Here is a 57,671-nt window from a genome sequence, read left to right on the forward strand (position 1 = left end):
GTCTTATACAACAGCTTCATTGTCGAAAATATGATTTAAAAACGATTAATTGACACTAATTAGTCCTATTTTTTAGCTTTGATAATAAAATTCTCATATTTAAGAGGATAAATTCTTTTATTTATTAAAAACTTAACATTAGTTCACCTTTACTGCATATATTCATCAAAAAAACACTAAAAATTGAAATATGCTTATTTCGTGGTCAGGAATAATAATAAAAGAGGTTGCTAACATGTTTAGGTATGTACTCAGTATTTGTCTTTCTTTTTCTCTTATTGGTTGCGGAGGCTCAAGCAGTGACGATGCAATAGAGGCTGTTATTGAAGAAGTGCAAGCAGTAGCAGAGATAGATCCAAACATTGCAGACCTTAATCGTACGCGTAGTGCTAACGTGCAATTTGTAAATACGTCATTAGACTCAATGGATTATTTTGTAAATAGTAGTACCAGTACATCGCTACTTTTTGACCCAAATAATAGAGCTCTTACTAACAACAATAATGAAATTACGAGTAAAAGCTTTGAATGGACAAAAACTGATTCTATAAGAGCCAGCCTCGGTATACAAGATACTAACAGTCAAACACAGCAAGCTGAATTAAAATCAATTCCTATAGAAGACACCGATAAATGGTGGGCAATTGCATGGCGAGATGGTGGTGAACGCCAAGATGATTTAATGCTAACAGCTTTAAAAAGACAGCCATCAGCTATGAACTCTGTGTATAGAGTACGTGTGTTTAGCCAATCAGATACTCAGGTAATAAATACTAATCTTAATGACTTACAAACCATTGTTGCAACGAAAGGTACTATAACAAGACATCTCACAATTCAATCTTGTAATAGTGACTTATTTTTTGGAGCTCAATCTGTAGATTTATGTAATCTAGATATCAGTAAATCTTATTTACTGATAACTGATGGAAGCAACCTGCTGCTTGCAGCAGAAGAAAAACAATAAAAAGTAAAACGATAATTTTGGGTAAAATAAAAGCGCTATGTTAGCTACACTTAATAACGCAGGGATAGCCTACAATTACATACGTAAAAAATTAATGTGGTTTTCTATATGTGTTTTGCAATGTTATTGCACACATATTGGGGAATAGAAAATTAATGATTACTGATATAAAAATATAAACAACAGTAATAATATTAATTATATTACGACAAATAAAGTAGGCAGCGGTGGTAGTATCGCCCCAGTATTATTCTTTGAATATGCTGGGGCTTTCTTTACCCATAAGTAAAGAGTTAGTATTTATTGATTAACGCTTAGTTTGATGACGCCCGCGATTTTTATGTATTTTAGATTTTGCTTTTATACGGCGTTTTTCAGACGTCGAGCTAGAACGACGGTTATCTTGCGCTTTGATTGTTGGATCTGGTTCGTACCCTTCCAGCCACTCTTGAGGTAAGCGTGTATCTAACAATTCTTCAATTGCACGCAGTGCCCACTCTTCATCAATACTCATTAACGAAATAGCACTGCCTGTTAAACCTGCACGACCAGTACGACCAATACGGTGAACATAATCTTCAGCTTGAAATGGTAAGTCAAAGTTAACAACATAGCCTAGCTGTTCAATATCTAAACCTCGTGCTGCAACGTCAGTAGCAACCATCGCGCGTACTTTACCTTCTTTAAAATCACTTAATGCACGTTGACGTGCACCTTGGCTTTTATCACCATTAATAGAAACTGCTTTAATACCATCAAGAATCAGCTCTTTTGCTAATTCATCTGAACCTTGCTTTGTTTTAGTAAAGATTAAAACCTGATTCCAATTTCGAGAACCAATAAGATAAGACAGTAATTCACGCTTACGGTGTTTATCAACTGGATACACCATTTGCGTGACACTTTCAGCGGCAATATTTTCTGGTGTAACTTCAATTAGCTTGGGATCAGCTAAAATATCGTAAGCTAATTTTTTGACTTGATTAGAAAATGTTGCAGAAAACAGTAACGTTTGGCGCTTTCTTGGCATGCGCTGCATGATGCGTTTAATATCAACGACAAAGCCCATATCTAGCATGCGATCAGCTTCATCTAATACTAAGCATTCAATCTTAGATAAATCGACAGTACCCGTAAAAGCGTGATCCAATAATCGACCTGGCGTAGCAATTAAAATATCAACACCCGACTTCAATGCTTTTACCTGAACCCCCATACTGGTGCCGCCATAGGCAACGGCCACCTTAATCGATGTATTTTTACTGTATGCCAAAATACTATCGTGTACTTGTTGGGCAAGCTCTCGGGTTGGTGTTAATACTAAAGCACGGATTGCCTCAGGCTTTTTTATATAACCTTCATCGTGTTCTGATTGCTGACTCGCCAGTAATCGTTGAATCATAGGTAAGCCGAATGCTGCTGTTTTACCGGTTCCTGTTTGTGCACCAGCCATAATATCATCACCAGCCAATACTTGGGGAATGGCTTGTTCTTGAATAGGTGTTGGTGTTTTAAAGCCCAGCTCTGTAACAGTATCAACTAGCTGAGTATTCAGGCCTAAAGCTTGAAATGACATGGTGTTTTCCTACAAACAAACGGTAAAGAGCGCGGATTCTAACAGACCTACTCTGTTATACCAAACCTCTGTTATATCAAAGCTCGAATATAACAAATCACCAATAAAACAAAGCACCGACATGCGGTGCTTAATAATATTGCTACGTGATTATTTTAATGGATATCTATTTTGCAATATTCAAGAATGCAGCACCACGTACGCCACCAGCATCACCGTGTTTTGCTTTCACAATTTTAGGCACTTGTGACACTGATAATAAATGTTTAGCAATTCGCGTTGGCAATTCTTGGTACAGTAATTCGAAGTTAGATAAGCCACCGCCAAGTACAACAACATGTGGGTCTAAACCTGTGAAGATATTTGCTAAACAGATCGCTAACATTTCCATGAAGCGATCAACATGCTCTACTGCTTTTGCTTCGCCAGTAGCATGCAATTTAATGATCTCGATTGCCTTCAGATTATCACCATAATAATGGGCATATAATTGCTCAAAACCACGACCTGATAGGTAATTATCAATACACCCTTTGTTATCACAGCCACATGTAAATAACGGTGCTTTTTCGCCAAGACTAAACCAAGCGTCAATAGGCATACGAGTATGACCAAGTTCCCCTGCTACGTGGTTCATGCCAGAGAATACGTGCCCATCAAACACTAAACCGCCACCAAAACCCGTACCTAAGATTAAACCTAGTACTGATTTTTCACCTTGTAGTGACTCATCCCATGCTTCAGATAAGGCGAAACAGTTTGCATCGTTATCAATAGTAACGGTACGGCCTAATTTAGCTTCTAGATCTTTACGTAAGAAACGCCCTTTTGCAGCAGGGATATTCGACGTTAATACAGAACCATCGCGGGCATCTTCCATGCCAGGCAAGCCAATACCAACTAATCCTTCACAACCTAAATCATTATCTGCTTTTTGAATAATGCTAACGATTGTGTCAACCAGCCTATCGTAATCATCCCCAGGTGTTGCTACACGCTCTGTGGCTACTCGCTCAAGTTTTTCATTAAACGCACCAAACTCAATTTTAGTACCGCCTACATCAAAGCCGTAGTACATCCTGTTCTCCCTAAAATAAATCAAAAGTGATTATCAAATTATTTAGTGCTACTAAATGTGCAACTATTTCGTTCAATAACATTCCCATATTATTGAACGAAATAGCTAGAGATTTATAACGCTGTTACTAGAAAGCGTTGCAGATAAAATTATCCATACTTCTACGCCTACAGACTGTGACGGAGCACTGATTTAGTATGCCACTTTTATAGCGATGATCGCGATTGCTGAAAGAAACAGCAGAAAAATGCATATTTATACCCACGTTACTTTGAGGTAAACACGTAGAGCTCGCTTTAGGTCCTGAAATTTAAAGGCACTTAGAGATATTGACAGGGAATAAAAAAGACGATGAAGAATGCCCTCTCTTCATCGCTACTACAGATTTAAATTGCCGCTATATGATTTTCTAAACGCTTAATCGCAGACTCATCAGGTAACAAACGGTTCATTTTCCCCGTCATGTAACTTTCACGGAAAACATCAAACCACAAATCAAGCACATCAGCATTGTTACCTTCACCAAATAAATCAACAATACGAGCTGCTACCTCAGCCGTGCCCAATTGATTTTCTTTTGATGCTTCACGCATTCTATAACGTGACGGTTTATCTGGGTTAATTGATAAAATGGGGAAACGATCCAGATAGGGACTACGACGGAACATTTTTTTCGCTTCAGACCAACTACCATCGAGCATAATAAACAGCGGACGTTTACCATCCTCAAGCTCAATCTGTTCTGCAACCCGCTCAGGCTCTGCATATTCAGCAGGAAAAATAACGTAAGGCTGCCATTGCGGATCATCTAACAAGGTGAGCATTTCTTGATTAGGCTCTGTACGAGACCAAATGTATGCAAATGTGTCTTCAAATAAATCAGCTATTAAACGCCCAGTATTACTTGGCTTTAATATTTCATCATCAAACATAACCAATAAAAATGCAGCGTTTGATTGAATTATAGGTTTAAGACTACAAATACACAGGTGCTTACGCAGCATACACTGGCGGCAACGTTCGACTTTAGAGCCTCGCGCTTTAAAAGGACGGGTTGAACGAGCAAGTCGTTCTTCATATAGCGTATGTACAGCATGAATGCGCATGGCGGCTTTTACCTGATTCGAGAAAACGCGTGCATTCTACAGAATTTGAACCGCCGGTGTTAATAAAACCCGCTCAATACGCCATTTTACTACTAAAGCTACCTGTTATGAGCCGTTACACATGAATATTCGCTATTATTACGCTTTTACTAATTGATAGCGCATAAGCAGAGCTTGCTGTTGGTGTGCGATATTAGCAACCCTACCCGCTTCATCAACTAGTGTATCTAACTGCTGATTATTTATTTGAGCACGGCTAGCAACCTGTTCAATACTACGACCGACTTCGACCGACGCATCTTCTTGCTGCTGAGTTGCCGCTGAGATTCTGATGACTTTATCGTTAATCGACCCAATCATCTCTTGGATTTGATGAATAGATGTTTGTACATCGCCGCTGAGTTCGATTGAGGATGTCATCTCTTGTCGACTAACCACCATTGCATCATTTGCATCTTTAGCAGCTTGATGTAAATCAGTGATCGTTTGTCGAATAGATTCAGTTTGTAAATTCGTTTCACTGGCAAGTTTTCGTACTTCATCAGCAACAACGGCAAATCCACGACCTTGCTCACCAGCACGTGCTGCTTCAATGGCTGCATTCAAAGCTAATAAATTCGTATTATTTGCAATTGAACTAATAAGCTCGACCACTTCGGTAATCTTATTAACATAATTATCCAGCTCGACCATACGTTGCTCATTAATAACAAACTGCCCTTCCAGTGCCATTAATCCTTTAGTGCTTCGGTCTATCACTTTTACACCATTCAAAGCCAACTGATAAGCTTGCTCTGCTTCCGATTCAGACTCTACGGTGCTTTGGGCGATGTCTTTAATTGACGCTTCTAACTCTGTAATAGCTGAAGCGACGGTAGCCAAGTCAGCACTTTGTTCGTGCAGGGCTTCTCTTGATTGCGATGAAGCAGATTGGCTCCGATCAGCAGCTCGATTTAAACTTTGGCTGTTTTCAGTCAACTTGATTAACGCATTACAGTTATTGCTGTTCGATTCATTCAGCATTCTCGCCAACTGCGAAAATTCTTGAGGGGCACCAGTATTGGCATCTACTGTTAAATTTCCTTCGCTCATCGCTTTAACAGTGCGATCAATTTGCTGAATTGAGCCACGAACAATACGGCTAATCCAAACACCAGAAATAAGTGCCACTAATAATCCTATGCCACTTAATGTAACAAAGAACATTCGCGCGTTATCACTCGCCATCAACACACCTTTTTGCCCTTCTTCAACAAGAGCATCAGCTCCTTTCGTTACATTTTCAAGTAACGCCATTGTCGAATCAATCTGCTGCTGAATGTTGCTTGTTTTAACCGCTTGCTCTTGCATTAATTGAAGGACATTGAGATGTTTTTGTACGATTCCATCTTGGTTATACAATTCTTTCACCATCTGGAATGGAACCGTTAAGCTAGAAAAATCACCAATGCTTTTGTCTACAGATTTCAGCTCATTCCATGCGTATTCCATGCCTGACATATTCGAACTTTTTAAGCTTCTAGCCATTTTTTTTGCTTTATCAACATTAGATTCCAACAATAAAGCAATGAGGTTACTCGCCATTTCCAAAGAATGATTAATAAAGTTAGTCGCATTGTTCATCGCATCAGCGTTATTACCATATAGACCAATACTCAGTCGACTCATCTCTGAACGTACAGAAGAGACGGCATAGTTCATCATTGCTTTATCTGCCTCGACCTGCGCTATTGTAGTCATAATCAGCTGTTGAGCAAGGTAGGTTTCATCAGCTAAGACTTCGATGGCATCAACTTCAGTTTTAAGCTGTTGAATATCATTTTGTAGCCAAGAAATTTGAGATGTTTTAGCTATATACTCTAAGGTATTAATAGATTGATGAATCTTCTCTTGCTGGGTTTGATATGAAAGGTAAGCAGTATCTAACGCTTCAATAGTTTGACTATTAATAATATCAGAGATACTTTTTGATGCTTCTAAAGAGTGTTGAACAATTGCTGAATTATTAATAGATACGGGCAACGCTTGTTGGCTAAGCACATCAAATTCATGAGAAATATTATTTAAGCCTCGATTGCCATAAAAGGTTAACAGACAACCAATTCCCACTAATAACAATAAAACAATCTGAATACTTTTTACTACTGAGAAACGTTCTTTTTGTTGTCGAACCCGTATCATCTTTACTTCCTTGATAAATTAATCACCAGCATTAGAATAACCACTATTTATCGAAACGAAAAAACGTGATCTCGAGCCCAATGCTGTTAAACCATTAATTTACACAAAAAATATGACGAAAATATTTCATCTTATATTTTCATTAATAATATCAAGGTTTTTAAAATCAATCAGGGGTTGGAAGTAACAGAAATTCACTTATAAAAAAAGCGACTATTGTCGCTTAGTATTCAACTTCTATACGGGTATAAGACGTAGGAAAACTATTTTTTCTGACTGATTGCACTATCAAATAAGTTTTTAACCAGACCAATATAATCTTCAAGAAACGAAATTTGCTCAACCGTAGGAGATCTAAGCCAAGCCCCCGCAAGTACCTCACTTAGGTCCTCAACGACGGCATCTGCTTCTTGCATTAACTTGAAGCGAAAGTCTGCATCTAAATCAGGATTTTGCGAAAAAACAGCCATTAGATTTGTCGCAATCATGTCTGTTACAACATCTTCAACAGTTTCTTTACATACATCTTCACTTGCCTTTTCAAACAGTGCAAGATGTTCAGTAAAATATTCAATCAGTGCGTGATAACCTTCAGATTCAACAACCATATAACTACTTTAATACTATTTATAATTGGCTTAATTGTAAGGGTAATCAGTAGAAAAACAATGCTCTACCTCAAAACTCTGCTAAGCGGAATCTTTTTCTTGCTCAACTAAAGCTTCAAATACTGTGCTTTGATTACGTCCAGATTGCTTAGAAATATATAATGCTTTATCTGCATGCTCTAACCATTGTTCATAATTACGCAGTTCTGGGTACCATTCACACACACCTAAGCTGATTGTCACGTTGATTGAACGTACATCAACATTCACCCTAGACTGCTCTATTCGCTGGCGTAGACGCTCTGTAAAATACTGCCCCATATCCGATGATGTATACGGAAGAATGATACCAAACTCTTCACCACCATACCGACCAGCAATATCACTCTGACGCTTGGTACGGCGTAATACGTTAGATACAATACGGATAACACCATCACCAGCAACATGCCCAAAGGTATCATTTACTTTCTTAAAGTGGTCAATATCAAACATGACCAAAGTCGATGGCGTCTGTGTTTGTCGGCAACGCTCAAACTCTTCAGCAAGGCAAGTCTCCCAATGACCACGGTTATACAGTTGTGTTAGCCTATCCGTCATACTTAAGTGAGTAAGTTGCTTATTTGATTCTCGTAAATGTGTTTTGTTTTTCGCAATATCAGATACATCAGTCACTGACAAACAAATATGCGAAAAATCACCATGGAGTGACTTCAATGGTGTAAGTATGAGGTTTTGATACATGACCTCCGAACCACCAGAGATCGGGCTAAAGTTTGAAAAATTAAAGATAGAAGGACGATCTTCCCATGACGTGAACGAACGCATACCTAACTTAAATGTCGATTCAATCTTATTCTTCAGCCACTCTTCTGGTAAGTCATCTAACACATCAAAAAGATTTCGCCCCATGATATCGTCAGAGCTTATACCACTATAAGCCTGCATGAACGTATTCCATGCCATTACGTTGTAGTGTTTATCAATAATAACGACACCCACATCGATATTATCCATCACCTGCATAGTCAGGTGGAAGTCTGCTAACGTGATTTCATTCAATGTAAAGTGCCCATTATTTTTTTGATGACCTGAGTTGATCCACTATCCATCAAAAACAGTACATCACACTCTAAATCTAACGATTCAGCTTGATAAGTATATTCGACAGTAAATAATTCTAATGTACTATTTTCGCCATCTCCCCAGCTCATATATTCTTCTAATACAATCGGCTGGCGAACAGAGAATGGTATATTCATTTGCTCAGACAATGCAACAAGGAAAGATGATACCATCAGGTTTGCAGTATCAATCACGATTTCATTTTTGTTTTCATCCATCTGGCTAAAACCCAATCTTTCACCAAAAACGCCGATATCATCGCCGCGTAAACACACTAACGCTTCACCGTTAATACCACCACCAACAAATCGTTGTGCAATTGCAATGGTATCGTCTGTATTTTTAATATCGGTAATAGCCATTGCCAACTCACCAGCATCCATATGAGCAACGTTAGGCAAAGGCATTTTGATGAACTCACCAAAGTGATCTGAAATAATGGCAGCTCCACGCCCAAGAGCAATATTCGCGACTTCTTTGAACGTATTTAAGTAATCAGACTCGCTATTAACTAACGTTTCATTTTGCAGGGGCGAATGACTTTCTACACTAAGGTCTAAACTGGTTAATAATGTTTTAAAATCTTTAGAGTCAAAAGGTTTACTTAAATAATGATGCGCCCCTAAAGAGAAGCAACGCTCGATTGCTTGTTTTTGAACATCTGCCGATACAACAACGACCTTTGTGTCAAAGTCTCGCACTGGTAATGATTTCAATACATCAAAACCGTCCATCACGGGCATCGTTAAGTCTAAGAATAAAACATCAATATCGTACTGGCTCAAACACTCTAAACCCGCCCTACCATTTTCTGCAAAATGAAGCGTCAAAAAATCACTGTCAGGCAGCAAGCGAGCGAGTGCTTTATGTACAATCGGTGAATCATCACAGATTAAAATACGCTTAGACTTAGCCACTTATATAATGTGTCCCAATTTAACTTTTTCACAATACATATATAATAATCATTTGACTGGGCATTCATAATGCCACTGTATGAAAATTATTGAATAAGTGATACTGATCCTCTTTTAAACCTTTATAAGTTGTTACTGATATTATTATCATGAGTAAAGATCACGTTTTTTAGTCTTTTTTGTTCGCTTTTCGTACAGATATGCATCTAGCTATCATTTCATCCTTTTTAAATAAAAGCGCACTAATCATGAAAATTCTCACACATTCATACAGGGAATAATTTCAATGAATAGTTTTAACATAAATAAAAAATCACACCTAAAAAGGCTTTTATTTCCTGCATTTTAAATTATGTTAAAACGTTGTAATATTGACACTGCTCATCATTATTAAATAGGAACAGCTGTAATGAAAATAGTCCGTTGGGTCTTAGGACGTATCATCCTTTTACTGAATTTCATTTTCTCTCCACGCGCGCAAAAACGTGATAATTCAGAACAAAATCTTGTTAACCAAGATGTTGATAAATTAAAGCTCTACCAATTTGATGCATGCCCATTTTGTGTGAAGGTGCGTCGCTCTGCTAAACGTTTAAATTTACCGCTAGAGACACGAAACGCAAAAGTTGCACCTTGGGAGCAAGAACTGATCAATGATGGAGGTGCACGAAAAGTACCTTGTTTACGCATTGAAAAAGAAAATGGCAGCATCGAATGGCTATATGAATCAAATGATATCATTAGCTATTTAGAGCAACGCTTTGCTTAGTGTTAATTTTGAGCATTATTTATAACATCTAATGAGATTAAGTGAACTAAATCAATTCGTTCACTTAATCTTTGTGCACACTTGAAATAATAGTGAGACACTGTCTAATTACTTGCACTAAAAGCGGTATCAACACTGGCTTTTTGCCAATACGGGACAAAGAATGAAAAAAAATAAAATTATAACAACTGACGATATTCTACTTAAGCTTTGCCAATCTATTTCAAGTGTTTTATCTACCGCGACAGATAGCCAAATCAACTACTCTGCGATGGTACAAAAGATTAATAAAACAAGCTTAAAGCCTGATATCGGATGTTTTGTACTATTTGATGGTGGTTTCACCGGTCTCGTTGTGAGTAACTTCACTCAACAAGCTGCACTTGAAATTTATCAAGCGTATATGTTAAAAATGGGAATTCCTCATGAAGATCTTGCGATTCATCATACTTCTGACGAAGTAGCTGATGTACTGGGAGAACTGATAAATCAAACCGTTGGTGACTTCACAAGCAAGATCCGTCGTGAACTACAAATTTCCATAACGCAGAATCAACCTAAAATGTTAGCGTTAAATAAACAAATTATTCTTTCTGTCGATACTAACCTTGACCGCCCACAAGCGCGTCGTGTTAGCTTTACAACAGAAAAAAATAACATCTTTTATTTAGAACTCGCAATGGATAAGACTGAATTTATTCAACTTGAAGAGTTTGAGCAACATCAAGATATCGATCCTGACGTGATTATCGAAAACGAAAAAAAGCAAAAGGAAAGTAATTTAACACTTGTAAATCAAGCGGATGAACAAGACCTACTTGATGAACTTGGTATTTAACATTCACGAATAGTCACGCATAAATTACAAAAGGCACTATAAGCTACGTTTTCTATCTAGTCATAAATAGAAAACCATGGTGCCTTTCTTTTCTCATTAATCCTATGAATTGTAACTGCTAATATTTTTCTGTTTGCTAGACTAAAAAGCATCTTCAGTTACATGTTATAGGTCGGCGCCATGGCTATTCAGACTAAAGCTTACGCATTGTACAAACAATACATCCCCTTCATTATTCTACTATCCACTTTCGTCGCTTTACCTGCCCTAGCCGAAAAAACTAACTATGCAGAGCTTAAACGTGGTGACGTCATTAACGTCAATTTAGACCAATTGCTACCAACCCAAGCAGTCATAAGCTTGGATGAGGAGTATTATAATCTTGGTCGCTATGCTGAAGACTTAAAGACAATGTACAATGACCTTTGTCGTGTTAACGGTGCTAAGGGTATCAAAAAGTGGGATAAAGATTCGAACCCTACCAATATAAGTACGTACAGCTGTCAGGCAAAGCAAGGAGAAAATATTGATGCTCTCCCCTCAGTAATTATCGGCCCTGAAGATGGTGAGCTATTTCTTATCGATCACCATAATATTCTATCTACCTTCTGGGATATGCCTAACGGCGGTACCAGTGTGCCAATAACATTAAAAGTTGAATACAATCTACTGGGTTCTGGTGATGATTTTTGGCCGGAGTTACTGAATGATCACGAAGTTTGGTTATATAACAATAAAGGAAAAAAGATCAAACCAAGTGCCTTACCTCAATATATTGGTTCTAAACAATTAAAGCACGATAAGTACTTTTCTCTCGCCTATTTTCTAAATGGTATCGCCTATGACATGCCCGATGAGAACAAAGTGCCTTACGTGAAATTAAATTGGTCTCGCGTATTACGAGAGAAAATGGACATCGGTGATTACAATCTTAACAATCTTGATGAATACGCTACGGCACTAACATCAGCTGCAACGATTATCACAGATCTAAAAAGTGACACTGTAATAGGAAGATCAAGCAAAACAGCCAAAGAAATGGGTCAGAAAAGTAGTGTTGATACGAAAGCGTTAGAAAACTTACTGACGAATGAGAAATCAACTTGGCATTATGCGATGGCTTATCGCCTTGCCAAAAAAGAGAAGGCGACACCAAAAAATATTGAAGATGAAAATAATAATAAAGAAGATGATGCCAGCAACAAAAAAGAGTCGAAGAAAAAAGAATCAAAGAAAAAAGACAAGCCCAATTCAATCAATGAAACAGATAAAGTAAAAGCTGAATAAAGCACAGAATGGAAGAATAGGCACTACCGCCACTATAAAAATAAATATTTTTGAACTGAGCCTTACCTTAAGAACAAGGCTCTTTTTTATCACTTAAAGCAGCTAAGTGAATAATCGCTTGCTCTAAAGCTTGTTGCAAAGAGTGCTCTTTAATTGTCGAATAAAAAAATGATTCGCGTAATTGAGCATTATGTAAGTAAACCATTTCAAGGTGCTCTGGAAGGTTATCAATATCGAAAATATCAGATAAACCGTCGGTGCCTTTCTGATCGAGTGCCATTACATTAACCATTATATCCTCGCTTAAATCTTGTGTCATAATCAAAAACCGTTACGTTTGCTACCATAAGAGTAATTCAAACGTAGCAGATTACACCGCCCATTAATGCAACATAAGATTTACAATTAGATCTAAGCGTTAACAGTCATGATGTGAGAATGACAGTGGCGACACAAGACATTGGGAATATATATTGCAGATTCATACACTGCTTATCAGTGTATGAATAATAAAGCGCAGGTAAAACTTTATTTTTTAAAGTTCTTAACCAAAAAGGTATCAAGCTTATTGGCAAAATTTTGTCGATCAGCCTGACTTAATGGCGGTGGCCCACCGGTTTGAACACCAGAGCTACGCATTGTTTCCATGAAGTCTCGCATCTGCAAGCGCTGCTTAATCGTGTCTTTAGTATATAATTCGCCACGCGGATTCAGGGCATGTACCCCATTGGTGATCAATTCATCAGCTAGTGGGATATCGGCAGTAATCACCAAGTCACCAGCTTCAGCCTGTTGAACAATATGATCATCGGCAACATCAAAGCCCGCTAACACTTGTGTTGAACGGATATGTGGTGACGGTGGTACTCGTATATGGTGATTGGCAACTAGTGTCACCATTATGCCTACCCTATTAGCAACACGAAATAAAATTTCTTTAATAACGTTCGGACACGCATCTGCATCAACCCAGATCTGCATATTATTCCTATATTTTAACTAACTCAATACTGAGTATGATAACGCTGAATACAGAAAAGCCACCATTAAAAATGGCGGCTTTTCTAATTGTTTACTTTATTTGTAACTCAAGCAAGCGGTTAAATTAACCAGTAAGACCTTGCTTAGTTAGGTACTCTTCGTAAGTACCGTGGAAATCTTCAATACCATTTTCTGTAATTTCAATGATGCGTGTTGCAACTGAAGATACAAACTGACGGTCGTGAGATACAAACATTAATGTACCTTTGAAGTTTTCAAGTGCAAGGTTCAATGCTTCAATAGATTCCATATCCATGTGGTTGGTTGGTTCATCCATTAGAAGAATGTTTGGCTTTTGCATAATTAGCTTACCAAACAGCATGCGACCTTGCTCACCACCAGAAATTACTTTTACAGATTTCTTGATGTCATTTTGAGAGAAAAGCATACGACCAAGAATACCACGAACAACTTGTTCGTCGTCACCTTCGTTTTTCCACTGACCCATCCAATCAATAAGGTTCATGTCTTCAGCGAAATCTGAGCTGTGGTCCTGAGCATAGAAGCCGATATTGTGGTTTTCAGACCACTTAACCATACCTTCCATAGGTTCCATTGCACCAGCAAGCGTGTTCAGTAATGTTGATTTACCAACACCATTCTGACCGATAATTGCGATACGCTCACCAACTTCGACCATTAGCTTAACGCCATTGATCAGAATGTTTTCACCGTAACCTTGCTTTAGACCTTCAACTTCTAATGCGTTACGGAAAAGAGGTTTTTCTTGATCAAAACGAATAAATGGCGATTGGCGGCTAGATGCCTTCACTTCACTCAATTGAATCTTATCAAGCTGCTTTTGACGTGACGTTGCTTGCTTCGCTTTAGATGCGTTAGCAGAAAAACGGCTTACGAACGTTTGTAGTTCAGCCATCTGTGCTTTCTTCTTCGCGTTATCAGCATGTAGCTGTTCACGTGACTGCTCTGCCGCTGACATGTACTCATCATAGTTACCAGGGAATAAGCGAAGTTCACCGTAATCTAGGTCAGCCATGTGGGTACAAATACTGTTTAAGAAGTGGCGATCGTGCGAGATAATGATCATTGTGCAGTTACGCGCCAACAGAATCTCTTCTAACCAACTAATAGTGTGGATGTCCAAGTTGTTCGTAGGTTCGTCAAGAAGCATAACTTCTGGATCAGCGAAAAGAACTTGAGCAAGAAGCACACGTACTTTAAGACCCGGAGCAACTTCACTCATTAAGCCAAAGTGTTGCGATTCAGGAATACCAAGACCCAATAGTAATTCACCAGCACGCGCTTCAGCAGAGTAACCGTCCATTTCAGCAAATTCTGTTTCTAGATCGCCAACACGCATACCGTCTTCATCTGACATTTCAGGTAAAGAATAAATGTGATCGCGTTCTTCTTTTACTTTCCAAAGTTCTTTGTGACCCATAATAACGGTATCAACAACAGAGTATTCTTCAAAAGCAAACTGATCCTGACCCAACTTAGCCATACGCTCGTTTGGATCTAATGAAACAGTACCACCTGACTGCTCTAATTCGCCGCCAAGGATTTTCATGAAGGTTGACTTACCACAGCCATTCGCGCCGATAAGACCGTAACGGTTACCACCGCCGAATTTAACTGAAATGTTTTCAAACAATGGCTTATCGCCAAATTGCATTGTAATGTTAGCTGTAGAAATCAAAGTACTGTTCCATAAATAGTTTATGTATCAAGCATTAAAAAAGCTGACATCGTCTGTCAGCCTTTTCAATTTTAATTGCGGCATAGTATATCAGGTTTCGTGAGCCACATCACCATTAATAACATTCATAATATGAACAAGTTACCGGTATAGGCATGCAGCCTAAACTTAACACCGATAAACCGCTTAATAGGTAGACGAATAGTCATCTGAATAATCACTATCTGAATAGTCAGTGTCATCTTCATCGCTGTAACCATCGTCGCTATAGTCATTTTCTACATAGTCATCGTTGGTATAGTAATTAGATGATTTAAGGTCAATCACAAACAGGCAATCAAAAGTAATGAGGTTACCATCTTCATCATTAAATTTGCTCATATCTACCATGCCTGATAACCGCACAGTACCTTTACTATTTTTAAAACGTCCAGTACCACGAAGAACTGAATTATTTTTACTTGAAGCGCCTGTAATATGCGTTATCTTAACGCCGTTAGGTGTCACTATGTCATGTAGCGCTTCTTGAACCGTCGTTTCGCCTCGAGTAACTAACTTACCATGTGGTGTCTTAAAAAAAGTGGTACCAACTAACCTAATTCCACCGCCCTCATCATCACTTTTAGCCTCAATGTTAGATAAGCAATCTATCGCTGTACCTATTTCTTTTTGATTCTTCAAGTTAACCAATTGAACTTTAAAACAAATTGCATCGTCTTTATTACCATCCCCATCAATATCAGGTACTTTTCTACTGAACATTTCACCTGTGCCTATTAGATTATAAACAAGGTGTCTATCTGTTTTTTTGTTCTTTCTGTACTTACCGTTATCGTCATACTCATGACCGTAATAGTCATGTTGGCTGTAGTCATCTTCGTTATAGCTATCTTCATCATCACTATATTCATAGTTATCAGAGCTATAGCTATATTTATATTTATATTTGTGCTCATAATAACTATCGTCATCATCGTCGTCATAATTTTTTTCATTATTACTATAATCATCGCTGTAATAATCATTTTCACTATATCGTTCATTGCTTTCATTGCTTTCATAGCTTTTTGCAAAAACATTGAATGAGATACCGAGGCAGATCGCGATAACAATAGACATTAACTTATTGATATTCATTGCCTTTTACTCCACGAACATTTTCGTATAGATCAATGAGTCAATTCGTTACTCATTGTCAACAAAACACAGTTGATCGCAGAGGCACAAGGCAATATTAAATATCGTAATACACCTAAAAAACAAAAAATTAAGCATAAGTGCTTAATAAATGTCGACTCTGCAATGTATTGTCTAATTATTGTAGGGTATGTTGGTGCTATCGGTTAGTTATGTAAGACTTGTCTATATCAGGCTTACATATCTGATAAGAGTCCTATTTTTAATAAATCATCACTATATTTTTAAATTATTACGGCCAAATTCTCAATTATGAGACATGAAATTAACGACTAAAATGAAAAAACAAATGTAATGATAATCTCTATTTAGAGACAAAATAGAGTGCGTAAAGAATGAATTATATCTTTAATCACCCTTAAACTTTGCGAAAGTCAGTAATATGTCGAAAAAACAAAGAAGTGAGTTTACTCTTTAGCTGTGGGTATAAATTAGGGAAGGTATTTAAATACACTAAAAGTATGAAAGTAAAAATACTAATTATACCACCAGAGATAAACACCATCCAAGTCGAAAACGTCGCTGAGATAACACTATGAAACAGATACGCCACGCAGCAAAGAGATAAGGTTTTTACCCAACAAGTATGTTTATAAGGTAATGGTTCTAATGACTGACTAACACAGTAAAGTAACGCTAAACGCATGCTATAAACCCCACCTAACACAGCAACCGCAGCCCATATACCATAAAGTGGAATTAAAAAGTAATAACCCATTACCGCTATTATTGCACACAAGCATTGTATCCACATTTGCTTCTGACTTGATTCACCGCTGAAACACCCTAAGTTCATTAATTCACTTATGTTTTTTATTGCGCTAACTAAAATAAGACCAACAACCACTTTAGCAACTAAATAATAATCACTAGGGAAAAACAGGTAAATAAAACTTGGCACAGTCAAAAGCATTGAAAGTGCAATAATAATGATTAAGTTACAACCAATAAGAGCCTTTTCTGCACATTGCTGTGAACCGTTTTCTTGTTGTAATATTTGAATCCTATTTGGAAACCACCACAAACAAAATGGTTGCATTAACAAACTTAATATTAGTGAAAACTTAGCGCTGACTGCGTATACAGCTAATGTTTCAACGTTTACTTTATCGGCAAGAATCCATTTATCAAGCCCTGTAACAGCAAACATACCGATACCACTAATAACAATGGGACCTCCAAATTTAAGCAATGGTAATGAATAACCTAAATAACCTAATCGTCCCATTTGCTGCCATTGGAATTTTAGTAAAAAAACAAGCATTAATATACTCGATACCGTACCTGCAATTAACACCCCATCGATTCCAAATCCGTACTCTAACAAAATGACGATAAGTAAAGCCTGAACGATAGCTTTAACAACATTAAAAATACAAAACCACTTAGCCAATGACTGCATGCGCATTAAAGTAAGAGGAATAGCAATTAACCCATCTAATAGTGTTGGTATCGCTATTAATACCACTTGGTATACTTCAACTTTTGCTGGTATATACAAAAGTAACCATGGCATAATTAACCAAACAATCACACCCCCCATTACTGCTGCAATGAGGCTAAGCGAGAAGCAATTAGCAATTAGCAATTGCCGTTTTTCTCCTTCACTAGAACCAACAAAGCGATACATTGCATCGATTAAACCGAAACCAACTAAAATGGTACCAATATCAGCCAGTAATATTAACGCTTCAAGTGAACCATACTCTTTCGTAGGTAAGTGTCCTGTGACATAAGGCATCATAAACAATGACACCCCTTTCATCATCACAATACCGACTCCGTAATACAAAGACTGTTTGACTACACTCATGAAACACCTTATTACTTAATTAGAAATATAAATAATTTTATATTTTCATTAATGATGCATTTTATACTCATAATTCAAACATCTTGATTTGTAGGCGATTTTCTTTTTCTTGGTTTCCATTTTTTTTTAACTTTCCCTAAAAAACTGATTACTCTACGATGTTGGGGTTCAAAAAATAATGATTTAACCCCTGACAACAAAGCTTTACTTGTATTACTCTTAGCTCTGTAATAATCAGCATATCCCTCATAAAGTCGAGCATTAGCTTGTGCGAATGATTTTGATGTTATTAACGACTCACGGCTTTTATAAAAAGAAATTATATTTTTAATTGATTCAAGGTTACTTAGCTTATTATCATCTAATTGTGTTATTGAATCTTCTCTTATTAAGTAGCTAGCATATACTTCAGGTATTACTGCGACATCAAAATACTCACACACTTTCAACCAAAGTTGCCAATCTTCTGCATATTCTAACTCAGCATCAAATAGCCCTACTTTTTTAAGTGCAGACCTCGTTATCATAACTGTCGATGTACCAACTAGATTATTTGAAAAAATGATATTTAAAGGATCATCCAAAATCTTAGCTTGATCATCACAATCTTGAAATTTATTCCAATAGCTAAAACAATCGACTAGCTTTTGATTGCTCTCGGTCAAGTGATCATAATTCGTAAAACTCATACCCAACCCTGGGTTTAATTCATGTACGCTAAGTTGAGTCTGCAGTTTTCCTTCATGCCAGCAATCATCTGAATCAAGAAAAGTAATGTATTCTCCACTGGCTTTTTTAATACCTAAATTTCTTGCACTAGACACACCAACGCCTTCAGTTGTTATTACTGTTACTCTAGTATCACGCATGGCTAGTCGTTCAAGATACTCAGCTGTACCATCATCACTATTATCGTTAATTACGATTAACTCTATATTTTCATGATTTTGTTTTAAAACACTTTCAATTGCTTTTGGCAAGTAATTAAAACAATTATACGTTGGCATCACAACAGTAATTCGGCACATTACTGACTCCTTTTTATTATGTTTCTAATAAAGCAGGATTCATGCCGTTATAATTCCCAATAAAACATGCACAAAGAAGTACATCTTTCTTATATTTTTGCATAATGCAATAATTTCACTTACGTTTTGCACGTTTACTCATAGGAACAAGAATTGCATTCAAGTTATTATACTGAATGTAATTAAAGAAGACCTATATGAAAAAAGTAGCTTTTATCACTCCAACCTTTCCGGTATTGAGTGAAACATTTATTCATACTGAAGTGGATGCAATAAGCGCATGTGGGCATGACGTATGTGTGATGACATTTGAAAAAAATAAAACTGATGATGCTTTTAACTATGCCATTTATAAAATCGGCGATTTTATAAATTTCAATCTTTTAAAAAAATTAAAAACTCGTAGAGTCATTGATTGCTTGAAATTTATCTACTCACAACAATCTATGCCTAAATTATCTTTATTTTGGCATAGCTTTAAAATGGCATCACAAATGGCAAAGCACAATGTTCAGCACATTCACGCACATTTTGCCCAACATACCTGCTCTCACGGTATTGCTTCAGCCAAATTGATGGGTATTTCATGCTCTTTTGTTGCTCATGGTCATGATGTTTATGAGTTCCCTTTTGATCTTGATTTAAAAATTAAACACAGCGATTTCGTCGTCGCTGTTTGTAATGACATGCGCAATGATTTTAACAAGACCGCTGACGGCAATATTAAATTACTTCACTGTGGTGTCAAAACCCAACTCTTTAAGCCCCATACAAAACAAGATCAAGAGACAATCAAGCTCATTTTTATTGGGCGGTTAGTTGAACAGAAAGGTGTTAAATATTTATTTGATGCGTTGAAACCCTTATGTGGGCACTATCCGATTACTTTAGATATTATTGGTAATGGTGAGTTATTAAAACCATTAAAGGAACAAGTAGCTCAACTTGGTTTAGCCCCTTATGTGCGATTCTTAGGCTCAAAACAACCAAACTGGATCCAACAGAATTTACCTTTCTATGATTGCTTGGTAGCACCGTTTTGTTTTTCACATTCAGGATGTGTAGATACAGGCCCAGTCGTCTTAAAAGAAGCCATGGCTGTTGGTATACCCGTTATCACATCAAACATTATGGGCTGTAAAGAAATTGTCGCCCCTGATACAGGCTATTTGGTTGAGCAAAAAAACGCACTCGAGTTAACTGATGCGATTAAGACATTTGTAACATTACCAATAGAGCGAAGAAAAGAAATGGGAATTGCAGCGCGGAAAAATGTAGAACTAAATTTTGATGCATTAAAACAGGCAAAGGTGCTATCAAATTGGATAGAAACGCACACCGTAAAACAATAAAAGCGAGCACTAAGCTCGCTTTTCATTTAAGTATGGCTGCTGATTATTCCCAATCGAGAATAACTTTACCTGACATGCCTGAACGCATCATGTCAAAGCCTTTTTGGAAGTCATCGATTTTATAATGATGTGTGATAATTGGTGTTAGATCTAAACCTGATTGAATCAAGCTTGCCATCTTGTACCAAGTTTCAAACATTTCACGACCGTAGATACCTTTTATAACCAAGCCTTTAAAGATAACTTGAGTCCAATCTACAGCCATATCTGATGGTGGAATACCCAACAACGCCACTTTACCGCCGTGGTTCATGTTAGCTAGCATGCCGTTGAATGCTGATGGTACGCCAGACATTTCTAGACCAACATCAAAACCTTCTGTCATGCCTAGTTCAGACATTACATCTTCAAGTTTTTCGTTTGCTACGTTAACAGCGCGAGTCACGCCCATTTTACGAGCAAGATCTAGGCGGTATTCGTTCACATCGGTAATCACAACGTGACGTGCACCAACGTGTTTTGCTACAGCTGCAGCCATGATTCCGATAGGACCAGCGCCTGTAATTAGCACGTCTTCACCAACAAGATCGAATGATAATGCAGTATGAACAGCATTGCCAAACGGGTCGAAAATTGATGCTAGATCGTCAGAAATACCTTCAGGGATCTTAAACGCATTGAATGCAGGAATAACCAAAAATTCAGCAAATGCGCCATCACGGTTAACACCAACACCTGTCGTGTTACGACAAAGGTGTGTACGGCCGCCACGGCAATTACGGCAATGACCACATGTAATATGGCCTTCACCTGATACACGGTCACCGATTTCAAAACCACGAACTTCTTGGCCGATACCAACAACTTCACCAACATATTCATGACCAACAACCATTGGAACAGGAATCGTCTTTTGTGACCATTCATCCCAGTTGTAGATATGTACATCTGTACCACAAATAGCGGTTTTCTTAATGCGAATCAGTAGATCATTATGGCCCATTTCAGGCTTGTCTACTTCATTCATCCAGATGCCTTCTTCAGGCTTTAGTTTTGACAGCGCTTTAATTTTCATTCTTTATTCGCTTACATCTGAATGCTGTTTAAGGAAAGACACTTAGCCTTAATACCCTACTTCAGCATTATACGAGGATACTGTTACCTCTGAACTAACCAGAAGTACGTTTTTGGAAATCTGAATTATCAATGAATATGTTCACGAGGTTCAAGAACCTCGTGACGCTTATTCATTATTAGACTATTAAATAATGCCCATATCTTTACCAACTTCGATGAATACATCGATAGCACGGTCAAGTTGCTCAGGTGAATGTGCCGCAGACATTTGCGTACGAATACGTGCTTGGCCTTGTGGTACAACAGGGAAAGAGAAACCTACAACGTAGATACCTTTTTCTAGTGCGCGTTCTGCAAATTCCGCAGCTACTTTCGCATCACCTAACATGATTGGAATGATCGCGTGATCAGCACCAGACATTGTGAAACCAGCTTCTGTCATACGCGTACGGAAATGTGCAGAATTTTCCCATAGACGTGTACGTAAATTGCCACTTTCAGCCAATAAATCAAGAACACGGATTGAAGCAGAAACAATTGCAGGAGCAACTGAGTTAGAAAATAAGTACGGACGCGAACGTTGACGTAACCAGTCAATCACTTCTTTCTTACCAGCAGTGTAACCGCCTGAAGCACCACCCATTGCTTTACCCAATGTACCCGTGATGATATCAACACGATCAATTACATTGTGGTGCTCATGTGTACCGCGACCGTTATCGCCCATGAAGCCAACTGCGTGTGAATCATCAATCATCACAAGCGCGCCGTACTTATCAGCAAGGTCACAAATAGCTGGAAGGTTAGCGACTACGCCATCCATAGAGAACACACCATCAGTCACGATTAATGTGTGACGAATACCCGCTTCTTTCGCGGCAATTAATTGCTGCTCAAGCTCTTCCATGTTGTTATTTGCATAACGGAAACGCTTAGCTTTACATAGACGTACGCCATCAATGATAGATGCGTGGTTTAGCGCATCAGAAATGATCGCATCTTCTGGACCTAGTAATGTTTCAAACAAACCCGCGTTCGCATCAAAGCAAGAGGTATAAAGAATCGTATCTTCAGTACCAAGGAACGTCGATAATTTTTGTTCAAGCTCTTTGTGAGAATCTTGTGTACCACAAATGAAACGTACCGATGCCATGCCAAAACCATGCGCATCCATACCTGCTTTCGCAGCTTCAATTAATTCTGGGTGGTTAGCTAAGCCAAGGTAGTTGTTAGCACAGAAGTTCAGCACTTCTTCGCCTGTATCAACACCTTCTTTGTTAAGAATAGAAACAGCCGCTTTTTGAGCTGACGTAATAATACGTTCAGACTTGTACAAGCCACCAGCTTTAACATCTTCAATTTGCTGGTTAATTTGTTCGTAGAATGCAGCAGACATAGTGTTCCTCACATTTTATTAGATTTTGGGAAAATGGCTATCCAGTGAAAGATTGCTTAACGAATGCCTTACAAGCTCGCTAAGGGCACTTAACACTCATCACAATGATGATTAGCTAAAAATCGTGCAATTAACTCTTCGATTAACTTTAATCATTCTAATTCAAGTGCATTACAACTATTATCCCCTTATATGGAAAATGATTGTTGAACCTGAGGCACAAATCTGTGGATACGAACAAATTAATCGCCGTAATGCCCGACCTTGCTGTCTTTATTATTGTTGTTGATGAAGGCAGTTATACCGCGGCAGCAAAGAAGCTCGGTGTTACACCATCGGCTCTCAGTAAACAAATTTCTCGTCTCGAAAAAGCCCTTTCAGTTAAGCTCTTAGAGCGTACAACACGTAAATTAATGATCAGTGAATCTGGTACTAAAATTTATGAACAATGCAAAGTTATGACGAATGCCGCAAAACAGGCCGTTGAAATTGCAAGTTCAGAACATACGATCCCATCAGGCACATTAACTGTTGCTGCGCCAAAAGCCTTCCTAAGTATAGTCTTGCAGCCTTTAGTTACTCCCTTTCTTACTCAGTACCCTGACATTCAACTAAAACTTAAAGCCTCAGACGGTGAGATCGACATTTTATCTGAAGGCATTGATATCGTTTTTCGCTTAACAGAACATCCATCAGAAGCCTTGGTAAATAAGAAAATTGGTAAAGTGAACCTAGCATTATGCGCAAGTCCTGAATACTTGGCGCTACGCGGAGAGCCCCAGCTCCCCTCAGACTTACGTCAACATGATTGTATTTATCTAGGTGAAACTACCACCGATCACATTTGGGACTTCATTAAAGATGACGAATTTCAAAGCGTGAGCGTGACAGGTCGTTACGCCGTTAATCATTCTCAAATGCGTTTAAAAGGCGTGATCGATGGGTTAGGTATAGGCATCTTCCCTGATTTTGTGATTAAGCAAGCATTAGAGAATGGTTCAGTGAAAGAGGTATTGAAAGACTGGACAATGAAAGGAAATTATCAGGGAGATATTGCTTTACAGTTTGCTCAGACCAAGTTCATGCCTGCAAGATTACGGGCATTCATTAACTACGTAACTGAACACCTTGCACCATAATTTTGTCTAGTACGAATTGTTACAGCCGCAGTTCCAGTCACATGGAGCTGCTAATCCCCTTGTTATCCAATTTCACCTATAATCAAAGGGAAATTACACTCTAATTACGTTACTAGTTCGTACTAGGTTATAAAACTTAGGTGCACGCTGATGAAACTATTCCTACCTCTGTTACCTCTCGTTCTGTTTGTGGGAATAAATAATTGCGCCGCCTACCCAGTGGATTCTATGCATTGGAACCATCGAAGCATCTTGTACTTTGCACCAGAGAAAGATCTACACGTACAAGAGTTTATGAAACAAGTACTAATGAATGAGTGTGTACTACAAGAACGAGATATAAAAACCGTGATTATTACCAACGACGGTTTTAACCAACCTTATGATTTTTTTAGCCCTGAAGAAATTAACCATCTTCAAGAAAAATATAACATTCCCAAAGAGCATCATACTGGCATTCTTGTCGGTAAAGATGGCTTGGAAAAATACCGTTGGAATAAAAAAACAAATTGGTTACAACTCACAGAAATTGTTGATCGTATGCCATTAAGAAAAGAAGAGATGCGCCATCAAGCAAGCCGCTGCCAAATCTAATCGTCAGATTCCGCTGATCCAAATGAATTGTTACACGTGTTTTCTACGCCTAACGTCTACTCCTTCCATTTTTTAACCAAGGTGGATTTTTTTCTCATCAAAAAACGGTAGATTGGAACTATACCAAAAGCACGCACAGACATTTCCAATTCAGTTTCAGGCAGAGATAATTACAATGAAAACGCCATTTCTTTACCATGGACAGGATAGCGCCTGGCTTACTCCTACAGAAAGTACTCTTAACGTAACGATGGTCAGTGACATTGATACACTGATATCAGCCATCTTCATTCGATGTGAACCCGATAATGAAGAACTATTAATTGATATGGAACGCGGTAAAACCCAAGGACGCCTACAATACTGGCATGGGGAATTACCGATAAATTCAGATAAAGACATTACCTTTTACACTTTTAAAGTGATGCAAAACAGTCGTCAGTGGTGGCTACACGGTTGTGGCGTTTCACCACGCGTACCGGGTAAAGAAAAGCACTTCAAATTCAATAACCAGCATCAACCACCTACTTGGGTTAAAGAACAGGTTTTCTATCAAGTTTTCCCCGATCGTTTTTCAAATGCAAACCCATCAATCAGTGTTCAATCTAATGAATACTATTTACGTGGCACAGAAAAACCGACAATAGCGAAAGCATGGGGTGAATCAGCATCAAACCATGATTCGAGTGGACCAAGCGAATTCTTCGGGGGCGACTTACAAGGTATTCACAATAAGATTGATTACTTACAAGAATTAGGTGTAACCGCACTCTATTTAAATCCGATATTTACCGCGCCCAGTAATCATAAATACGATACAACAGATTACCTTAATATCGATCCTCATTTAGGTACGAATGAGCAATTTGCCGACATGGTGGCAGATCTGCATCAACGTAATATGAAGATTATGCTAGATGCCGTGTATAACCATACCTCTGTCGATCACCCTTGGTTCGATATGTATCAACGTAATACCGCAGACCAAACCGTGGGCGCTTACGATCACCCTAATTCTACTTACCGTCAGTATTATCAATTTACCGATAACAGTAACGAGTACATTGGCTGGAATGGTATATCAACGCTCCCTAAACTGAATTTTTCTAATCCTGAAGTACAGGATTATATCTATGCGGGTGACGACGCTGTAATCAAACACTGGCTAAAACCGCCTTATAATATAGATGCATGGCGTTTTGATGTTATCCATATGCTAGGTGAAGGCAAAGGCGCACGCAATAATGCTCATTTTGTTAAATCCTTCCGCAATGCTGCCAAGTCGGTCAACCCTGATTGCTACGTGTTAGGCGAACATTTTTTTGAAGCGTCTAACTGGCTTCAAGGTGATCAAGAAGATGGAGCTATGAACTATTACGGTTTTGCTCACCCTCTTCGTGCTTTTTTTGCCCAAAAAGACATCGCCTATCACGCATGCCAAATCGATGCTGAAGAATTAGTAGAATGGCTAGACGAAGCGCGTACAAAATTACCGTGGTTGAATCAGCTCTCTCAGCTTAACCAGCTAGATAGCCACGATACAATGCGTTTCTTAACCATGGTTGATAACAACACAGAAACGATGCACCTAGCATTAATGGTGCTTTTTGCTTATGTCGGCACACCGTGTGTTTACTACGGTACAGAAGTTGAATTACAAGGCGGTCAAGATCCAGATAACCGTCGTTGTTTCCCATGGGAAAGAACAGAGCAAGAACAAAAACCACAAACCTTCAGTTATTTGCAGCAACTCATTGCTGTCAGAAAATCATCAACCGCTCTTCAATCAGGCAGTGTTCAATGGTTATTGGCTGAGAACCAACATTTTGCCTTTGCTAGAACGACAGAAACAGAGCATGTTCTTTGCCTTATTAATAACAGTGAATCAGCTAAAATATTGCATTTACCTGTTTGGCAATTAGGTATTGAGTCGGGTTCTTTACACGATCTGTTAACTGATGATGAATGGCATATTAGCGAAGGAAGCGTTTCAATAACATTGGCAAGCAAAGAAGGACTATTACTGACAGTCAGCGAATAAAGCACAAAATAAAGGTTAAGTGTGATTTTCTATCCACTTAACCTTTTCCTATACTGTAATGGTAAAGGAAAACTGTCCCCTTTTTTGCGCTAGCAATTCGCATCAATAATTTACGCTAACAATCATTCCCTCGATTACTTTTTCCGTTTACCTTGTGACTGTAATACCATCTAACTATCACAAGGTTATGAGGACTGCACACTCATAGCCGCAGCGCATACGCTGATTCAGCACACATTAAGAGGTTCTTATGGCAATTGAGCGTTATATCGGCATTATGTCTGGTACAAGTATGGATGGTGTTGATACCGTTTTGGTTGAAATTGAAGAAAACAGTATCCGCTTGATGGGTGAAAACTCTTTTCCTATGGGTGAGGATCTGAAACAAGCATTGCTTGATATTTGCCTTGGTCAATCCACCAATTTGCAAGCAGTTGGAGAGCTCGATCACCGGCTCGGGCATTTATTCGCTGATGCAGTACTCGCATTATTAGAGAATACTGGTATACCCGCAGATTCGATTACTGCTATTGGAAGCCACGGACAAACCGTATTTCACTCTCCAGATACACAATATGCTTTCACCATGCAACTCGGTGATGCCAATATTATTGCAGCTAAAACACACATCACAACCATCGCAGATTTTCGTCGCAAAGACATGGCTCTTGGCGGGCAAGGTGCACCACTCGTTCCAGCTTTTCATCAACAACTTTTTAGTTCTCTTGATACAACACGTGTGATTCTCAATATTGGTGGCATTGCTAACATCACAGTACTCACGCCCAATCAACCTGTTACGGGCTATGATACAGGCCCTGGTAATATGTTAATGGATACGTGGATCCATCAATATAATGGCAGTCAATATGATGCTAATGCCAAATGGGCTAAAACAGGCACTGTAAACAAAATACTGTTAGAAAGACTGCTCGACGAACCTTACTTCAAGCAGCCAGCCCCTAAAAGTACAGGTCGAGAATTGTTTAATTTACCGTGGTTACAACAAAAATTATCAGGTTTAGAGATACCCGCAGAAGATGTACAAGCAACCCTAGCTGAATTTACTGCAGTCACCATTACAAATGATGTTATTACATACCAACACAATGAAAAGCCTGAATTATCAACCAAACAGGAATTGTTAGTCTGTGGCGGTGGTGCTCATAATCCATTACTAATGGCGCGTTTAGCTGCACAATTACCCAACTGGCAAGTAATGACTACAACAGAGCGAGGAGTAGATAGCGATAATATGGAAGCCATGGCTTTCGCATGGCTAGCTTACCGAACATATCATAATCAGCCGGGGAATTTACCAGAAGTAACAGGTGCTTCTGGCTTAACAAGCCTAGGAGCAATTTACCCTGCATCGTAATATTCAAAATGAAAAGCTCAAGTAATACACTAATCACTTGAGCTTCTTTATTGTTTATACCCATTTTCAAACGCATTTTTTAAACTTGAAAATAACTTAGCCCTTTCTATCGGCTTAGGAATGTAATCATTCATCCCCGCGGTTAAACAGCGCGTTTTTTCATCATCAAGCACATTTGCAGTTAAAGCAATTATCCTCGGTTGATGACTTAAATTAAGGACTCTAATTGCTTTGGTAGCCTCAAGCCCTCCCATATTAGGCATTTGGCAATCCATTAATACCAAATCAACTTTTTGTTGTTTAATAAAATCGATAGCTTGAATACCATCACTTACCATTGAAATAGTGGTTAGCCCTAATGTTTTCAATAGTGCTTTAACTAATTGTTGGTTCACCATACTGTCTTCAGCAACCAAAATATGCTTGTCGGCATAATTTGATAAATTGAAATTTGGAGAGCATTTTTTTTCAACTACCGGTGCGGCAACTTCATCCAACTGAATGTCAAAGTAAAACTCAGTTTCAACTGATGGCTGGCTCTTTACCTCAAGCTTCGAGCCCATTAATTTACATAGACTATTCGATATAGATAGCCCTAAACCCGTACCACCATATTTACGCGATATCGAACCATCAGCTTGGGTATAAGAATCAAAAATAATTATTTGTTTATCTAAATCAATCCCAATTCCTGTGTCTTTTACTTTAAAGCGTATACATGTGCCATTTTTTGTTTTATTAATTAACGTAACAGAGAGGGTTACCTTACCATGCTCTGTAAATTTAACGGAATTACCCAGCAAGTTAGTCAATATTTGCTTAATACGACATTCATCACCAAGATAATAAGAAGCTAACTTCTGATCAATATTATTTTCAAGGACAATACTTTTCCTCTCAGCCTCATATATTATGGACATCAAGCTAAACTTTATTAACTCTGTTATTGCTATGGGAGTATAGTTCAACGTCACATTACCGCTTTCAAGCTTTGAATAATCCAAAATCTCATTGATTATGCTTAATAAGGATTGTGCAGATTCTTTAATATAACCAACTTGGCGTTTTGCTTCTTCACCTAGCGGTTGAGACTCTAAACACTGGATAAAACCCAAAACCCCATTCATAGGTGTGCGTATTTCATGGCTCATGTTAGCCATAAAATCCCCTTTTATGGTAAGCGCTTTATTCAATGCTAATGTACGAGCTTCAAGTTTCTTATTGAGGGCTTCCATTTTTAGGCCATGTAAATGAATACATTTATCTGCATGGTCAATTTCTTTTGCCAATACAGTAACCTCCCCTTCTGATTGTTTAACAGGGTTAATCGAAACCTGACCAGTACCCACTTTTGGTAACTCGCCAATTAAATGGTTTAATGGCCGCGTTACCTCTCGATACATGTAATATAATGTATATGCTAATAGCACTACAAATGGAAAAATAAAAAGTACCAACTGGGTGAGTATCGCTTGTATAACATCAGATGAGAAGTAAAAAACAACATACTTAAGTATGGGTAAATTATTAAAATCTAACGAATAGCTTAGTTTATAATTCCCTTTGTAAATTGATATGCCTTCTTGATAATCAAGATGATAATCAGTTATATCAGACATACTATTATTGGCGTAAGAATGCACCAAATTACCATCTAGATCATATATAGCAACAGAACCTATTTCATTGTAATTACTAAACAGACGGTTTAACTCGATACTTTTTTCTGTATTATCAAAAATCGTCGCATCGATAATAAGTTGACTTGATGAGTTCATCACAGCTTGTATATCTTTTGATATTCGCTGAGTATTCGAGGTATAAGTAATATACAGCGTTGCCATAAATGACATCAACATTACGACGCCCATAATTACGGCGATTTTTTTGAAAATAACACTGTTAGTAAACTTTTCCAATTCCATGATTGGTCTAACCCTCTTCGTCATACCCCAATATGCATTATTTAATATAAACATTATTTTTCTACAGGTAATTCATTCGCAGACCAGTCCAACCACGAGCCATCGTAATGCGCCACATCAAAACCAGAACGCTTCATAAGATAATATGATAATGTTGACGCTAAACCTTTATTACAATATGTAACGCTTTTTTTTGTTTTATCTAATGAAGAAAAAATAAGATCCATTTCCTCTTGGCTTTTTAATACACTGTCACCTTTTTCATTTTTTAAAAAAAAAGAAGAGATTAAAAGATTTTTTGCCGTCGGGATATGACCATATTTTTCTGTCTTCGATTTTTCACCAATATACTCTTCTTGTGTACGTGAATCATAGAGTTGATAATCAGGGCTGAATGTTGCAACTTTTGCTAACGTCGTATTGGCATATACGTCAGCGTTTAACGATGGAATGTAACTCGTTTTTTGTGGAATAACTACCTGTTGGTTACTAGGGTATCCTTGTGTATCCCAATATGTATAGCCCTCTTCTAAGATCACAACATCACTAATGCCATAGAGCTCTAGCACCCAAAATATTCGTGCTGCATGCTTAACATCGCCACTATCGTAAAGTACTATGAGCTTACTTTTATCAATACCTTTTTCACGCAACAATGGTGCTATTTCATTCTTCCCTTTAACATAGAAAGAATTCTTTTCGGTTTTATATGACATCTCTGTCGGGAAACTTATCGCACCCGGTATATGCCCATTCTCATATGCACTCTGATCGCGAGTATCATAGATAACGACTTCATCACTGTTTAAATTCTTATTCAGCCATGCACTATCCACCGCATACTTAGAAGCAGTAGCACTTGAGATATTAACCCCTGAAGAGTGAATAAATACACCAAACCCTAAAAGAATTAACCATAAAAAACGAGGTATAGACTTCATTCTTTTCATTATGATCCCCAGCCAACAACAATACGCAAGATGGCTGAAGCCAGTTACTCTAAGCCCATCAACGTGTGACATGCCTATAACAGAAGCAATTTTCTTACCAAAATTATTCAAGTTGTATCCAGTTGATAAGTCGCTCACAACCTCATTTCGAGCCGAAAAATCAGCAATTAAGTGCATTTTGCAATGCTTTTTAACATGTAAAATAAAACACTAGCTGGGGCTATATAAAACAAGCGAAAAATTAGTAACGAAACATATTGCTTACATTCCATCAAAAATTAAGCCTGCTACTTTCCGGCCAAAAACAAGATAACAACACTGTATACAGGTAGAGTTCCACCCTTTAAACACAACCCAGATCACAGTTTAGAAGCCTTAATTTTACTAGGACAAAAACGCAACATCCATTACAATCCTGTCACATAAAAACAATAAAAACCTTCAGGTCTTTAAGCCTGTTTTTATTCCCTAACGTGAAAGGTTCCTAGTAAAGATGAGTCCGGAAAAATACCTTCTAGACTGGCAAACAAGCCAGACGAATGCAGAATCCATCTCACCACTTCTTGGCCAGTTATACCGACAGAAAGGCGTTGAAGTCATTTTGTTTGGTCGCCAGTTGGTTAATGCATCAACCATCGACATTATCAAAGCTCACCGTGTGGCACGTCGTTATACAGGTGATGAGCTATCCCCAGCTCAAACACTTCCTTTAATCAAGCAACTTGCTGAGCTAGAACTCTCGCCTTGCCGTATAGATGTAGGTCAACTTGCTCATTCTTATTGGAAAAACCAAGAAGATGAACAAGGTTTAAATGATTATTTGCAAACGGCTTTAGTTGATTCATTAAACAGCTCAGAATCAGTTGTACCGCGCGATGTCGTTTTATATGGTTTTGGTCGTATCGGTCGTTTACTTGCTCGCTTATTAATTGAAAAAAGCGGTCAAGGTTACCCATTACGTTTACGTGCAATTGTTGTACGTGGCGGAAAAGAAGGTGATCTTGAAAAACGCGCAAGCTTATTACGCCGCGATTCAGTACATGGCCCTTTTAATGGCAGCATTACTGTTGATGACAGTCGCAAAGCCATTATCGCTAACGGCAATTACATTCAAGTAATCTATGCCAATAAACCTGAAGATATTGATTATAACGATTACGGCATTAACAATGCGCTAATCGTTGATAACACTGGTATTTGGCGAGATAGCGAAGGTTTAAGTCAGCATCTTGGTTGCCAAGGCGCTGAAAAAGTATTGCTAACCGCCCCTGGTAAAGGTGATATCAAAAATGTCGTCTTTGGTGTTAACGAATCAGTAATACAAGATAGCGACACAATCATTTCAGCCGCAAGCTGTACAACAAATGCGATTACACCTGTGCTTAAAGCCGTAAATGATAAATACGGTGTTATATCGGGTCACATTGAAACCGTTCACTCATTCACCAATGATCAAAACCTGATTGATAACTTCCATTCAGGTGATCGTCGTGGTCGTTCAGCATCATTAAACATGGTACTAACGTCAACGGGAGCAGCTAAAGCAGTAGCAAAAGCATTACCAGAATTAGCTGGTAAATTATCCGGTAACTCTATTCGAGTACCAACGCCAAATGTTTCGATGGCTGTTGCTAACTTGAATCTAAAGTCTAATGCCACCGCTGAAGATTTGAATGCTTATCTACAAGAAATGGCATTAGTTTCTCCACTTTCTGGCCAGATTGATTTCACTAATTCGACCGAGGTTGTATCAAGTGACATCGTGGGTTCACGACATGCAGGTGTGGTTGATGGTGTTGCAACAATTGCACAAGATAACCGTTGTGTATTATACATCTGGTATGACAATGAATTCGGTTACAGCTGTCAGGTTGTACACTGCATGGAACAAATGATGGGCGTTAAATACAAAACGTATCCAGCATTAAAATAAGCGCCTTGTAATAAGGAAGCTAAATAACAAACCATGTGATTTTTATGCCGCCTTTAATTATTATAGGCGGCATTTTTATAGTCATTTTAATCAAAATCACTGTATAAAATTGGTGTATTGGGCGATGTTGGAATCAATTGCCAACGGTCATTAAATGTATATCGAGCATAAAGAATAAAATGATTAGGTTCATAGAAATCTGAACGCTGTAAATCTAATGCAGCCCCTATATACCACCTTTTACTGACACGCTTTTCAAGGGCTGCAAGAAATGAATAACCAAACCCACCACCGGTACTTGAATCACCAGAGGATAAATAAGGCGCATCTTCTTTTGTCCAAGAATTCGAAATTGAACCATTTAATAAATAAGCCCATGTATTATCGAAACGACCATAATAGTTAACGGGCAAAGATATCGAAAAGTAACTTTGAGGGCTGTAATAACCGCCATGACCTAATGTGTATTCACTTAGATTTTTATCATAGGTTAAATACATTAAATTCATACCAAGGCTTAAGCGCTCATCATCCTCAGCAATCAATTTATAGTAACCACCACCTAACAACCCTATCCGAGTATTATCTTCAATTTTTTCCCCCGTAATTTGGTGATACTGCAAGCTACTCCAGAAACCAATAGGGCCACCAATATCATAGCTACCGCCAAGTTTAATACCTGTTCGTACTACTCCACCCCACTTTGTACCTTCTTGGTCAATACTTCCTGCAGGTGGTGATCCCGAGGGAACAGATAATCCGGCATAAGACAACATACTACTCGTTTCAGGTCTACGTGAAAGTGTTGCATTCCACCCAAAATCTCGTACGTCGCCATTCAAATTAACACCACCAACCCAAGTGGTATGATCAAAACCTATCGGTGTTGTACCAATATCAGCCGACCACGTTTCGGCCTCCCAACCGATCCCTAAAGCCGTACCAAATGCACTTTGATCAATCGCTTCAGTGACATTTTCAGCTGATGTCTTGTTGAAATACTCTAATTCCCCCGAGCTAATACTCACAGAATCAATACGAATTAATAGATGGCCATTATATTCCTCTATAGGAATGCGGGCTTCGATAGGTATTTGAAAAGCGGTATTTTCACCATCTCTGCCACTATAATCGAAACCAAAAATAACATGTCCATCATTGCGGTCACGAAGTTTATCAATGTCTCTTTTTACATTGCGTGTTAACCAATAATTGTCAGCATTATCGTACAACTCGCGCAGCTCAGGTTTATCTTCGTTTACTTGTAGGGGCGTTTTACTCTTTTCTATTCGATCTGAATTCAACGTTTGGTAAGCCAATGTACCTGCCATACCCCATTCATGGTTAACCATAGCAACGGTCATTGCATCACGGTAATCCATCGCATCGGCATCATGTTTAGTTAACAAGATTGAATTTAATGTATTTGCTTGAGCTTTTCGGTCAATCTGATTGAAAGATACTGCCACATCAACCAATTGTTTCGCTGTTAATTCAGTACGATTAGCGTAGAGACTATCTGCGAGTTTGCTATATTGCGACGAAGTCTGTTTTGGGATACTCGATTGTAGTGCCCCTATTTGACCATCTGTACGTAAGGGGCCTGCTTGCGTTGATACTACAGTGTATAGGCGATTTGCTTCAGCATAATTGCTCGTTAGCATTTTACTGTCTGCTTCAGATAAATAACGGCGAGTATTTAATTGCCGTAATGCACTGTACTCAGATGAAGATAACCCATTACTATTAAACTGCTTTATCCATTGATCAAATACGTGGTATTTTTGAAGTTTTACGATTAATTCACCATAACTCAATTGAGTCGAAAATGGCCATTGTTTATCAAAAATTAACGCATCAAAAATCGTAACCGCTTTTGTTGGCTGCAATAACTCAACCCATGTCGATGCAATTCGCATCATAGCTTCTGGGTTAGATTTATAATTTATCGACAATAGCTTTAGCTGCTGTTCGGCTTCAAAAGGTCGTACTAAAAATAAAGATTGGATATCACCAAGCTCAAGTTCAAGCTTTAAGCGAGCTAAATTCCGCTCTATTGCAGGCGAGCGTTGTGCAATATCAATTTTTTCTAATTCATTAACTGCCGCTTTGAGTTGTCCATTACGTGATAAATACAAAGCGAAAGCAAAACGCATTTCTGGTTCAGGGTTATTATTGGTCCAAACCACCATTAAACGGTCGGCTCGTTCACTTTGTCCAGTCATACGTAGTGCATCCGCAATATCAGCACGTTGCCAAGCTGATGTTGGTTTGAGCAGAAGCAATGCCTCCACTTTTTTGCTTGCAAGAGTATTGTCTCCTGCCAATAATGCAGCTTGTACTTCTTTATTTAACTGTTCTATTTTCAGTTCGTCCACTTTCGCTTTAACAATACGCTTCTGCTTACTTGAGTAACTATTTGCTAATCTTATAGCTTGAACTGATTGATTTTGACTCAGCAATAGGTCAATTCTTCCTCTTAAAGCCGTGCCATTTAAAGCATCCCGTTTTAACGCTTGGATATAATATTTATCCGCCTCTTTATAATTCCCTTTTATTCCATATAGTTCAGCTAAGCGATTTAACGTATAAGGGTTATTAGGCTGAAGTGCTTTGGCTTTCTTATACTGCCGCTCTGCACGACTATATTGTTTTTTTTCTGTATATTTATCACCTTGTTCAATAAAAGCCCAATAAGAAGAAGTATCAATTAAACTTTTCCATTTCGATTGGTTATCAGGGTCATTATCATTTTCCTGTGCTTTTTTAAAAAAAGCTAATGCCTTGGTTTGATTTCCCCAACGTAAGTACACCTTACCTATGCCACCAAGAATCTCCGGATCATTCGGTCGAGTTATCATTGCATATTGAAGTTGTCGAGCTGCTGCATTCGTTTGGTTCTTTTCTAGTAACGCTAATCCTTTTAGCTTCGCCAAATAGGTTGGATCTTTACGTAACTCTTTTTCAGTAGCAAGGCGACGTTGTGCACTTTGATTTGCACGTTTTATCTCTAAATCTGTCGGGTAATAGCTTGCCAATATCGCATACTGTTTTTCCACATCATCAGTAATTGGTAATTGATTTAACGCCCTTAGCCATGCCGTTGCCGCCTGTTTACCAATATTAGGCTTAAGCGCTAACCGCTGATACGTTGCCAAAATCCAAGGGTCTGCTGGGTTCTGTTTACGTATATGATTTGCCAATGCTAATTGAAAAGCAGGAACCCCAGGGTAATTTAAGTTCAGTAACTCTAATTCCGATTTAACATGAGACCAATGGCTATCAATATTACCTTCAACTTGTAAGTATTCGAGTTGAAGTACTTCTGTAGGCATACCGTTAGGGAATAGCTTTTGATAGGCTTTTAATGCCTCTTCATCACGCCCTGACCGCGCAAGTAAACGGGCATGTTGAAACTCTGCTTTCTTTTCATATTTTATAGCAAAAATTGCTGTTAATTTTTGAGTTTGTTTCGCATTGGGTGCCAATAACTTAAGCTGCTCAAAAGTCGCTTTCGCGTCATCAATTTGATTAAGCTTTAAGTACATATTGGCTTGATAATAAAACCCATCAAGATTGTTTGGTTCAATCGCGAACAAACGTTCCAATGTACTTAATACAATATCATCCCGACTCATTGCTTGGGCAAATTTAAGCTGGCTAGAGAGCCACTCTACCGAGTCGACCTTCTGTAAATTTGAAGAGAAAATAACATTCGCACTATTGAGTTGATAAACTTGAGAGGTGTCTTTTTTCGTTGATTTAGAGCCAGTCATTCCATTGCCGGAATTATAGCCAACAGCCAATGTTGTGCTTGTGCCCAAGACTAGCGTTAAACCGATAAATAGCCTAAAATAGGCCTTTGTTTTCACTGACATTGTTCAACCCAGGAAGGTTGTAGATCACCATTGACTCCAAATTGATATTTACCTTGATACCACCCCATTCCAAATAAAGCTAACACGTTGTCATAATAGTAATCATTACTATTAGATTGAAGCGAAATAGATATGATCTTGGCTTGTTCTATCGCCAATTCTTTTTCACCTAACGATTGTAATAACGGTAATAAAGCAGCAGAAAAACCAGCACTACCGCCTCCCTTAAATGTGCCAGTTTCAGTATTCACACTTCGAGGTGGAGCCTGTAGTTGCTTTATGGCATTCACCATTGGCGACATCATTGATAATAAGGTTTGTTTTTCCTCCGTTTTATCATTTAACATGCCAGCCCATAAGTACGTTCTTATCGCATTGTAGCTACCAATAGGTCCCGTTTCTGCATCAGCGTAAAACGTTGCATTAGACAAGGTCACCCAATCAGGACTAAAACCTTTTGGCATCGTCTTTTCTAACATGGTATAGCTTGAATTATATAAAGATTGCCATTGATGATTCGGGTAATGGGATACCATGTTTTTAATAAGAAATAGTGGCACATAGCTTGGGTTAAGGCGTAGCTGCCCTTTGCCATTATCAAAGCCCTTTTTCCCTGGTAGCAAAACTGTTCCTATGCCTTTAACTTCCCGTGTTTCTTCACGTAAGATACGGCTTGCTAACAAATAACCGAGCGATTCATAGTAATACTCTCCCCATAAACGACCCGCTTCAATTAAGCTGTACGCTATCCATAAATCTGAATCAGATGCAGGGTTGTTATCAAGTACGCCAAATGTATTCAAATCTTTCTTACCCCACAACCAAGCAGGCAAGCGTGCCGTTAAATCACCATCAGCGAGATAAGTTTCGGTCCAATTTAACATTGCCTTAAATGCAGTAGGATCATTAGCGACTAACGCAAAAAACAAGCCGTAAGATTGCCCTTCTGAGGTAGTGATTTTTCGTGCATCGCTACCATCAATTACTCTGCCATTTTGAATATATGTCGATTTAAATTGTTCCCATTCTGGCCAACTACAAGTACTTGCATTTACTTGATAAGAAAAAATAAAGCCAATAATTAATACTAACTTTTTCATACGTCGTCCTCATCCGTTTCTAATCGCTTACGCGCTACTGTACGAAGCAATCGCCACAATACAATCGTAATAATGACAACAAGAAATGCCGAAATAAAAGCCAATAAAACAGGACGATTAGAAAAGTGATACCAAATTAATTGCCAAATTGGCAACTCACCAACGAAGTAATGATCACCGACGTTGAAACTAGCAACCTCATTATTTCGAAGCGTAACAACAGAACCAAACATATGTGCTATTTTACCGCTATCTAATAACGCCTCATCAATCAAACTAAAATCAGCTGAATTTGCTGCCAGCAATGATACAAGACTGCGATTTTTCGTAAACGGTGATTCAGCACCCGTTATTGCACCAAATGAGCCAGCAGAACGAACAGAAATAACATCTGACACTACTTGCATATTTTCTGCTTCAAGTATCCAATTTAGATTCGCTTCTTGTTCATTTTTAACAGGTAACCGAATCAGTCGTTCACCCGCTTGTAATACTAGATTCACTTCATTCTTATCAGAAGCAGCTTCTTGTAATTCAGGAACAACGCCAATACTGAGAATATCTTTATCTTTCAGTTGTTCTTCCGTCCAAGTATCAATTAATTCAACTCTAATTCCTGGATACCCCGAGTTTGAACCAATAAATCCCATTACATTAATAAATGTCTGTAACGCTTCAATTGATGCATTTTGGGGTAATATTGCCACGGTTTCAGATAAGTCAGCCATGCGGGTAAAAGGAAAACCTGAATTAGCAAATGCCCGTAAATTTGGCATTTCGATATAATGTGGAAAGCCTGAAAAATCGATCGTCGAATCAGCCTGAATAACCGCATATTGCTTACTCGGCTGTGAGCTTTGACACATGCCTTCAGTCATCGAAGCAAAGCCAAATTCAAACTCAATCTCATTATTACTACCCACTTTAAATGCAGGAATTCTTACCTGATCACCAAAGCCAAGTAAGCCATCATCCAATAAGGGCACTCGTATTCGCTTAGACTCACCACCCTCACCTTCCATTTTTAATTTAAAGGCTTCAATAAATTGATTATTAATACTCAAACTCATTCGAGAACCAGAGTTTTCTTCACTCGGTGGCGAATAGCGATACCTAAGATCTAACGGTATTCCTCTACTTTGCCAAGTAAATAAATCAGGGGCCAGTCGAAAGTTCACGCTAATTGGGGGCGGTGTTCTTCCCTCTACTTGTAAATCTTGTACATTTTTGACTAATTCAGACAAAGCAATAGGCCGTAAGGTACTTACCCAATTTGGTGCATCATAAGGTAGTCGAGGTGAAATCTGCTTTACGTCATTAATTGTTGCAATGGGCCCGGTTAATATTTTATTACCTAAAGCTAGTCCCATAACCGCGTCGTTCAGATCTTTGCTATCGCGCCCGATAATCAATAATAATTTAATGTATGGATTTTCTGGGTGGCTAATCATTTGTAATGTGGGCTTATCGACATCAGGAAAGTCTTGTAAAAAAGTAGGTTTATTGGCATTAGTAACAAAAACAATGGCATTCTCTTGAGGTAACTCATCCAAAGATATTGGGAAACGAGCACCGCGCCAGTCTGATAGAGCACCAAAATACGACGCTAATACCCCTGCAGCCTTTACTTCACTTAAATCATAATTTTTACCCATTACGAACGGGATATTAACCTGGCTAAAGTCTCGCTCATCAAAAAAAGGCGCTGGTAATAAATTTAAATCACTCTTAAGAACCGTTTTTTGGACCTGTAATTCTATATGGCTGCTTTGGCTTATTTCAGTCCAAATACTGGGATGATTAGGGTTAGCACAAAGGCCTTCGATGTCACCTATAAATTCAATATGCAGTTGATTAAAATTACTAAAAAAACGAGGATCTAGCGGGATATCTGCATTTATTTTTGTCCCCTGATCACCATCATCGATAGAAATAACGCCCATCAACTCATTATTTAAATAAACCTTTAGATGTGATACCAGTGAGCGCAATGCTGGTGAAGGCGTAAAATCAAATGAGAGCATCCCTTTTGAAACCACTTCATCCAACCGAGAGCCAAAACCAATATAAGCATTACTTTCACTGCCAAGCATACTGATAGAACCGTTATAGCCTAACTGTGAAAATTGAATTATCCGTTCTGTTACGATAGGAAAGTCACTAACTTCACTTCTAATCGGTTGCTCTGAATCTGAAGTTACAGCACCTGTAATGCTTGATAATGTAAGCCCCAATGCGGTTATAACTATTTGTATTTTTTTCTTAATACGCATTATAGTTTGCTCTTTTTAATGTATTCCTTGGTCTAAATGACCCTACAAAATCAAACACTTTTAGAAAACTCTGCACAATTAATGCAATCGGTTTGGGGCTGTGTTGCAATAAACTGTTGTAACCATTAAAACCAACTTTGAGTACGCTTTTCATACTCATCAGCGGTTTATCAGATTGATAGCCTTGCTGCCATTTAGTCCAAGTATCTGCACGCGCAAAAGTACATTGCACATAATCAACTTCTTGCTGAGTCGTTAATGGTTCTAATTGCAAACCCATAGAGCAGTCATTCGAATAGGTTATCTTTGCAGGGAACGTAAACTCTTGATCTGCACGGCTTAATATTATGTCTAGCTTTTGACCTTGCTTTAATTCTAACGACTGACCTATGACAACCCGTAATCCACCTAAAGAAAAGTCATTCATTTCAGCTTGTAGTAAATGGCCAGAGTGCAAACGTATCGTCATCGGAATTTTAACGGGCACTCGGTGATCTTTTCGAATTTGCTTTGTTTCTGCAGCAACCGCAACTGCACCGCCAAGGATCAAGAGGTTATATATTGTCCATAAAATGTTGACTATCACAGTCGCAATCTCATCTGCTGGTCCCCATCCCAGTCGATAAATACCAAAACCAGCACCAATAATATTAAGAAAGACTAACGCCAAATAGGGTTTCGATATTACCCAGTCATAATGTGTTTTATGAATTAACCCACCTTTAGCGGTTACATTAAAGGTGCCTTTATGAGGAGCAAATAACGCAATCGTCGTGGGACGTGCGATATACCAAGCCAATACTGTTTCATAAACCTCCCCCCAGAATGAGAAACGATAATCCCCCTGTATTCTTGAATTTGTAATACTGGCATGAACCATATGAGGTAATACATAAAGAACAATAGCTAACGCGGGCGCATAAATGACATAAGAGTGCAGTAATAAAAAGGCGAGAGGGGCAATCAAGAAAATAATTCGCGGAATACCAGAAAGAAAATGTAGCATCGCGTTGGCATAACAAAGGCGTTGTTGCCATTTTAATCCTTTACCTGTTAAAGGATTATCGACTCTGAATATTTGTGCCATCCCCCTTGCCCACCGAATACGCTGCCCTACATGGGCAGAAAGCGTTTCTGTCGCCAAACCTGCCGATAGTGGTTGTTTTAAATAAGCAGAATTGTAGCCAAGGCGATGCATCCGTAATGATGTATGTGCATCTTCTGTAACAGTCTCAACAGCTATTCCACCAATCTCCTCCAACGGCTTACGGCGCAAAACCGCACACGAACCACAGAAAAAAGTACCATCCCATAAATCATTACCATCTTGAATTAAGCCATAAAAAAGGCTCCCCTCATTTGGGACATCACGAAAATTCGATAAATTTCTTTCAAAAGGGTCCGGAGAGAAAAAATGATGAGGTGTTTGTACAAGGGCAAGCTTAGGATCGTTAAGAAATAGCCCCATAGTTAACTGGAAAAAAGCACGTGTTGGAATATGATCACAGTCAAAAATAGCCACATATTCACCACTCGACCGTTCAAGCGCGTAGTTAATGTTACCCGCTTTAGCATGGTTATTTAATGGACGTCGAATATAATGAACACCAGCTTCTTTGGCGAATTTTTTGAAACTATCTCTTTTTCCATCATCTAGAATATAGATATTCAATTTATCTTTTGGCCAATCAACACCAAGTGATGCATAAACCGTCGCTTTCACAACATCAAGATCTTCATTGTAAGTCGGTATCATCAAATCAATACTCGGCCAAAGCTCCGTATCAACAGGTAAGTGAGCAGGTTTACGATTAAGGGGCCAAATATTTTGGAAATAGCCAAGAATTAATACGACCCATGCAAATGTTTCAGCAAATAACAATAAAAGCCCTAAAACAAGCGCGAGAGGTTCATCCCAATTTAATGTCGATGTATAACGCCACCATATATAGCGACAGGAAGCAGTAAGTGACAAAACAATCAATAACATTGTTGGAAAACGGCCTGGCATTCGCCTGAACATCATGGCTAGTGACCATAAAATTATTATAAAAACAGTCTGAGCTTGTAAGTTAAAAGGAACAGTGAAACATAAAAAAACCAACAAAAAAACAATGAACAACAATAAATAATTCACAGCATTAAATAACTCATCACTTTTATTTTTATTTATTAATGCTATATTTTCAGACGAACTTGCTTTTTTTTCAAGCCAAATGACCAGCAACGAAAGATGGTCAAAAGGCATATAAAAAACACTCGCAACTTTGTTTTTCAATCTTGAAGAAAAGTTTTGTGCTGCAACATTATTTGTATTAGAGAGATCTTGCCTAACAATTAACAGCCAAATAGACTGTATTATAAAACGTAGAAAATCCAACATTTTTGGTTTGGCGAAATTTATTTGCGGGTAATACAGTAAGGGTAATTTCCAACTAGGTTTTTCATTGATTTTTTCTTTCAAAAAGACAAAGCAAAATGTAAACCATATAAAAAGAACAAAACGGCCGATACGATTAGAAACACCTCCACCATCATGCTCATAAAATTCAAATTGCTGAACAAATATATTAACAATCCAACTTTTAAATATCACGTTTAAACCACTATACATACTCACCTCTCTTATCATTACTTCTTGAGTAAAGATGAGTAACACACCAAAATGCGAGTGATTGATAATCACGATCAGCTTGGCTATGTGGTGACGTCGTATGAACATTTGTTAAGTTGGCAATGCTGTCAATAACAGTTGTATCACGATGCAAAGATACTGGAAGTAATGTACTGGTAAGCTCTTTTTGTAAAACAAGTCTAAAATCTTGGCTTACTTCACTTTCCGGCTGATAGTTATTAATCAGGAATTTAATCTTATTTTCTTCCCCAACTAACCCTTTTAATTCACCAAAGTTAACATGATTACTATTTATAAGATAATAACTTACTGGTTCAGGGTTAATCACAACAAGAACAATATCTGCACTGTGCAATATTTCTCTATTTGCTCTTTGATTATGTTCTAAATTTTGCAAGTGAATAATTTGCCAATGCTCAGCATCCATACCAACAGTTGACAGCTCACCGGATAGTTTCGCTATCCATTCCTCTTTATGTGCACAATATTTTTCTAACTCAGATGAGTTTAACGTACCAAATGGAACAAAGCGCATTCTTTGAGGGCTTTCATAACCGGCATTCGACCAACATTTATTATTTAAAAAGTACTTAGCCCAACCATCATCATTATTAATATCCATAGTAAAATGTAAACGCAAAAGGTTTAACTCAGCTAAATCCACAGTTATTGTTTCTTTACTCAATAAATGTAAAGCGTGAGAAAGATTTGCCGTAACCGTTGTACTGCCAACACCTCCCTTCAGACCAACAATAACGATACGATTCATATAAGGCCCACCTATTCATGATGTATTGTCGTTGAAGGAGTCACTCGCAGCTTCATGCTTGTTATCTCATTTGACATGACACTAAGCATTACCCACTTTTTCTTGATTGAGTGATATCGTTCATCTTCACTTAATTCAGCATAATTACATTCATCAAGTTCAAACGATGCATAAATAGCATCAATATCTTTAGCCGGCTTTTTCGTCATAATAGAAACCCCCTGCTAGCATTACTAATGATAGTAGGTTTATTATTATCATGAATCAAATGATTTTACTATTACATTCAAATTGTTAGCAATATAATTGGATTTTTAAAAAACAACACGTTAGTATTATTACAAGTTCTATTTATAATTAATAACCTTCTTAATGACATCGCATCCTGTAAACTCATTTAAGGTCATATTATGTCAGGAATACTAAATCTAGATTTAGATGCAGCTTCATTTGATTGTACCTGTCAGTATATAAACCTGTTTAATACAAAAAAATCGAGTTTTAAGTACATCAACCGACTCATAGTAGATGTAAAATTGGTATCTCTTGTTTCCTTATCAAATATAGATGATTATTTTTCTGGTTTTGATGCTAATGAAAAGCAAGAAAGTTACGATAATATTAATGTAAACTGCCAAAAAAAATTTTTCCTTGGTTCCAAGTTTACAAATAAAACTATCAATTTAAAAAAAATCGTCAATGATCTCATTAAAATGCAGTTCCGTACCGACTCTATCTTAATAATCTCAATACCTGATAAAATCTTTGATCAATGTAATAATAACGATGTAACGTATTTCTTCAGAGAAACAAAAACATGGGCTATAGATCAAAAAATAGCCATTAATTTTATAATAAATGGTGCTACCGTAACATCAGTGATCAAACCTCAACTTGCTTTACTTAATCGCTATATATCTGGACTAGCTACATTGCAACACGTTGATGACACTCACTCTAATTACCATGTGATTTTTTGGGGTAGTCATTATGGCGTAATAAGTAATGTTGAATTCAATCTCAATACAAATGACCGAAATCAATATTATGTTAGCTCTCGCGAAAACGACAGTAATTACCATTCGGGGCTAAAATTAACAGACGATGAGCGGATATATGCCCCAATGACTGCCATCGGTGATGGCATACAAGTACCTGGCAAAATCATTATTAGCAATACTAATACTGACCTTTTCAACATACTAGAGACTATACATATACAAGCTTCCACCGTAATTCTAAGTTGTCATGATACGCATGAAGTCAAACAACTTGCACTCGACAGCTTTCATCTAAGACGCAAAGCAGGCAGCGCTGTTAAAATCATTGTAAGAGAAATGGCTCAATGTCTACGGTATGCTGACGAGAAATTTCTGATGAAGGCTGGGATAAACCTTATTACTCCTTATAATATGTCTTACGCCAAATTTCTTAGTTTAATTGAAGCTATTCAAGGGCAAATTTTTACTCGTCAGATACCAAGCTCAATTGAATCATTACTAAAGTTTGATAAGGAATATGGCTATAAAGGCTACCTTTCTAATAAAAATTTCGTTTCTTACTGCTCTAAATTAATTGAAGCATCAGAACAGGAAAAACTGCATTTTTCTTTGGTAAAATTGAACCTTTTACCTGGTATGAGCGCAGAAGAATGTTTACGTTTATGCCACATTCGTCGCGATGGCGATATTGCCACTGCGTGTAATCATGCGATATATATATTATTCAGCGCAGTACGTATGAATGACGCTCAGGTCGCCCTCAATAACATTTTTGACATCCCAGTCAGCGATCTCTTTCACTCCCATATTATCATTGAAGATAATTACGATTTTGAGTTGGAGCTAAAGAATATTATTAAGCATGCCGTCGATGTACCATCTGACATTACAATAACTTCAGCAGAACAACATATTTCATCGATAAACAAAGAACATATAACACCTGAACTAGCCATTACACAATTTGCGATAAATAAACCGCTGAAAGTAAGGTGTAAATAATGAACATTAGCAATTTCATCTTAACAGTCGTTGCTAGTCTCTCTATTGGTATTATCATTGGCTACCTATTACGAGATACTTTTTCAGGTTTAAAGAAGTTCTACCGTCATCGCATTCAAAAACCAGCATACTTTGAAGAGCACATGAAAAAGACTCAACCGTCAAACCAAAAGAATGAATATAAATAATGAATAGCCAAACATCGGAACCAAAAAACATTCTTAACGGTTTAGGCTGGTGGAATGTTTACTTTATTATAAAAATAGCCTTGTTCTTAAATGATGATATCAGCTTTCATGTTATTGAAAATTTCGCCTTTATCAGCTTTTTATTATTACCCATACCGTTTAAATGGCTGAAAATTACTCGTTCTTTTATCTCGATTCCAATTGGCTTATGGTTATTGCATTTTGACTCCTATTTACCACCACTTGACAGGCTGTGGTCTCAAATAGGGCAGCTTATGCAATTTGAGCTGAGCTATCTAATAGAGCTTGCAGGGCGATTTGTCTCACTAACAGCGTTATTAACTATTTTCACGTTATCTGCTGCTTACTATTTACTGAATAAATATCTTCGAGTAACGATACTGGTTTTAATCGCTCTCATTTACATCAGTATTCCCCAACCAATTATCACAACGCCAAACATTGAAAATACCCCATCATTATTAGCACAACAGCAAAAAACAGACCAAAACGGAAAAGAAAAACAACCGTTACAGATTTCAGAAATTAACGATGATGTACTCAATAACTTTAAAAGCAACTTCTTTGCTGATGAAGCAAAACGCGTCACAAACTTCAATAACAATATTCAATCAGATGCCCCATTCGACCTTCTTTTCTTAAGTATCTGTTCTGTTGCGTGGGATGATATTAAACTTGTAGGCTTGCAGAATCACCCGCTATTTGATGATTTTGACATCATGTTTGATAATTTCAACTCTGCTACATCTTATAGTGGACCAGCGGTAATCCGCCTTTTACGGGCAAACTGTGGACAAGAAGAACATAGCCAGTTATTTGACGATGCTGCATCTAATCAATGCTATTTATTTGAAAATTTGGCAAATCTTGGATTCCAAGAAAACTTATTAATGAACCATGATGGTGTTTTCGATAGCTTCTTAAATCTTATTAAAAAAGATGGAAAAATTGAAACAAACTTAATGCCGCAAGAAGGATTAACCCCTTATCAAAAAGGTTTTGATGGCGCATCTATCTTTCGAGATAAAGATGTTTTAGACCGTTGGTGGCAAGAACGTATAGAAGATGACAATGGTCAAGTCGTCGCTCTATACAATTCGATTTCACTTCATGATGGTAACCGTATTATTAACAATAATGCATCAACGAGTCTAATCAGCTATAAACGTCGATTAAACAATTTACTTGATGACCTATATTCTTTCTTCAATGAGTTAAAAGCATCTGAACGTAATATTGTGGTTATGCTGGTGCCTGAACATGGTGCTGGAATGCGCGGTGATAAAATGCAAATTTCTGGAATGCGTGAAATCCCAGCACCATCAATAACCCATGTACCAGTCGGTTTAAAAGTGTTTGGGAAGAATATTGAGCGAACAGGAAAAACTGTACATATTACAGCACCATCAAGTTACTTAGCTGTTTCTTCTTTAATATCAAATATCTTAGACCAAAATATTTATGAATTCGCCACCTTTGATCCAGAAAAACTTGTTATCAATTTACCCGAAACATCTGTTGTAGCAGAGAACTCAGGAACAACAGTTATGGATATAAACAATAAACATTATATTTCACTAGATGGTAACACTTGGAGTGAATACCCAACGAATTAAGATTCCACTAAGAATAGTGAAATGATTTACGCTCTAGATTAACAATCTATAGCGTAAATTACATTGCCATATATATAGCTATAAGAATAAACATAGAAGTTCTACTCGTTGTCTAAAAACACCCCTCCCTTGTCTAAATTATATTTTTTTAATCATTATCATTTTGCGAATAAAGGCTCCATATTGGCAATCTTATTATTAATATGATTAGACTCTTACACAACCATCTGTTTTCCCGATGAATTCAAATAAAAATGTCAGTTTAAAAACTGGTATACATATTGATGCTTCTCGTATGAACTCGACTTTAAATAATTTAGAAGGCATAAAAATGAAATGTCTGAAGCGAACAACCTTACTTATTGCATTATGCTCTGCTTCTATTGATGTTTATGGTGCTCATCCATTTGATGATTGTCCGACAGAGGCAATGTTGTTTCAAGGAAGCCCGTCAACTGTATATGAAGTTGACCTTTCCTCTGGGTCATATCGAGTTGCAAATGATCAAAATACCGGCGCTACAGGCGTTATCAATGCGGTAGGTTTTAATGAAACAGATCGCTATATTTATGGATGGAATAAAGGCGATTCAACGGTTACACGTATCAATCAGCTTTACTTTATTGAAAATGTATCCATTACAGGTTTACCGGCTAATACTAATTTCTTTGTCGGTGATGTATTTGATGATGCTTTGTACTTCTATCTTAGAGGTACTGGTATGTATAAAATCGATCTCAGTACAGGTGATGACAATTTCATTGCTGTAGAAATAATGACGGCTGCTGAAGCGACATTAAATTTAACTGACTTTGCATTCTACCCCGAAACTGGCGAACTATTTGCGGTAGAAAACAGTGCTAACGATCTGTATAAGTTCAGTTTCGACGCTTCCGGAAATGCCAGCTTTGCAAAAATTGATTCAACAGGTTTAACAGGGTCTACGACGTTTGGTGCACAATATTTTGACGTGAATGGCTTCATGTACATCAGCAATAATGTAGATGGGAATATTTACCGGTTAGATTTACGTGATATTTCTGGAACGATCGATGCTACAGCTGAATTTTTTGCGAGTGGACCTCTTTCTGGCCAAAATGATGGTGCTCGATGTGCAAGCGCCCCTGTTATCGCGACAAATACTGATTTTGGTGATGCACCCGAAAGTTATAAGACCAGTTTACTAACCAACGGACCTCGCCACTTTATAGGGCCCAACTTTTTCTTTGGCTCACTAATTGATGATGAAGGCGATTCTGCCGTTTTATCAGGCTCGTCTGACGATGCTACAAGCTCTGACGATGAAGACGGCATTGTATTTATTAACGATTTAAAACAAGGCTCAGATACTCGCATTCAGGTCACTATTGGCGGAGGTGCAAATACTTATGTAAGCGCTTGGTTTGATTGGAATGATGATGGTGATTTCGCCGATGAAGGTGAACAAGCTATTACTGACCAATTATTACCACCAGGGGTGAATATTCTTAAATTGCGTGTACCAGAAACCGCAACTCCCGCAACAACTTGGGCACGATTTAGAGGGGCAAGAAATACAGGCATCACATATTTTGGGGGTGTAACAGACGGGGAAGTCGAAGATTACAGCATAACGATTAACGAACAAAACCTTACCCATAATTACTATCCAGGGGAAGGTACATGGGTAACCTTAGCCTACGAAGATAATTGGCCAGAAAAAGATGACTTCGATTTTAACGATGTTGTAATGTTTTACCGTGTTGATACTGTCACAGATACAAATACAGGGAATATTGTTCGCTATGATATTTCAGGTAGCTTACAAGCATACGGCGCTGATTTCATCAACGGTTTTGCCGTACAACTTGATGGTATAGCAAGGTCTTCTATCGATGAAGATTTAACAAAGCTCGTCGTGAATAATCAAACTAAACACGAAGCAACCGTACTAGAGGCTGGCACTACGAATGCCGTCGCGGTTATTTCTACCAATTTAAAAGCTGAAATTACAGATCCTGTTTGTTCAGGTAGTGAAGGAAACTATTACCGAGTCTGGCAAGGGTGTTCAAGCGATAGCGCTAATCAATTCGTATTCGAGGCAAGTATTCCATTCAGTACACCACTTGCTGCAGGTACAGGACCCAGTATGCCACTTAATCCATTCATATGTGGGTTAGAAGGTCGCTATCATGGTGATTCATTTGGCGGTAATAACCCTGGTCGATCTCTCGAGATACATTTAAAAGGTGATGACATTACATCGGTTGCATCTTCAAGCTTTTTCTCTACCAATGATGATACGTCTACATATACAAATTGCCCGGGCGAAGATTGCGATACTTACCACACCGATAACGGAATTTCATTTGGTTTACTTATTGATGGCGAGTGGAACCACCCAAGTGAAAGAACCGATATTTTAGCTGCATATCCAGATTTAGAAGGGTACGCGACCTCTGGCGGTGCAACGAATACTGATTGGTATCTACGTAGCAATGCTGTTATTAATCAATTATTTGAATAAAACACGACAAAGGATTCCAATATGAAAAATTTATTCTTAATCATACCTGTCGTCTTTTTATTAATAGGCTGCGGTGGCGGTGGCGGAGATGATGCATCGACCAGTAATCCTGATTCTCCTGCCGATAGTGCAGCGGTAAACGATGAGTCTTCAGCAAAATTTGAATCATTAGTCGTACCAGACGGCTTCAATTTTAAAAGTTCTTATCCTGTAAGTATTATTATTGACCTTAATGAAACAGAAACCATGTTTTTGAGTGTTTATGGGAAATATTCGATCGATGCGACAGGCACGCCAGTACCTGATGCAAACAGCCGAATTGTTGCTGGTGAAATTAAAAATGGTAATTTCAAAGGTACAATCACTGCCACATCCCAATTAAAAAGTTTATTAATTGAAGCGTGGTATGTAGACAGCACACAAGAACCTTTTAGAGAAACCGTTAGCCTACCCGCAGAACAGGTAAACATTACGAATTAAACCATAACACTAACATCCTCAATACGATCAAGCAGCCAATTTCTGGCTGCTTTTGTTTCAGGGTTTGCGGCTGTTATTGCATTCAAGATTATTGTATATCGATCATTCTGCTTGCTTTACGATACAGTATTTTCCACCCTTGCCAACGAGGCAATTCCCAACGTTTAGGATCTGCTTTTCGGTTACCTTTAATATAAGTAGCAACAACCCTTTTACGATGAATATCATATTCAATATTCATCACTAAATCATTTAATTGCACTCTATGTGGATATTCAGTATCAAAATCTTCCCTTTCCCATTCTGGGATGCCCTCAAAATGAAAGTCGTCCATAGAGAATAATTCCAGATCATCTGACGACTCAATCCCAAGGTCTTCAATTTGAATAGATAGCCACTTAACAACATCGACAGGTTCGGACTTTATGTTGGTGCTGTAGAGCGAGGCATCATGTCGTCCCAGAGCTAAATATAAATTCCATTGTTGAATATCAGCACTGATCTTTTCTGCTAGGCCTGAAAGCATATATCCTTGGAGAATCAAATCGACTAATGTCTCTTTAGCCACACTTCCTTTAGGTTTTTGCCATTGTCGTTGAATAACCCGCCCAGCATAACGACGTTCAATTTCAACTCGACATTCACCCTCTACAATTTCGCTTTTTCCTGCTACCTGCTCACCCAAATCTAACGCAATCAGCTGTTCAAGGTTTATTGGCGTCATACAGGTTGCCAGCGCTAATGTTTGTTTACTGCCACGACCAGGCATTGCATATTGATCAAAAACGATAGCGGCTTCATCATCGTCTGAAAAGCGACTTTCACGGCCAATACTCACCTCACTATAGCCATTACCTAACGCCTGCTTACGTTTTTCTCGGCGCACAAACACTAATTCAGGTGCTGCTTCAATAACTGCATTTAACCATTGTTCACGTTTAATTGATGTTGCAACTTCCAGCATCGGTAATTCCAATGCTTCACGAATTTGGCTCGATAACTGACGCGCATCTTGAAGCACTTGCTTATCAACATTAAGGGATTCAGGTGCATCTTCACGTAATATTTTAATCAGTGTTGTCGCGTCACAGTGCTGGGGTTGCCATTGCAATAACTCTTCTCTGCCCTCTTCGCTTTTAGGATACTGCCATAAACGCTGAGGTACAGACAACGCAGCAGACAAATCGACCATCGCTTCTTGGCTGGCTTTATTGGGCATAACAGTGATTAAGTGCGCAAAAAGCGTGTCGATCGGTAGCGGAAATAACAGCCGTCCATGTGCGGTGACTCGCCCATTTTGATCAATCGCTCTCATATTGTGTAATCGATCAATCGCTTGCTGAGTCGTTTTCTCTGGAAGACTATCAACAAATGCTAATTCATTAAATTGATAGCCACAACACGCAGCGGCCAGCATCGGTTCGACCAGCTCTTCTCGATGTAATTCGGGTGGTGTTAAATATTCTAATGGCGCAGCTTTTCCGTATAACCGAACGCATATTCCTTCACTCACTCGACCAGCCCTACCTTTTCGCTGTTCAGAGCTGGCGTTCGAAATAGCATGTAAACCTAATACAGTACGGCCATTTCGCTGATGTGTTCTTCGCTCTAGTCCACTATCAATAATTAAAGTAACACCGGGAATCGTTAACGAAGTTTCAGCCACATTGGTTGCAACAATTACCCGCTGTTTGTCACTTTTAGTTAATGCGCGATAGCGTTCATCATCAGATACTGAGGCATGCAATGGGATTACATCGATTAAATCTAGATTGATTTGCTCTTTAAAATGCTGTGTTAATGTCGATACACATTGGCTAATTTCTTTACGACCAGGTAGGAAAATTAAAATATCATCTTGTTCACGATAATATTGTTCAACCACCTCTTTTACCTTTCGTTCAATACCACGGACATCTGGCATATCGCGGCTATCATTTGCTTTGTAAACAACCTCTACGTTATAGGTTCTGCCTGTTGCTTTAAGATGCTGCGCACCAAGATAGTCAGCCAAACGTTGGCTATCCATCGTCGCTGATGTTGCAATCAATTGATGCGCTTTTTCTTTTTTCAGTAACGCCAATAATAAGTCTGTATCCCACCTGCGTTCATGAAATTCATCAATCATAATGGTAGTAAAAGACTGCAATTTATCTTCTATCATCCAGCGTAAAGCAACACCGGGAGTAACAAAAACGACTTGAGTATTGTCATTAAAGCGATTATCAAAACGGATGGCATAACCAATTCGCTTACCTAACGTTTCACCATTACTAGAAGCAACATATTCAGCCAACGCGGTACACGCTACTCGACGAGGTTCAACCACTAAAACACGTCCAGATTCTGCTGCCCATAAAGGCAATCTGGTTGATTTACCAGAACCGGTTTCAGCTTCAATAACGAGATGAGATGTTTGTAAAGCTTTCAGAAAATCGAGCTTTAGCGAATCAATGGGTAATAGGTTTTGCATAGTATTCTGTAATCTATGAACAATATCTTGCCGCTATGATCGCAAGTATTTTATTAGCTGTCATATTTATATTGAATTAGCGTTGCAGAAAAAAGGCAGCTACATTCACTACTTCGTAACCATAAATCAAACAACCCCTTCTTTAGGGGCTGTAATGTGTCTCACCGAAAAAATGAAAAATGTCACTTCTGCGATCTTTTGTCTAACTCGGAGCTGTCCCATTCTCATTTAGAGCTAGAACTCATTCACTGACTGTTAAGGCTGATTTGTAATACCTGTGCTAATGTGATTACAGGTGGTGTTCCTCAGAGTTGCGGTTAGAAGAGTTGCTAGTCATAATGTTAAAACTAGTGTCTTGATAAATAACATACTCCCACTACTCCTATTTTGCGACTAAGTAATAACTATTAGGAAAATAATCATGAAAATTATTGCCTTTGCTGCTAGCAATCACAAGAAGTCAATCAATAAACAACTTGTTGGGTATGCTAGTCAGTTATTAAATAAAGTTGATGTTGAAATTTTAGATTTAAATAATTATGAATTGCCTTTATATAGTCAAGATAAAGAAGAAGAATTGGGACACCCAAAATTAGCCAAAGATTTTTTAGCAAAAATAGAGGGATGTGACGGAATTATCATTTCATTTGCAGAACATAATGGTTCGTATTCAGTCGCATACAAAAACATATTTGATTGGTGCTCTCGTATTGAGCCTAAGGTTTTTCAAAACAAGCCAATGGTTCTGTTTTCCACTTCACCAGGTTCTTTGGGCGGGGCTAGTGTACTAGCCTCTGCGGTACAATCAGCACCATATTTTGATGGAATAGTTAAAGCTAGTTTATCTATACCTAGTTTTTATGATCATTTTGATACTGAAAAGCAAGTATTAAGGCACGAGGAACTCAATGAGCAATTTAAAGATGCGGTCAGTCACTTAAACCATTTGAATTGAACATCGAAAACAAAAAAAGCCGCGGCATAATGTGCAACGGCTCTCTTAATAATACTGTAAGTATAAAAGCTATATTAAATAGCCCAGCCTCCTGCGTAGAAAATGACTAAGACGATTGCGATAAGTACCGTACCGACATTCAGCTTTTTCCATTCACCTGAGATAACACGACCAATAACCAGCGCGCTAAAGCCAAGCATAATACCTGTAACGATATTGCCCGTTAACACGATGAATACTGCGCACATTAAGCCAGATAAGGCATCAACAGAATCGTTCATGTCTAACTTGCTTACATTGCTAAGCATTAATAAACCCACATACATCAATGCAGGGGCTGTTGCGTAAGCGGGAACAAGGTAACTAACAGGTGACAAGAACAACATCAGTACAAACAGTAAGCCAACGACTGTCGCCGTTAATCCTGTTTTACCACCAGCAGCCGTACCAGCAGCAGATTCAATGTATACTGCAGCAGGTGCACCACCCACGCAACCAGCAACAACACTACTGACTGAGTCTGCCGTTAATGCTTTGCCGCCATTGATAATCTGACCGTCTTTATCAAGTAAGTTTGCTTGACCCGCAACAGCTCGAATAGTCCCTGTTGCATCAAAAATTGCGGTCATCACCAAGGCTAAAACACTTGGAATAACAATAGGGTTTAATGCACCCATTATATCCATGGTGCCCAGTAGTGATTCACCTTCAGCGCCAAACGATGGCATAGCAAAAAGCCCTTGATACACAACATTCGGATCAAAAATAATACCAAATACTGAAATCGCTACGATCACTAAAAGAATACCACCCGGTACACGGCGTTTTTCTAGGCCAAATATAGCCGCAAGACCAAACACGGACATAAGCACAGGTAACGAGGTAAATTCACCTAGCATTACCGGTAAACCTTCATACGGATTTTTAACCACTAAACCCACACCATTTGCGGCAATTAGCAGTAAAAACAGACCTATACCAATACCCGTACCGTGTGCGATACCATGTGGTAAGTTCGTTAAAATCCACTGTCTTACCCCCGTTACAGTAATAGCGGTAAACACCACACCCATAAGGAATACTGCACCCAACGCAACAGGAATACTGATGCCCTGCCCTAATACCAAGCTAAATGCTGTAAAAGCAGTTAACGAGATGGCACAGCCGATTGCCATTGGTAGTTTTGCCCATAAGCCCATTAATAATGAACCAAATGCAGCAACCAAACAGGTCGCTATAAATACTGCACCTTGGTTAAACCCAGCCGCCCCAAGCATGCTCGGTACTACAATAACGGAGTAAACCATCGCTAAAAACGTCGTTAACCCGGCTACCATTTCTGTTTTTACGGTACTACCACGCTCTGTAATATAGAAGTAGCCATCAAGCCCTCCTTTTATTTCAGGTTTTGCTTCTGGGTTTTCCGTTTTGTTAAGATCAGTGTCTTTTGTTGATTGTCCTGTATGTATTGCACTGTGATCAGACATGATGTTAGTTCCTTTGATTTGTCGTCAGGAGCAAAAGCGATAAAAATCGAACCGAGATTCTAGAAACTCACCATTGATATTTCAATGATCAATTCTAGAAACTCAAATTTAGACACCCAGTTCTATAAAATCAGTTGAAGTATCAAAGGTCGATCTTTGTTGTTACCTTTGCAGCCTATAGGTTCGTTGAGCTTCCTCTCAACAATGTTCAATTTTATTTTTAATTCGGTATCAAACTTAATTAGCCACGTTCATACACTAAGCGCCCATCAACATAGGTACGATAAATACTACGATCATCGCCTAATGTCATTAAGACAAATAATTCATCAGCAAGGCTTTTTGAGCTGTCGTAACGTAGCTGTTGTAATGGTGTGGCACAAGGATCGATCACAACAAAATCAGCTTCTTTTCCTACTTCAAAGTTGCCAATTAGGTGATCGAGAGAGAGCGACTTTGCCCCGCCTAATGTCGCAAGATAGAACGCTTCAAATGCCGATAAACGGTGTTGTTGCAGCTGCATCACCTTGTAAGCTTCATTCAATGTTTGCATCATATTAAACGTGGTTCCGGCACCGATGTCTGTACCCATACCCACTTTGATTTTACGCTGCCATGCTTCTTGTAATTTGAATAAGCCACTGCCCAAATACAGATTTGATGTAGGGCAAAAAGCAATAGCAGAATCAGTCTCTTGCAAGCAATCCCACTCTTTATCTTCAAGGTGAATACAGTGAGCGAAAACACTTTTTGAGCCAGTTAAACCATGATGATGATACACATCAAGGTAACCGTCTTGCTCTGGGTATAATTCTTTTACCCATTCAATTTCATTTTTGTTTTCACACAAATGCGTGTGTACATAAGTATCGGGATATTCTTGTTTCAATTTACCTGCCATCGCAAGTTGCTCTGGCGATGAAGTGGGCGCAAAACGAGGAGTAATGGCGTATAACGAACGACCGCGTTTATGCCACTTTTCAATTAATTCTTTGGTTTGGTTATAACTCGTTTCGGGTGTATCTAATAGATAATCAGGGGCATTACGATCCATCATTACTTTACCAGCAATGATCCGCATATTGATGCCTTCAGCCGCTTCAAATAATGCATCAACAGATTCAGGGTGTACCGTACCAAATACCAATGCGGTCGTTGTACCATTGCGTAATAACTGCTTGAGGAAGAACGCCGACATTTCACGTGAATAGTCTTTATCTTTATAACGCGCTTCTGTCGGGAAGGTATAATTATTTAACCACTCTAAAAGCTGTTCACCGTAAGCCCCCACCATTTCTGCTTGTGGATAGTGAATATGTGTATCGACAAATCCAGGCATCACAATCTTGCCTGGGTAACTACGAATACGCACTGAATCAGGTATTTTATCTTTACCTTCTTCCCAGGTTCCCACCCATTCGATTCGACCATTATCAACTAGCATTAATCCGTCTTCGATAAAACGCAGGTGTTGTTCGATATCTTCCGGCTTATCTACGACACACGCTATATCTAAAATAGATGCACGAATCGCTTTAATTGATTGGCTATATTCCATATAAACCTCTAATAATTGTCTTTACGCTTTCGTCGTCTTTCAGCTGCTGATAAAAAACGTGTAGGGTTAACCAGCAACGCGACGTAACGCTTTATTTTTAAATATTCAATTTTTATAAACGATTACTTTCATAAATGGCTGCTTTTATAAACCGTTGCTCTTATAAACAACAGTTTTTATAAACAACGACTATTTCGTACTTTCTAGCTGCTCTTTTTGTTCAAGCGCTATCTCTTCCTTCAGTGCTTTGTCGCAAGCTTCACATTCTTTAATTTGTTCTTTTAATGCTTCACGTTTTTCTTGTGCACTTTCTGCTTCATCTTCACGATTTATACCTAAGAACGCATTCATACCTAACGCAACTAACGAACCGGTGGTAATACCAGAGCCTAAAATTACACGGAATGAATCAGGTAAATAAGTAAGCACTTCAGGACGAACAGTTACCGCCATTCCCGATGCAACACCCACAGCAATAATCAGCATGTTTCGTTTAGTAAAACTGATACGAGAAAGAATGCCAATACCCGATGAAATGATCATCGCGAACATGACTAAGCCAGCGCCACCTAATACTGGAGAAGGAATAGTGACAACAATACCGCCTAACTTTGGAAATAAGCCCGCTATCAACATAATGACGCCCGTTACCGCCACAACATGACGACTCGCGACCCCAGTGATAGAAACAATACCAACGTTCTGGCTGAATGATGAGAATGGCGTTGCACCAAATAAAGAGGCTAATGCACT

At 38.4% G+C, this 57,671-nt stretch carries 43 protein-coding genes (1 of these 43 running past the window's edge); 16 read left to right on the forward strand and 27 right to left on the reverse strand.

What is annotated here, in order from left to right; genetic code table 11:
* Positions 1 to 235: 235 nt before the first annotated feature.
* A complete protein-coding gene (locus tag C9J48_RS00005; protein WP_006231763.1) occupies positions 236 to 967 on the forward strand; it encodes a hypothetical protein in 732 nt (243 codons plus the stop codon).
* A gap of 307 nt (positions 968 to 1,274) precedes the next feature.
* Here C9J48_RS00005 and C9J48_RS00010 read toward each other — a convergent pair whose 3' ends face one another.
* The 7 genes from C9J48_RS00010 to C9J48_RS00040 all read right to left on the reverse strand — a co-directional run bounded on the left by C9J48_RS00010 (position 1,275) and on the right by C9J48_RS00040 (position 9,558).
* A complete protein-coding gene (locus C9J48_RS00010; RefSeq protein ID WP_006231762.1) occupies positions 1,275 to 2,543 on the reverse strand; it encodes a DEAD/DEAH box helicase in 1,269 nt (422 codons plus the stop codon).
* Between the two features lie 166 nt (positions 2,544 to 2,709).
* On the reverse strand, positions 2,710 to 3,621 hold the full coding sequence (nagK, locus tag C9J48_RS00015) for an N-acetylglucosamine kinase (protein WP_006231761.1): 912 nt from the start codon (positions 3,619 to 3,621) through the stop codon (positions 2,710 to 2,712).
* A 386-nt stretch (positions 3,622 to 4,007) separates the two neighbouring features.
* Complete coding sequence (locus C9J48_RS00020) at positions 4,008 to 4,727, reverse strand: tRNA-uridine aminocarboxypropyltransferase (protein WP_006231760.1); 720 nt, start codon at positions 4,725 to 4,727, stop codon at positions 4,008 to 4,010.
* A gap of 138 nt (positions 4,728 to 4,865) precedes the next feature.
* Positions 4,866 to 6,908 carry a methyl-accepting chemotaxis protein gene (locus C9J48_RS00025; RefSeq protein ID WP_006231759.1) on the reverse strand — a complete coding sequence of 681 codons (2,043 nt, stop codon included), beginning with the start codon at positions 6,906 to 6,908 and terminating at the stop codon, positions 4,866 to 4,868.
* 263 nt (positions 6,909 to 7,171) lie between these two features.
* Positions 7,172 to 7,516, reverse strand: coding sequence for a DUF3802 family protein (locus C9J48_RS00030; protein WP_006231758.1), 345 nt, complete (start codon positions 7,514 to 7,516; stop codon positions 7,172 to 7,174).
* Positions 7,517 to 7,597: 81 nt separating this feature from the next.
* The gene (locus C9J48_RS00035; protein ID WP_006231757.1) at positions 7,598 to 8,578 is read right to left on the reverse strand and encodes a sensor domain-containing diguanylate cyclase; all 981 of its coding nucleotides are present in this window, start codon (positions 8,576 to 8,578) and stop codon (positions 7,598 to 7,600) included.
* Entirely contained in the window at positions 8,575 to 9,558 is a 984-nt protein-coding gene (locus C9J48_RS00040) for a response regulator (RefSeq protein ID WP_006231756.1), read from the reverse strand. The genes C9J48_RS00035 and C9J48_RS00040 overlap by 4 nt, the downstream gene beginning before the upstream one ends.
* Before the next feature lie 409 nt (positions 9,559 to 9,967).
* On the opposite strand from C9J48_RS00040, the gene C9J48_RS00045 reads away from it, so the two are divergent.
* The 3 genes from C9J48_RS00045 (at position 9,968) to C9J48_RS00055 (ending at position 12,452) form a co-directional block, all read left to right on the forward strand.
* The gene (locus C9J48_RS00045; RefSeq protein ID WP_006231755.1) at positions 9,968 to 10,327 is read left to right on the forward strand and encodes a glutathione S-transferase N-terminal domain-containing protein; all 360 of its coding nucleotides are present in this window, start codon (positions 9,968 to 9,970) and stop codon (positions 10,325 to 10,327) included.
* Positions 10,328 to 10,490: 163 nt separating this feature from the next.
* Positions 10,491 to 11,165, forward strand: a complete 675-nt coding sequence (locus tag C9J48_RS00050; RefSeq protein WP_006231754.1) for a DUF3334 family protein — start codon at positions 10,491 to 10,493, stop codon at positions 11,163 to 11,165.
* A gap of 180 nt (positions 11,166 to 11,345) precedes the next feature.
* Positions 11,346 to 12,452 (forward strand): ParB/Srx family N-terminal domain-containing protein, encoded by a 1,107-nt coding sequence (locus C9J48_RS00055; protein ID WP_006231753.1) that lies wholly within the window; start codon positions 11,346 to 11,348, stop codon positions 12,450 to 12,452.
* 67 nt (positions 12,453 to 12,519) lie between these two features.
* Here the strand turns inward: C9J48_RS00055 and C9J48_RS00060 are convergent, their stop codons facing one another.
* The 6 genes from C9J48_RS00060 to C9J48_RS00085 all read right to left on the reverse strand — a co-directional run bounded on the left by C9J48_RS00060 (position 12,520) and on the right by C9J48_RS00085 (position 19,191).
* A complete protein-coding gene (locus tag C9J48_RS00060) occupies positions 12,520 to 12,771 on the reverse strand; it encodes a hypothetical protein (RefSeq protein ID WP_006231752.1) in 252 nt (83 codons plus the stop codon).
* A gap of 209 nt (positions 12,772 to 12,980) precedes the next feature.
* A complete protein-coding gene (locus C9J48_RS00065) occupies positions 12,981 to 13,433 on the reverse strand; it encodes a YaiI/YqxD family protein (protein WP_006231751.1) in 453 nt (150 codons plus the stop codon).
* Between the two features lie 124 nt (positions 13,434 to 13,557).
* Entirely contained in the window at positions 13,558 to 15,153 is a 1,596-nt protein-coding gene (locus C9J48_RS00070; protein ID WP_006231750.1) for an ABC-F family ATPase, read from the reverse strand.
* Between the two features lie 186 nt (positions 15,154 to 15,339).
* Positions 15,340 to 16,290: a hypothetical protein gene (locus C9J48_RS00075; RefSeq protein WP_006231749.1), complete on the reverse strand. Its 951-nt coding sequence runs from the start codon at positions 16,288 to 16,290 to the stop codon at positions 15,340 to 15,342.
* Positions 16,291 to 16,708: 418 nt separating this feature from the next.
* Positions 16,709 to 18,163 (reverse strand): lipopolysaccharide biosynthesis protein, encoded by a 1,455-nt coding sequence (locus C9J48_RS00080; RefSeq protein WP_006231748.1) that lies wholly within the window; start codon positions 18,161 to 18,163, stop codon positions 16,709 to 16,711.
* Positions 18,164 to 18,237: 74 nt separating this feature from the next.
* Positions 18,238 to 19,191, reverse strand: coding sequence for a glycosyltransferase family 2 protein (locus C9J48_RS00085; RefSeq protein WP_006231747.1), 954 nt, complete (start codon positions 19,189 to 19,191; stop codon positions 18,238 to 18,240).
* Between the two features lie 197 nt (positions 19,192 to 19,388).
* Here C9J48_RS00085 and C9J48_RS00090 point away from each other — a divergent pair, with 197 nt between their 5' ends.
* Positions 19,389 to 20,543 carry a glycosyltransferase gene (locus C9J48_RS00090; RefSeq protein WP_006231746.1) on the forward strand — a complete coding sequence of 385 codons (1,155 nt, stop codon included), beginning with the start codon at positions 19,389 to 19,391 and terminating at the stop codon, positions 20,541 to 20,543.
* Positions 20,544 to 20,586: 43 nt separating this feature from the next.
* On the opposite strand, the gene tdh is transcribed toward C9J48_RS00090, so the two are convergent.
* Entirely contained in the window at positions 20,587 to 21,618 is a 1,032-nt protein-coding gene (gene tdh / locus C9J48_RS00095) for an L-threonine 3-dehydrogenase (protein WP_006231745.1), read from the reverse strand.
* A 186-nt stretch (positions 21,619 to 21,804) separates the two neighbouring features.
* Positions 21,805 to 23,016: a glycine C-acetyltransferase gene (locus tag C9J48_RS00100; RefSeq protein WP_006231744.1), complete on the reverse strand. Its 1,212-nt coding sequence runs from the start codon at positions 23,014 to 23,016 to the stop codon at positions 21,805 to 21,807.
* A 227-nt stretch (positions 23,017 to 23,243) separates the two neighbouring features.
* On the opposite strand from C9J48_RS00100, the gene C9J48_RS00105 reads away from it, so the two are divergent.
* The 4 genes from C9J48_RS00105 to C9J48_RS00120 all read left to right on the forward strand — a co-directional run bounded on the left by C9J48_RS00105 (position 23,244) and on the right by C9J48_RS00120 (position 28,168).
* Positions 23,244 to 24,155 carry a LysR family transcriptional regulator gene (locus C9J48_RS00105; protein ID WP_006231743.1) on the forward strand — a complete coding sequence of 304 codons (912 nt, stop codon included), beginning with the start codon at positions 23,244 to 23,246 and terminating at the stop codon, positions 24,153 to 24,155.
* Positions 24,156 to 24,305: 150 nt separating this feature from the next.
* Positions 24,306 to 24,749, forward strand: coding sequence for a DUF4174 domain-containing protein (locus tag C9J48_RS00110; RefSeq protein ID WP_006231742.1), 444 nt, complete (start codon positions 24,306 to 24,308; stop codon positions 24,747 to 24,749).
* Between the two features lie 175 nt (positions 24,750 to 24,924).
* Positions 24,925 to 26,790, forward strand: a complete 1,866-nt coding sequence (malZ, locus tag C9J48_RS00115) for a maltodextrin glucosidase (RefSeq protein WP_006231741.1) — start codon at positions 24,925 to 24,927, stop codon at positions 26,788 to 26,790.
* A 250-nt stretch (positions 26,791 to 27,040) separates the two neighbouring features.
* Positions 27,041 to 28,168 carry an anhydro-N-acetylmuramic acid kinase gene (locus C9J48_RS00120; RefSeq protein ID WP_006231740.1) on the forward strand — a complete coding sequence of 376 codons (1,128 nt, stop codon included), beginning with the start codon at positions 27,041 to 27,043 and terminating at the stop codon, positions 28,166 to 28,168.
* 47 nt (positions 28,169 to 28,215) lie between these two features.
* On the opposite strand, the gene C9J48_RS00125 is transcribed toward C9J48_RS00120, so the two are convergent.
* Positions 28,216 to 30,093 carry a response regulator gene (locus C9J48_RS00125; protein WP_006231739.1) on the reverse strand — a complete coding sequence of 626 codons (1,878 nt, stop codon included), beginning with the start codon at positions 30,091 to 30,093 and terminating at the stop codon, positions 28,216 to 28,218.
* 53 nt (positions 30,094 to 30,146) lie between these two features.
* Complete coding sequence (locus C9J48_RS00130; RefSeq protein ID WP_006231738.1) at positions 30,147 to 31,220, reverse strand: sulfurtransferase; 1,074 nt, start codon at positions 31,218 to 31,220, stop codon at positions 30,147 to 30,149.
* A 316-nt stretch (positions 31,221 to 31,536) separates the two neighbouring features.
* Here C9J48_RS00130 and C9J48_RS00135 point away from each other — a divergent pair, with 316 nt between their 5' ends.
* A complete protein-coding gene (locus C9J48_RS00135) occupies positions 31,537 to 32,976 on the forward strand; it encodes a glyceraldehyde-3-phosphate dehydrogenase (protein ID WP_006231737.1) in 1,440 nt (479 codons plus the stop codon).
* 86 nt (positions 32,977 to 33,062) lie between these two features.
* Here C9J48_RS00135 and C9J48_RS00140 read toward each other — a convergent pair whose 3' ends face one another.
* The 6 genes from C9J48_RS00140 to C9J48_RS00165 are packed head-to-tail and all read right to left on the reverse strand — an operon-like array spanning position 33,063 to position 43,840.
* A complete protein-coding gene (locus C9J48_RS00140) occupies positions 33,063 to 36,854 on the reverse strand; it encodes a cellulose synthase subunit BcsC-related outer membrane protein (RefSeq protein WP_006231736.1) in 3,792 nt (1,263 codons plus the stop codon).
* Positions 36,845 to 37,954 (reverse strand): cellulose synthase complex periplasmic endoglucanase BcsZ, encoded by a 1,110-nt coding sequence (gene bcsZ, locus C9J48_RS00145; RefSeq protein WP_006231735.1) that lies wholly within the window; start codon positions 37,952 to 37,954, stop codon positions 36,845 to 36,847. The genes C9J48_RS00140 and bcsZ overlap by 10 nt, the downstream gene beginning before the upstream one ends.
* A complete protein-coding gene (gene bcsB / locus C9J48_RS00150; protein WP_006231734.1) occupies positions 37,951 to 40,227 on the reverse strand; it encodes a cellulose biosynthesis cyclic di-GMP-binding regulatory protein BcsB in 2,277 nt (758 codons plus the stop codon). The genes bcsZ and bcsB overlap by 4 nt, the downstream gene beginning before the upstream one ends.
* The gene (gene bcsA, locus C9J48_RS00155) at positions 40,217 to 42,841 is read right to left on the reverse strand and encodes a UDP-forming cellulose synthase catalytic subunit (protein WP_006231733.1); all 2,625 of its coding nucleotides are present in this window, start codon (positions 42,839 to 42,841) and stop codon (positions 40,217 to 40,219) included. The genes bcsB and bcsA overlap by 11 nt, the downstream gene beginning before the upstream one ends.
* Positions 42,834 to 43,631, reverse strand: coding sequence for a cellulose biosynthesis protein BcsQ (bcsQ, locus tag C9J48_RS00160; RefSeq protein ID WP_006231732.1), 798 nt, complete (start codon positions 43,629 to 43,631; stop codon positions 42,834 to 42,836). The genes bcsA and bcsQ overlap by 8 nt, the downstream gene beginning before the upstream one ends.
* Before the next feature lie 11 nt (positions 43,632 to 43,642).
* On the reverse strand, positions 43,643 to 43,840 hold the full coding sequence (locus tag C9J48_RS00165) for a hypothetical protein (RefSeq protein WP_006231731.1): 198 nt from the start codon (positions 43,838 to 43,840) through the stop codon (positions 43,643 to 43,645).
* Positions 43,841 to 44,041: 201 nt separating this feature from the next.
* Here C9J48_RS00165 and bcsE point away from each other — a divergent pair, with 201 nt between their 5' ends.
* From bcsE to C9J48_RS00190, 5 genes are all read left to right on the forward strand, one after another.
* Positions 44,042 to 45,634: a cellulose biosynthesis protein BcsE gene (bcsE, locus tag C9J48_RS00170; RefSeq protein ID WP_006231730.1), complete on the forward strand. Its 1,593-nt coding sequence runs from the start codon at positions 44,042 to 44,044 to the stop codon at positions 45,632 to 45,634.
* Positions 45,634 to 45,822, forward strand: coding sequence for a cellulose biosynthesis protein BcsF (bcsF, locus tag C9J48_RS00175; protein ID WP_006231729.1), 189 nt, complete (start codon positions 45,634 to 45,636; stop codon positions 45,820 to 45,822). Before bcsE ends, bcsF begins: the two co-directional genes overlap by 1 nt.
* A complete protein-coding gene (gene bcsG / locus C9J48_RS00180; RefSeq protein ID WP_006231728.1) occupies positions 45,822 to 47,459 on the forward strand; it encodes a cellulose biosynthesis protein BcsG in 1,638 nt (545 codons plus the stop codon). Before bcsF ends, bcsG begins: the two co-directional genes overlap by 1 nt.
* Positions 47,460 to 47,790: 331 nt before the next feature.
* Entirely contained in the window at positions 47,791 to 49,965 is a 2,175-nt protein-coding gene (locus C9J48_RS00185) for an LruC domain-containing protein (RefSeq protein ID WP_036803646.1), read from the forward strand.
* Positions 49,966 to 49,986: 21 nt separating this feature from the next.
* Positions 49,987 to 50,445 carry a hypothetical protein gene (locus tag C9J48_RS00190; RefSeq protein WP_006231726.1) on the forward strand — a complete coding sequence of 153 codons (459 nt, stop codon included), beginning with the start codon at positions 49,987 to 49,989 and terminating at the stop codon, positions 50,443 to 50,445.
* Between the two features lie 88 nt (positions 50,446 to 50,533).
* Here the strand turns inward: C9J48_RS00190 and C9J48_RS00195 are convergent, their stop codons facing one another.
* Complete coding sequence (locus tag C9J48_RS00195; RefSeq protein WP_107281010.1) at positions 50,534 to 52,918, reverse strand: helicase-related protein; 2,385 nt, start codon at positions 52,916 to 52,918, stop codon at positions 50,534 to 50,536.
* A 421-nt stretch (positions 52,919 to 53,339) separates the two neighbouring features.
* On the opposite strand from C9J48_RS00195, the gene C9J48_RS00200 reads away from it, so the two are divergent.
* Positions 53,340 to 53,873, forward strand: coding sequence for an NADPH-dependent FMN reductase (locus C9J48_RS00200; protein ID WP_006231723.1), 534 nt, complete (start codon positions 53,340 to 53,342; stop codon positions 53,871 to 53,873).
* A gap of 74 nt (positions 53,874 to 53,947) precedes the next feature.
* On the opposite strand, the gene C9J48_RS00205 is transcribed toward C9J48_RS00200, so the two are convergent.
* The 3 genes from C9J48_RS00205 to C9J48_RS00215 form a co-directional block, all read right to left on the reverse strand.
* Positions 53,948 to 55,360, reverse strand: coding sequence for an NCS2 family permease (locus C9J48_RS00205; RefSeq protein WP_006231722.1), 1,413 nt, complete (start codon positions 55,358 to 55,360; stop codon positions 53,948 to 53,950).
* 241 nt (positions 55,361 to 55,601) lie between these two features.
* Positions 55,602 to 56,918: a guanine deaminase gene (gene guaD, locus C9J48_RS00210; RefSeq protein ID WP_006231721.1), complete on the reverse strand. Its 1,317-nt coding sequence runs from the start codon at positions 56,916 to 56,918 to the stop codon at positions 55,602 to 55,604.
* A 189-nt stretch (positions 56,919 to 57,107) separates the two neighbouring features.
* Positions 57,108 to 57,671, reverse strand: the 3' portion of a protein-coding gene (locus C9J48_RS00215; protein WP_006231720.1) for a solute carrier family 23 protein. Its footprint extends 852 nt past the window's final position; 564 of the gene's 1,416 nt are visible here — the last part of the coding sequence; its start codon lies beyond the right edge, outside the window — the gene reads right to left on this strand; it ends in the stop codon at positions 57,108 to 57,110.

The sequence above is a fragment of the Photobacterium profundum genome, assembly GCF_003026285.1.
GTDB lineage: Bacteria > Pseudomonadota > Gammaproteobacteria > Enterobacterales > Vibrionaceae > Photobacterium > Photobacterium profundum.

Coding starts and splice junctions, on each gene's coding strand:
- C9J48_RS00005 (WP_006231763.1), top strand. CDS start 236: ATGTTTAGGTATGTACTCAGTATTTGTCTTTCTTTTTCTCTTATTGGT.
- C9J48_RS00010 (WP_006231762.1), bottom strand. CDS start 2,543: ATGTCATTTCAAGCTTTAGGCCTGAATACTCAGCTAGTTGATACTGTT.
- nagK (WP_006231761.1), bottom strand. CDS start 3,621: ATGTACTACGGCTTTGATGTAGGCGGTACTAAAATTGAGTTTGGTGCG.
- C9J48_RS00020 (WP_006231760.1), bottom strand. CDS start 4,727: ATGCGCATTCATGCTGTACATACGCTATATGAAGAACGACTTGCTCGT.
- C9J48_RS00025 (WP_006231759.1), bottom strand. CDS start 6,908: ATGATACGGGTTCGACAACAAAAAGAACGTTTCTCAGTAGTAAAAAGT.
- C9J48_RS00030 (WP_006231758.1), bottom strand. CDS start 7,516: ATGGTTGTTGAATCTGAAGGTTATCACGCACTGATTGAATATTTTACT.
- C9J48_RS00045 (WP_006231755.1), top strand. CDS start 9,968: ATGAAAATAGTCCGTTGGGTCTTAGGACGTATCATCCTTTTACTGAAT.
- C9J48_RS00050 (WP_006231754.1), top strand. CDS start 10,491: ATGAAAAAAAATAAAATTATAACAACTGACGATATTCTACTTAAGCTT.
- C9J48_RS00055 (WP_006231753.1), top strand. CDS start 11,346: ATGGCTATTCAGACTAAAGCTTACGCATTGTACAAACAATACATCCCC.
- C9J48_RS00060 (WP_006231752.1), bottom strand. CDS start 12,771: ATGACACAAGATTTAAGCGAGGATATAATGGTTAATGTAATGGCACTC.
- C9J48_RS00065 (WP_006231751.1), bottom strand. CDS start 13,433: ATGCAGATCTGGGTTGATGCAGATGCGTGTCCGAACGTTATTAAAGAA.
- C9J48_RS00075 (WP_006231749.1), bottom strand. CDS start 16,290: ATGAATATCAATAAGTTAATGTCTATTGTTATCGCGATCTGCCTCGGT.
- C9J48_RS00080 (WP_006231748.1), bottom strand. CDS start 18,163: ATGAGTGTAGTCAAACAGTCTTTGTATTACGGAGTCGGTATTGTGATG.
- C9J48_RS00085 (WP_006231747.1), bottom strand. CDS start 19,191: ATGTGCCGAATTACTGTTGTGATGCCAACGTATAATTGTTTTAATTAC.
- C9J48_RS00090 (WP_006231746.1), top strand. CDS start 19,389: ATGAAAAAAGTAGCTTTTATCACTCCAACCTTTCCGGTATTGAGTGAA.
- tdh (WP_006231745.1), bottom strand. CDS start 21,618: ATGAAAATTAAAGCGCTGTCAAAACTAAAGCCTGAAGAAGGCATCTGG.
- C9J48_RS00100 (WP_006231744.1), bottom strand. CDS start 23,016: ATGTCTGCTGCATTCTACGAACAAATTAACCAGCAAATTGAAGATGTT.
- C9J48_RS00110 (WP_006231742.1), top strand. CDS start 24,306: ATGAAACTATTCCTACCTCTGTTACCTCTCGTTCTGTTTGTGGGAATA.
- malZ (WP_006231741.1), top strand. CDS start 24,925: ATGAAAACGCCATTTCTTTACCATGGACAGGATAGCGCCTGGCTTACT.
- C9J48_RS00120 (WP_006231740.1), top strand. CDS start 27,041: ATGGCAATTGAGCGTTATATCGGCATTATGTCTGGTACAAGTATGGAT.
- C9J48_RS00125 (WP_006231739.1), bottom strand. CDS start 30,093: ATGGAATTGGAAAAGTTTACTAACAGTGTTATTTTCAAAAAAATCGCC.
- C9J48_RS00130 (WP_006231738.1), bottom strand. CDS start 31,220: ATGCACTTAATTGCTGATTTTTCGGCTCGAAATGAGGTTGTGAGCGAC.
- C9J48_RS00135 (WP_006231737.1), top strand. CDS start 31,537: ATGAGTCCGGAAAAATACCTTCTAGACTGGCAAACAAGCCAGACGAAT.
- C9J48_RS00140 (WP_006231736.1), bottom strand. CDS start 36,854: ATGTCAGTGAAAACAAAGGCCTATTTTAGGCTATTTATCGGTTTAACG.
- bcsZ (WP_006231735.1), bottom strand. CDS start 37,954: ATGAAAAAGTTAGTATTAATTATTGGCTTTATTTTTTCTTATCAAGTA.
- bcsB (WP_006231734.1), bottom strand. CDS start 40,227: ATGCGTATTAAGAAAAAAATACAAATAGTTATAACCGCATTGGGGCTT.
- bcsA (WP_006231733.1), bottom strand. CDS start 42,841: ATGTATAGTGGTTTAAACGTGATATTTAAAAGTTGGATTGTTAATATA.
- bcsQ (WP_006231732.1), bottom strand. CDS start 43,631: ATGAATCGTATCGTTATTGTTGGTCTGAAGGGAGGTGTTGGCAGTACA.
- C9J48_RS00165 (WP_006231731.1), bottom strand. CDS start 43,840: ATGACGAAAAAGCCGGCTAAAGATATTGATGCTATTTATGCATCGTTT.
- bcsE (WP_006231730.1), top strand. CDS start 44,042: ATGTCAGGAATACTAAATCTAGATTTAGATGCAGCTTCATTTGATTGT.
- bcsF (WP_006231729.1), top strand. CDS start 45,634: ATGAACATTAGCAATTTCATCTTAACAGTCGTTGCTAGTCTCTCTATT.
- bcsG (WP_006231728.1), top strand. CDS start 45,822: ATGAATAGCCAAACATCGGAACCAAAAAACATTCTTAACGGTTTAGGC.
- C9J48_RS00185 (WP_036803646.1), top strand. CDS start 47,791: ATGAAATGTCTGAAGCGAACAACCTTACTTATTGCATTATGCTCTGCT.
- C9J48_RS00190 (WP_006231726.1), top strand. CDS start 49,987: ATGAAAAATTTATTCTTAATCATACCTGTCGTCTTTTTATTAATAGGC.
- C9J48_RS00195 (WP_107281010.1), bottom strand. CDS start 52,918: ATGCAAAACCTATTACCCATTGATTCGCTAAAGCTCGATTTTCTGAAA.
- C9J48_RS00200 (WP_006231723.1), top strand. CDS start 53,340: ATGAAAATTATTGCCTTTGCTGCTAGCAATCACAAGAAGTCAATCAAT.
- C9J48_RS00205 (WP_006231722.1), bottom strand. CDS start 55,360: ATGTCTGATCACAGTGCAATACATACAGGACAATCAACAAAAGACACT.
- guaD (WP_006231721.1), bottom strand. CDS start 56,918: ATGGAATATAGCCAATCAATTAAAGCGATTCGTGCATCTATTTTAGAT.